Source organism: Micromonospora sp. NPDC023633 (assembly GCF_040640035.1).
Classification (GTDB): Bacteria; Actinomycetota; Actinomycetes; order Mycobacteriales; family Micromonosporaceae; genus Micromonospora.
The window spans coordinates 1-56,630 of sequence record NZ_JBFABB010000032.1 but is presented as its reverse complement, the minus strand read 5'-3'; the positions used below and the strand labels follow the sequence as shown (position 1 = coordinate 56,630).

The 56,630-nt window shown below is 73.3% G+C and carries 50 protein-coding genes and 1 pseudogene (1 of these 51 running past the window's edge); 24 read left to right on the top strand and 27 right to left on the bottom strand.

Going from position 1 to position 56,630, the window contains the following annotated elements; translation table 11 throughout:
- From AB0G13_RS13065 to AB0G13_RS13035, 7 genes are all read left to right on the top strand, one after another.
- On the top strand, window positions 1-2,095 hold part of the coding region annotated (locus tag AB0G13_RS13065; protein ID WP_357873061.1) for an amino acid adenylation domain-containing protein (this coding region is incomplete at its 5' end). The annotated region extends 4,273 nt beyond the left edge of the window; 2,095 of 6,368 annotated nt are visible.
- Window positions 2,092-6,150, top strand: a complete 4,059-nt coding sequence (locus tag AB0G13_RS13060; RefSeq protein ID WP_357873059.1) for an amino acid adenylation domain-containing protein — start codon at window positions 2,092-2,094, stop codon at window positions 6,148-6,150. The genes AB0G13_RS13065 and AB0G13_RS13060, both read left to right, overlap by 4 nt.
- Window positions 6,150-15,677, top strand: a complete 9,528-nt coding sequence (locus tag AB0G13_RS13055; RefSeq protein ID WP_357873057.1) for an amino acid adenylation domain-containing protein — start codon at window positions 6,150-6,152, stop codon at window positions 15,675-15,677. Before AB0G13_RS13060 ends, AB0G13_RS13055 begins: the two co-directional genes overlap by 1 nt.
- On the top strand, window positions 15,674-16,738 hold the full coding sequence (locus AB0G13_RS13050) for a GSCFA domain-containing protein (protein ID WP_357873054.1): 1,065 nt from the start codon (window positions 15,674-15,676) through the stop codon (window positions 16,736-16,738). The genes AB0G13_RS13055 and AB0G13_RS13050 overlap by 4 nt, the downstream gene beginning before the upstream one ends.
- 72 nt (window positions 16,739-16,810) lie before the next feature.
- Window positions 16,811-18,229, top strand: coding sequence for a transposase (locus tag AB0G13_RS13045; protein ID WP_357873052.1), 1,419 nt, complete (start codon window positions 16,811-16,813; stop codon window positions 18,227-18,229).
- Window positions 18,226-18,909 carry a hypothetical protein gene (locus tag AB0G13_RS13040; RefSeq protein WP_357873049.1) on the top strand — a complete coding sequence of 228 codons (684 nt, stop codon included), beginning with the start codon at window positions 18,226-18,228 and terminating at the stop codon, window positions 18,907-18,909. The genes AB0G13_RS13045 and AB0G13_RS13040 overlap by 4 nt, the downstream gene beginning before the upstream one ends.
- A 22-nt stretch (window positions 18,910-18,931) precedes the next feature.
- Complete coding sequence (locus tag AB0G13_RS13035; RefSeq protein WP_357873046.1) at window positions 18,932-19,807, top strand: TauD/TfdA family dioxygenase; 876 nt, start codon at window positions 18,932-18,934, stop codon at window positions 19,805-19,807.
- Window positions 19,808-19,901: 94 nt separating this feature from the next.
- Here the strand turns inward: AB0G13_RS13035 and AB0G13_RS13030 are convergent, their stop codons facing one another.
- Window positions 19,902-20,957: an NAD(P)/FAD-dependent oxidoreductase gene (locus AB0G13_RS13030; protein WP_357873044.1), complete on the bottom strand. Its 1,056-nt coding sequence runs from the start codon at window positions 20,955-20,957 to the stop codon at window positions 19,902-19,904.
- 261 nt (window positions 20,958-21,218) lie between these two features.
- Here AB0G13_RS13030 and AB0G13_RS13025 point away from each other — a divergent pair, with 261 nt between their 5' ends.
- The 6 genes from AB0G13_RS13025 to AB0G13_RS13000 are packed head-to-tail and all read left to right on the top strand — an operon-like array spanning window position 21,219 to window position 26,298.
- Window positions 21,219-21,860 carry a hypothetical protein gene (locus AB0G13_RS13025; protein ID WP_357873041.1) on the top strand — a complete coding sequence of 214 codons (642 nt, stop codon included), beginning with the start codon at window positions 21,219-21,221 and terminating at the stop codon, window positions 21,858-21,860.
- Window positions 21,857-22,867, top strand: coding sequence for a hypothetical protein (locus tag AB0G13_RS13020; RefSeq protein ID WP_357873039.1), 1,011 nt, complete (start codon window positions 21,857-21,859; stop codon window positions 22,865-22,867). Before AB0G13_RS13025 ends, AB0G13_RS13020 begins: the two co-directional genes overlap by 4 nt.
- Entirely contained in the window at window positions 22,864-23,136 is a 273-nt protein-coding gene (locus tag AB0G13_RS13015) for a phosphopantetheine-binding protein (protein WP_357873037.1), read from the top strand. Before AB0G13_RS13020 ends, AB0G13_RS13015 begins: the two co-directional genes overlap by 4 nt.
- 2 nt (window positions 23,137-23,138) lie before the next feature.
- Entirely contained in the window at window positions 23,139-23,390 is a 252-nt protein-coding gene (locus AB0G13_RS13010; protein WP_357873034.1) for an acyl carrier protein, read from the top strand.
- Window positions 23,387-24,940, top strand: coding sequence for a long-chain-fatty-acid--CoA ligase (locus AB0G13_RS13005; RefSeq protein ID WP_357873032.1), 1,554 nt, complete (start codon window positions 23,387-23,389; stop codon window positions 24,938-24,940). The genes AB0G13_RS13010 and AB0G13_RS13005 overlap by 4 nt, the downstream gene beginning before the upstream one ends.
- A gap of 59 nt (window positions 24,941-24,999) precedes the next feature.
- The gene (locus tag AB0G13_RS13000) at window positions 25,000-26,298 is read left to right on the top strand and encodes an SDR family oxidoreductase (protein ID WP_357873030.1); all 1,299 of its coding nucleotides are present in this window, start codon (window positions 25,000-25,002) and stop codon (window positions 26,296-26,298) included.
- 244 nt (window positions 26,299-26,542) lie between these two features.
- On the opposite strand, the gene AB0G13_RS12995 is transcribed toward AB0G13_RS13000, so the two are convergent.
- From AB0G13_RS12995 to AB0G13_RS12970, 6 genes are all read right to left on the bottom strand, one after another.
- A complete protein-coding gene (locus tag AB0G13_RS12995) occupies window positions 26,543-27,040 on the bottom strand; it encodes a X2-like carbohydrate binding domain-containing protein (protein ID WP_357873027.1) in 498 nt (165 codons plus the stop codon).
- A gap of 102 nt (window positions 27,041-27,142) precedes the next feature.
- Entirely contained in the window at window positions 27,143-27,649 is a 507-nt protein-coding gene (locus tag AB0G13_RS12990) for a hypothetical protein (protein ID WP_357873024.1), read from the bottom strand.
- Between the two features lie 199 nt (window positions 27,650-27,848).
- Window positions 27,849-29,243 (bottom strand): hypothetical protein, encoded by a 1,395-nt coding sequence (locus AB0G13_RS12985; protein ID WP_357873022.1) that lies wholly within the window; start codon window positions 29,241-29,243, stop codon window positions 27,849-27,851.
- A gap of 124 nt (window positions 29,244-29,367) precedes the next feature.
- The gene (locus AB0G13_RS12980) at window positions 29,368-30,786 is read right to left on the bottom strand and encodes an FAD-dependent oxidoreductase (RefSeq protein WP_357873019.1); all 1,419 of its coding nucleotides are present in this window, start codon (window positions 30,784-30,786) and stop codon (window positions 29,368-29,370) included.
- Window positions 30,787-30,860: 74 nt separating this feature from the next.
- On the bottom strand, window positions 30,861-31,358 hold the full coding sequence (locus AB0G13_RS12975) for an N-acetyltransferase family protein (protein ID WP_357873016.1): 498 nt from the start codon (window positions 31,356-31,358) through the stop codon (window positions 30,861-30,863).
- Window positions 31,358-31,684: a metalloregulator ArsR/SmtB family transcription factor gene (locus AB0G13_RS12970; protein ID WP_357873014.1), complete on the bottom strand. Its 327-nt coding sequence runs from the start codon at window positions 31,682-31,684 to the stop codon at window positions 31,358-31,360. Before AB0G13_RS12970 ends, AB0G13_RS12975 begins: the two co-directional genes overlap by 1 nt.
- Window positions 31,685-31,963: 279 nt before the next feature.
- Here AB0G13_RS12970 and AB0G13_RS12965 point away from each other — a divergent pair, with 279 nt between their 5' ends.
- The gene (locus AB0G13_RS12965; protein ID WP_357873011.1) at window positions 31,964-32,341 is read left to right on the top strand and encodes a metalloregulator ArsR/SmtB family transcription factor; all 378 of its coding nucleotides are present in this window, start codon (window positions 31,964-31,966) and stop codon (window positions 32,339-32,341) included.
- A 50-nt stretch (window positions 32,342-32,391) separates the two neighbouring features.
- On the opposite strand, the gene rpsN is transcribed toward AB0G13_RS12965, so the two are convergent.
- From rpsN to rpmB, 3 genes are read right to left on the bottom strand one after another with little or no spacing between them, the layout of a single operon-like run.
- Window positions 32,392-32,697, bottom strand: coding sequence for a 30S ribosomal protein S14 (gene rpsN / locus AB0G13_RS12960; protein WP_357873008.1), 306 nt, complete (start codon window positions 32,695-32,697; stop codon window positions 32,392-32,394).
- On the bottom strand, window positions 32,697-32,864 hold the full coding sequence (gene rpmG / locus AB0G13_RS12955) for a 50S ribosomal protein L33 (protein WP_013287204.1): 168 nt from the start codon (window positions 32,862-32,864) through the stop codon (window positions 32,697-32,699). Before rpmG ends, rpsN begins: the two co-directional genes overlap by 1 nt.
- The gene (gene rpmB / locus AB0G13_RS12950; RefSeq protein WP_357873005.1) at window positions 32,864-33,100 is read right to left on the bottom strand and encodes a 50S ribosomal protein L28; all 237 of its coding nucleotides are present in this window, start codon (window positions 33,098-33,100) and stop codon (window positions 32,864-32,866) included. The genes rpmG and rpmB overlap by 1 nt, the downstream gene beginning before the upstream one ends.
- A gap of 209 nt (window positions 33,101-33,309) precedes the next feature.
- On the opposite strand from rpmB, the gene AB0G13_RS12945 reads away from it, so the two are divergent.
- Entirely contained in the window at window positions 33,310-34,620 is a 1,311-nt protein-coding gene (locus tag AB0G13_RS12945; protein ID WP_357873002.1) for a GTP-binding protein, read from the top strand.
- Entirely contained in the window at window positions 34,617-34,880 is a 264-nt protein-coding gene (locus AB0G13_RS12940; protein ID WP_357872999.1) for a type B 50S ribosomal protein L31, read from the top strand. The genes AB0G13_RS12945 and AB0G13_RS12940 overlap by 4 nt, the downstream gene beginning before the upstream one ends.
- A 169-nt stretch (window positions 34,881-35,049) precedes the next feature.
- Here the strand turns inward: AB0G13_RS12940 and AB0G13_RS12935 are convergent, their stop codons facing one another.
- A complete protein-coding gene (locus AB0G13_RS12935; protein ID WP_357872996.1) occupies window positions 35,050-35,718 on the bottom strand; it encodes a response regulator transcription factor in 669 nt (222 codons plus the stop codon).
- Window positions 35,715-36,842, bottom strand: a complete 1,128-nt coding sequence (locus AB0G13_RS12930; RefSeq protein ID WP_357872993.1) for a histidine kinase — start codon at window positions 36,840-36,842, stop codon at window positions 35,715-35,717. The genes AB0G13_RS12935 and AB0G13_RS12930 overlap by 4 nt, the downstream gene beginning before the upstream one ends.
- Before the next feature lie 227 nt (window positions 36,843-37,069).
- On the opposite strand from AB0G13_RS12930, the gene AB0G13_RS12925 reads away from it, so the two are divergent.
- From AB0G13_RS12925 to AB0G13_RS12915, 3 genes are all read left to right on the top strand, one after another.
- Complete coding sequence (locus tag AB0G13_RS12925; RefSeq protein WP_357872990.1) at window positions 37,070-37,513, top strand: DUF6223 family protein; 444 nt, start codon at window positions 37,070-37,072, stop codon at window positions 37,511-37,513.
- Between the two features lie 85 nt (window positions 37,514-37,598).
- Window positions 37,599-38,303 (top strand): hypothetical protein, encoded by a 705-nt coding sequence (locus tag AB0G13_RS12920; RefSeq protein WP_357872987.1) that lies wholly within the window; start codon window positions 37,599-37,601, stop codon window positions 38,301-38,303.
- Window positions 38,304-38,433: 130 nt separating this feature from the next.
- Entirely contained in the window at window positions 38,434-38,628 is a 195-nt protein-coding gene (locus AB0G13_RS12915; RefSeq protein ID WP_357872984.1) for a hypothetical protein, read from the top strand.
- Window positions 38,629-38,664: 36 nt separating this feature from the next.
- On the opposite strand, the gene AB0G13_RS12910 is transcribed toward AB0G13_RS12915, so the two are convergent.
- The 3 genes from AB0G13_RS12910 to AB0G13_RS12900 form a co-directional block, all read right to left on the bottom strand.
- Window positions 38,665-39,810 (bottom strand): DUF6596 domain-containing protein, encoded by a 1,146-nt coding sequence (locus AB0G13_RS12910; RefSeq protein ID WP_357872981.1) that lies wholly within the window; start codon window positions 39,808-39,810, stop codon window positions 38,665-38,667.
- Window positions 39,811-39,814: 4 nt separating this feature from the next.
- Window positions 39,815-40,222, bottom strand: coding sequence for a YciI family protein (locus AB0G13_RS12905; RefSeq protein ID WP_357872979.1), 408 nt, complete (start codon window positions 40,220-40,222; stop codon window positions 39,815-39,817).
- 209 nt (window positions 40,223-40,431) lie between these two features.
- Window positions 40,432-40,707, bottom strand: coding sequence for a BON domain-containing protein (locus AB0G13_RS12900; protein ID WP_357872976.1), 276 nt, complete (start codon window positions 40,705-40,707; stop codon window positions 40,432-40,434).
- 533 nt (window positions 40,708-41,240) lie between these two features.
- Between AB0G13_RS12900 and AB0G13_RS12895 the strand changes: the two genes are divergently transcribed.
- A complete protein-coding gene (locus AB0G13_RS12895) occupies window positions 41,241-42,068 on the top strand; it encodes an SDR family oxidoreductase (RefSeq protein ID WP_357872973.1) in 828 nt (275 codons plus the stop codon).
- A gap of 108 nt (window positions 42,069-42,176) precedes the next feature.
- Here the strand turns inward: AB0G13_RS12895 and AB0G13_RS12890 are convergent, their stop codons facing one another.
- From AB0G13_RS12890 to AB0G13_RS12860, 7 genes are all read right to left on the bottom strand, one after another.
- Window positions 42,177-43,229, bottom strand: a complete 1,053-nt coding sequence (locus AB0G13_RS12890) for a S1 family peptidase (RefSeq protein ID WP_357872970.1) — start codon at window positions 43,227-43,229, stop codon at window positions 42,177-42,179.
- A gap of 541 nt (window positions 43,230-43,770) precedes the next feature.
- The gene (locus tag AB0G13_RS12885) at window positions 43,771-44,268 is read right to left on the bottom strand and encodes a hypothetical protein (protein WP_357872967.1); all 498 of its coding nucleotides are present in this window, start codon (window positions 44,266-44,268) and stop codon (window positions 43,771-43,773) included.
- Window positions 44,269-44,355: 87 nt separating this feature from the next.
- The gene (locus AB0G13_RS12880; RefSeq protein ID WP_357872964.1) at window positions 44,356-44,529 is read right to left on the bottom strand and encodes a hypothetical protein; all 174 of its coding nucleotides are present in this window, start codon (window positions 44,527-44,529) and stop codon (window positions 44,356-44,358) included.
- The gene (locus tag AB0G13_RS12875) at window positions 44,526-45,461 is read right to left on the bottom strand and encodes a peptidoglycan-binding protein (RefSeq protein WP_357872961.1); all 936 of its coding nucleotides are present in this window, start codon (window positions 45,459-45,461) and stop codon (window positions 44,526-44,528) included. Before AB0G13_RS12875 ends, AB0G13_RS12880 begins: the two co-directional genes overlap by 4 nt.
- Window positions 45,458-46,012, bottom strand: a complete 555-nt coding sequence (locus AB0G13_RS12870; RefSeq protein WP_357872958.1) for a hypothetical protein — start codon at window positions 46,010-46,012, stop codon at window positions 45,458-45,460. Before AB0G13_RS12870 ends, AB0G13_RS12875 begins: the two co-directional genes overlap by 4 nt.
- Window positions 46,009-46,599: a MauE/DoxX family redox-associated membrane protein gene (locus tag AB0G13_RS12865; protein WP_357872955.1), complete on the bottom strand. Its 591-nt coding sequence runs from the start codon at window positions 46,597-46,599 to the stop codon at window positions 46,009-46,011. The genes AB0G13_RS12870 and AB0G13_RS12865 overlap by 4 nt, the downstream gene beginning before the upstream one ends.
- Before the next feature lie 5 nt (window positions 46,600-46,604).
- Window positions 46,605-47,216, bottom strand: coding sequence for a hypothetical protein (locus AB0G13_RS12860; RefSeq protein WP_357872952.1), 612 nt, complete (start codon window positions 47,214-47,216; stop codon window positions 46,605-46,607).
- 470 nt (window positions 47,217-47,686) lie between these two features.
- Here AB0G13_RS12860 and AB0G13_RS12855 point away from each other — a divergent pair, with 470 nt between their 5' ends.
- Window positions 47,687-49,690 carry an endo-1,4-beta-xylanase gene (locus AB0G13_RS12855; protein WP_357872949.1) on the top strand — a complete coding sequence of 668 codons (2,004 nt, stop codon included), beginning with the start codon at window positions 47,687-47,689 and terminating at the stop codon, window positions 49,688-49,690.
- A 225-nt stretch (window positions 49,691-49,915) separates the two neighbouring features.
- Here the strand turns inward: AB0G13_RS12855 and AB0G13_RS12850 are convergent, their stop codons facing one another.
- Window positions 49,916-50,806: an SGNH/GDSL hydrolase family protein gene (locus AB0G13_RS12850; protein ID WP_357872946.1), complete on the bottom strand. Its 891-nt coding sequence runs from the start codon at window positions 50,804-50,806 to the stop codon at window positions 49,916-49,918.
- Window positions 50,807-50,840: 34 nt separating this feature from the next.
- Here AB0G13_RS12850 and AB0G13_RS12845 point away from each other — a divergent pair, with 34 nt between their 5' ends.
- A complete protein-coding gene (locus tag AB0G13_RS12845) occupies window positions 50,841-50,999 on the top strand; it encodes a hypothetical protein (protein WP_357872943.1) in 159 nt (52 codons plus the stop codon).
- A gap of 27 nt (window positions 51,000-51,026) precedes the next feature.
- Here the strand turns inward: AB0G13_RS12845 and AB0G13_RS12840 are convergent, their stop codons facing one another.
- From AB0G13_RS12840 to AB0G13_RS12830, 3 genes are all read right to left on the bottom strand, one after another.
- Complete coding sequence (locus tag AB0G13_RS12840; protein ID WP_357872940.1) at window positions 51,027-51,542, bottom strand: M23 family metallopeptidase; 516 nt, start codon at window positions 51,540-51,542, stop codon at window positions 51,027-51,029.
- A 178-nt stretch (window positions 51,543-51,720) separates the two neighbouring features.
- On the bottom strand, window positions 51,721-52,359 hold the full coding sequence (locus AB0G13_RS12835) for a hypothetical protein (RefSeq protein WP_357872937.1): 639 nt from the start codon (window positions 52,357-52,359) through the stop codon (window positions 51,721-51,723).
- A 248-nt stretch (window positions 52,360-52,607) separates the two neighbouring features.
- Window positions 52,608-52,871: a hypothetical protein gene (locus tag AB0G13_RS12830; protein ID WP_357872934.1), complete on the bottom strand. Its 264-nt coding sequence runs from the start codon at window positions 52,869-52,871 to the stop codon at window positions 52,608-52,610.
- 144 nt (window positions 52,872-53,015) lie between these two features.
- On the opposite strand from AB0G13_RS12830, the gene AB0G13_RS12825 reads away from it, so the two are divergent.
- Entirely contained in the window at window positions 53,016-54,008 is a 993-nt protein-coding gene (locus AB0G13_RS12825; protein ID WP_357872931.1) for an alpha/beta hydrolase, read from the top strand.
- A 142-nt stretch (window positions 54,009-54,150) separates the two neighbouring features.
- On the opposite strand, the pseudogene AB0G13_RS12820 reads toward AB0G13_RS12825, so the two are convergent.
- Window positions 54,151-54,303: pseudogene (locus AB0G13_RS12820) on the bottom strand (MerR family transcriptional regulator); the annotation flags it as partial.
- A gap of 497 nt (window positions 54,304-54,800) precedes the next feature.
- Between AB0G13_RS12820 and AB0G13_RS12815 the strand changes: the two are divergent.
- Window positions 54,801-55,982 (top strand): acyl-CoA dehydrogenase family protein, encoded by a 1,182-nt coding sequence (locus AB0G13_RS12815; protein ID WP_357872928.1) that lies wholly within the window; start codon window positions 54,801-54,803, stop codon window positions 55,980-55,982.
- Window positions 55,983-56,630: the final 648 nt, after the last annotated feature.

Here is a 56,630-nt window from a genome sequence, read left to right as displayed (position 1 = left end):
CGTCGCGTACGTGATCTACACGTCCGGGTCCACCGGCACGCCGAAGGGGGTGACGATCGACCATCGCGGCGCGGTGAACACGCTCCTCGACGTGACCCGGCGCTTCGGCGTCGGGCCGGCCGACCGGGTCCTGGCCGTCAGCGCGCTCAGCTTCGACCTCTCCGTCTTCGACATCTTCGGCACGCTCGCGGCCGGCGCGGCGGTCGTGACGCTCGACCCCGAGCTGGCCCGTGACCCGGCCCACTGGCGGGACGTGGCCCACACCCACCGGGTCAGCGTCTGGAACTCGGTGCCGGCCCTGGCCGGCATCCTGCTCGACCACGCCGACGCCGGCCACCCGCTGCCGGCGTCGCTGCGGCTGGCCATGCTCTCCGGGGACTGGATCCCGCTCACCCTCCCCGACCGGCTACGCAAGGCGCTGCCCGGGATCCGGGTCGAGAGCCTCGGCGGTGCCACCGAGGCGTCGATCTGGTCCATCCACCACCCGGTCGACGAGGTCGACCCGGCCTGGCGCAGCATCCCGTACGGACGGGCGCTGGCCCACCAGGGCGTCCACGTGCTGGACGACGCCCTGCGCCCCCGGCCCACCTGGGCCACCGGCGACCTCTACATCAGCGGCGCCGGGCTGGCGCAGGGCTACTGGCGCGACGAGGCGGCGACGGCGGCCAGCTTCGTCGTCCACCCGGTCACCGGCGAGCGGCTCTACCGCACCGGCGACCTGGGTCGGCTGCGGCCGGACGGGACGATCGAGTTCCTCGGCCGCGAGGACGGCCAGGTCAAGGTGCACGGCTACCGGATCGAGCTGGGCGAGATCGAGGCGGCGTTGGAGAGCCACCCGGGGGTGCGCGCCGCCGCGCTGCGGCTGCTCGGGCAGGCGCAGGGCGAGAAGCGGCTGGCCGCGTACGTGGTGCCCGACGGTCCCGCCCCCGACCCGGCCGCCCTGGTCGCGTACCTGGAGCGGCGGCTGCCGGCGTACATGGTGCCGGCGTCGTTCACCGTCCTCGACGCGATGCCGCTGTCGGCCAACGGCAAGGTCGACCGCGGCCGGCTGCCCGACCCGAAGCCGTCGGCGGAGGTCCCCGTCGAGGCGCTGGTGCTCACCGACCCGGCCGAGAAGCGGCTGGCGGAGATCGTCGCCGAGATCCTCGACCTGCCCGTCGTCGCGCCCGACGCCAACCTGCTGCTGCTCGGCGCCACCTCGATCGACATCGTCCGGATCGCGAACGCCCTCTCCGGCGCGTTGGGCTTCCGGCCCAAGCTGGCCCGGCTGATGCGCCAGCCGACCCTCGCCGACCTGCTGCGGATGTTCCGGGAACACACCGCCGAGCGGGCCGTCGTCGCGACCGCGCAGCGGGCCGCCACCGTGGTCGAGGACCCGGCCGCGCGCGCCGCGTTCACCGCGGACGGGCGGGGCCGTCGCGACTTCGCGCCCGACACCCCGGCGGTCGCGCTGGCCGCTGCGGCCGATGCGGCGTACGACCGGCGCTACACCGGCTACCGCTCGGTGCGCCGCTTCGACGCGGATCCGGTGCCGGCCGAGGCGCTCGGCCGGCTGCTGGCCACCCTCTCTCAGCGGGAGGTCGACGGCCGGGCCAAGTTCCAGTACGGCTCGGCCGGCGGCACCTACGCCGTGCAGACGTACGTCCTCGTCAAGGCGGGGCGCGTCGACGGTGTGCCGGGCGGGGCCTACTACCACGACCCGGCGGCGCACCGGCTGCTGGCGCTCGGCCGCGACCGCGAGCTGAGCCCGGACGCCTTCGACTACTTCGTCAACCGGCCGGTCTTCGAGGCCGCCGCGTTCGCGCTCTTCCTGGTGGCGAAGCGCGCGGCCATCGAGCCCCTGTACCAGGAGCAGAGCCCGACCTTCACCGCCATCGAGGCGGGCGCCATGGCCCAGCTGCTGACGATGGCCGCCCCCGAGAACGGTCTCGGCCTGTGCGGGATCGGCGCGGTGGACCCGGCGGAGCTGGCCGCCCTGTTCGACCTGGAACCCTCCCACCGGCTGGTCTACACCCTGCTCGGCGGCGGCCGTCCGGGGGCGGAGCCGCCCGAGCCCGACGCCTCGGCCACGGACACCATCACGGTGGAACTGTGAACGCCCACGAACTGCTCGACACGCTCAACCGGCACGCGGTCGGGTTGCGGGTCGACGGCGACCGGCTGCGCCTCACGGGCTCCCGGGAGGTCCTCACGCCCGACCTGCTGGCCGAGATCAAGCTGCACAAGGAAGAGCTGATCGCGATCCTGACCGGCGCCGGTCCGGACACGATCCCCCGCCGCCCGCGGCCCGACGCCCCGGTGCCGGTCGCGTTCGCCCAGCAGCAGCTCTGGTTCCTCGACCAGCTCTCCCCCGGCAACCCCTTCTACAACAACCCCGTCGCGTTCGACGTCGTGGGCGCCCTGGACGTGCCGGCGCTGGCCCGCGCCCTGACCGAGGTGGTGCGCCGGCACGAGGCGCTGCGTACCGTCTTCACGCTGGTCGACGGGGAGCCCTGCCAGGTGGTCCGGCCGGCGGGGCCGGTCGCCCTGCCGGTCACGGACCTCACCGCGCTGTCCGGCACAGAGCGGTCGCGCCGCGCCGACGAGGCCGCCGAGGCGGAGGCCCGGGCGCCGTTCGACCTGGCCACGGGTCCGCTGGTGCGCAGCGCCCTGCTCCGGCTGGCCGCCGACGAGCACCGCTGGCTGCTCACCGTGCACCACATGGTCGCCGACGGCTGGTCCGTCGGCATCCTGATCGGCGAGGTCGCCGCGCTCTACGGCGCGTACACGCGGGGCGAGGCCGCCGCGCTGGCCGAGCTGCCCGTGCAGTACCCGGACTACGCGCTGTGGCAGCGCCGGCAGCTCGGCGGCGGCGAGCTGGAGCGCCAGCTCGGCTACTGGACGCGGGCGCTGGCCGGCGCGCCCGCGCTGCTGGCCCTGCCGGCCGACCGGCCCCGGCCGGCGGTGCAGCGCTACCGGGGCGACTGCCACGGCACGACGGTGGACGCGGCGGTGCTGCGAGGGCTGCGGGAGGTCGGCCGGGCCGGCGACGCGACGCTCTTCATGACGCTCATGGCCGCCCTGTCGGTGCTGCTGTGGCGCCACAGCGGGCAGGACGACGTCTGCGTCGGCACCCCGTTCGCCAACCGCAACCACCGCGACGTGGAGGGCCTGATCGGCCACTTCGTGAACACGGTGGTGATCCGCAACCGGCTGGACCCGGAGCAGTCCTTCGCGGCGCTGCTGGCCGACGTCCGCCGGCACCTGCTCGACGCGTACGCCCACCCGGACCTGCCGTTCGAGCAGCTCGTGGACGCGCTCAAGCCGGAACGGCACACCAGCTACTCGCCGCTGTTCCAGGTCATGCTGGTGCTGCAGAACATCCCACGCGGCCGGCTCGAACTGCCCGGCCTGGCGCTGCGGCCCCTGTCGAGCAGCACCGGCGCGGCGAAGTTCGACCTGTCGGTCGAGGTGATGGAGCACGCCGACGAGCTGCACGTCGTCTTCGAGTACAACACCGACCTCTTCGACGCCGCGACGATCGCCCGGCTGGCCACGCACTTCGTCCGCCTGCTCGGTCAGGTCGCGGCCGACCCGTCGGTGCCGGTCGGGGCGCTGCGGCTGCTCGGCCCGGACGAGCGGCGCCGCCTGCTGGTCGAGTTCAACCGCACCGCGCGACCGCTCGCCGGCCCGACGGACGTGGTGGCGCGGATCGCGGCGCAGGCGCGGCGGCACCCCGACCGGCTCGCCGTGGCCGACGACGGCGAGCGCCTGGACTACGCCACGCTGGAGCGGCGGGCCAACCGCCTGGCGCACGCGCTGATCGCCCGGGGTGTACGGGCCGATCAGGTGGTCGGCCTGCACGCGCGCCGCTCGGCCGGGCTGATCGTGGCCATCCTGGGCGTCCTCAAGGCCGGGGCCGCCTACCTGCCGCTGGACCCGACCCTGCCGCCGGAGCGGCTCGCCGGCATGGTCGCCGACGCGGCGCCGGCGCTGGTGCTCGGCGACGACGACCTGGCCGCCGTGGAGGCCGAGGGGCGCCACGACGGTCCGCCGGGCATCGTCGTGCACCCGACCAACCTGGCCTACGTGATCTACACGTCGGGCTCGACCGGCCGACCCAAGGGCGTCGCGGTCGCGCACGGCGGCGTCGTGAACCTGCTCGACCACTGGGTGTCGCGGCTCGGCGCCGCGCCCGGCGAGGCGGCGGCGCTCTGGTCGAGCGTCGGCTTCGACGTCTCGGTGCAGGAGATCTTCCTGCCGCTGACCACCGGCGGGGCCCTGCACCTCGTACCCGAGGAGTTGCGCGCCGACCCGGCGGCGCTGATGGGCTGGCTGCGCGAGCACCGCGTCGTGCAGGCCTACCTGCCCCCGGCCTTCGTCCGGTGGGTCGACGAGGACCCGGCGGCCCGCCTGGCCGGGTTGGCGCTGCGCCAGCTGCTGGTCGGGGTCGAGCCGCTGCCCGAGCAGGGCCTGCACCGCATCCAGGCGGCCCTGCCCGGCCTGCGGGTCCTCAACGGGTACGGGCCGACGGAGACCACCGTCTACAGCACCGCCTACCTCGACCCGCAGCCGTCGGCCCGGCAGTGCCCGGTCGGCCGGCCGGTGGACAACACCCGCGTCTACCTGCTCGACGAGCGGCTGGAGCCGGTGCCGATCGGGGTGACCGGCGAGATCCACGTCGGTGGCGCCGGTGTCGCCCGGGGCTACCTGGGCCGGCCGGGGGCGACCGCCGAGCGGTTCGTGCCCGACCCGTTCGTGCCCGGGGAACGGATGTACCGCACCGGTGACCTGGCCCGGCTCCTGCCCGACGGGAACATCGAGTACCTCGGCCGCCGCGACGGCCAGGTCAAGATCCGGGGCTTCCGGATCGAGCTGGGCGAGATCGAGGCCGCGCTGCTGGACCGGCCGGACGTGCGCGAGGCGACGGTGCTGGTCGACTCCGACGCCGCCGGCGAGCCGAGGCTGGTCGCCGGCGTCGTCCGGGGCGGGGCGACGCCGCTGCTGGTCAGCGAGTGGCGCGAGGCGCTGTCGCGACGGCTGCCCGGCTACATGATCCCGTCGCTCTTCGTGGAGCTGCCGCGGCTGCCGCAGACCGCCAACGGCAAGCTCGACCGGGCCGAGGTGCTGCGGCTGGCCCGCGGCGCCGCGCCCTGGCAGGTCAACCTGGCCAGCCCACGCGACCAGATCGAGCTGACCCTCTACCAGATCTGGAAGCGCCTGCTGCTGCACCCGCAGATCGGCATCGGCGACCGGTTCTTCGACGTGGGCGGCACCTCGATCTCGGCGATCAAGCTGGCGCACGCCATCGGCGAGGCGTTCGGCGAGACGCTGCCGGTCCACGAGATCATGCTGCACCCGACGATCGAGGCGCTCGGCGGCCGGCTGCGGCGGGGCGCGTCGGGCCGACCGCCGAGCAACCTGATCGAGTTCCGCGCGGGCGACGGCGCCGGCCGGGTCATCTGCGTGCACCCCGCCGGCGGCACCGCGTTCTGCTACCTGTCGCTGGCCAAGGCGCTGCCGGAGTCCCTCGGCGTGTACGGGATCCAGTCGCCGGGGGTGAATCCGGGCGAGGAGTTCCTGCCCACGGTCGAGGCGATGGCCGAGGCCTACCTGGCGCAGGTCGCGCACCTGCTGGACGGGCCGGTGGTGCTCACCGGGCTCTCCTACGGCGGTCTGGTCGCGTACGAGATGGGACGCCGGCTGGCCCTCGCCGGCCATCCCGGGCTGAGCGTGGTCCTGCTGGACACCCTGGGCACCGACGACGCGGCCCACCGGGGCGCGATCGAGCCGGTGGACATGGCCGAGTTCCGCGACAAGCTCGTCAAGTTCAACGGGATGTACCCCGGCATCGACGACGAACAGATCGACCAGTACCACCGCATCTACAACCACAACCGGTCGACCATGCGCGACTACCCGACCCCCGCGTCGCCGGCCCGGCTGGTGCTGTTGCAGGCCACCGCCGGGCGGGACGAGGCCTTCCTGCGCGAGGTGCGCGCCTTCTGGCGTCGGCGCGGCGACGCCGACTTCCTGCTGGAGCGGGTGCACTGCGACCACTGGGACATCCTGGAGAGCGCGGTGGTGCTGCGGGTCGCCGCGCTGCTGCGCGGCGAGGTGGACCGGATCTCCGACGCCCGCGCGATGACGCCGGCCGTACGGGAGGCGTGATGGCGCAGGATCCCGGTCTCGCCCACGCCGTGCTCGCCCAGGCCCGTCGTACCCCCGACGCGGTCGCGGTGGCCGACGGCGACCGGCGCCTCAGCTACGCCGAACTGGACGCCGCCAGCGCCGCCGTCGCCCGGTCCCTGCGCCGGGCCGGGGCCCGCCCGGGTCAGGCGGTCGCGGTGCACCTGCCGCGCGGCTGGCAGCTGGTCAGCGTCATGCTCGGCGTCCTGCGCCTCGGCGCGACCGTGGTGCCGCTGGACCGGCAGAGTCCGCCCGAGCGCCGGGGGCACATGCTGCGCGACTCGGCCGCCGTGGCGGTGGTCCACGGCCCGGACGCGCCCGGCGACCTCCCCGACGGGGTCCGGCCGCTGCCCGTGGCGGCGTTGCTCCCCGTGGACGCCCCGCCCGGCGCGGACGGGGAGCCGGCGCCGGAGGCCGCGCCCGCGCCCGTCGCGTTCGTCTTCTACACCTCGGGCACCACGGGCCGCCCCAAGGGCGTGGAGGTACGCGACGAGGGCATCCTGCGGCTGGCTCGGCCCGGCTACGTCGCGCTGACCCCGGCGGCCCGCTACGCCAGCCTCGCCAACCCGGCGTTCGACGCGCTCAGCTTCGAGGTCTGGGTGCCGCTGCTGACCGGCGGCTGCTGCGTCGTCCTCGACGACGAGACGGTGGCGACGCCGCACCTGCTCGACGCCGCGCTGCGCCGGGAGCGGATCGACACGCTCTTCATCACGGTGGCGCTGTTCAACGCGGTGGTCGACGAGCTGCCGCACTGCTTCGCCGGGGTCGGCCAGGTGCTGGTCGGCGGCGAGCAGCTCAACGCCCGGCTGATCCGCCGCTGGTACCGCGACAACCCCGCCAGCCGCACCCGGCTGCACAACGTCTACGGGCCCACCGAGGCGACCACGTTCGCCCTGTGCCATCCGATTCCGCGCGACTTCGACGCGGAGGTGGTGCCGATCGGCCGGATGCTGCCGGGCACCGACGCGCACCTGGTCGTCGACGGCGTCCGCCTCGCCGCGCCGGGCGAGGTCGCCGAGCTGTACCTCGGCGGCGCGGCGCTGGCGGCCGGCTACCGCAACCTGCCCGAGGAGACCGCCGCCCGCTTCGTCCGGCTGCCCTGGCTCGACGGGTCCGCCGACCGCCACTACCGCACCGGCGACCTCGTGCGCGCCGACGCCGCCGGCCGGATCGAGTACGTCGGTCGGGTCGACCGGCAGGTCAAGGTCCGGGGCTTCCGGGTCGAACCCGGCGAGGTGGAGCGGCAGATCCTCGCCCACCCGGGGGTCCGGCAGGCGTACGTGTGCGCCCGGCGGGACCCGGCGCACGGGACGAACGAGCTGTTGGCGTACCTGGTGACGGCCGCCGACCTCTCCTTCGCCGAGTTCGACCGACACCTGGGCGCGACGCTGCCGCCGTACCTGCGCCCGCACCGGGTCCACCGGGTCGGGGCGCTGCCGCTGACCGCCAACGGCAAGGTGGACTCCGACGCGCTGCTGCGACGCGACGACCCGCCCTGGCGCGACGGACCCGACGACCCACACCCACGCGACCAACGCGACGACCCACACCCACGCGACCAACGCGACGGGCCCGGCGACCCGCACCGACGTGACGGTGACGCCACCGACGCGCCCGGCACGGCGTGGCAGCGGGCGGTGCTGGGGCTGGCCGGCGAGGTGCTGCGCGTGCCCGACCTGCGACCGGACGACCGGTGGATCGCCAGCGGCGGGGATTCGCTGAAGGCGCTGCGGCTGCGCTTCGAGATCCAGCGGCGCTGGGGCGCCGAGGTGCCGCAGGCGGTGGTCCTGGGCGGTGACTTCGCCGAGCTGGCCGCGGCGATCGGCACGGCCCGCACCACGACCGGTTCGCCGTACCCGGTGCCGGCGCCCCCGGCCGGCGCCCGGTCCGCGCCGGCCACCTCCGAGCAGCAGCGGCTCTGGCTGTTGCAGCAACGCTCGCCGGCGTCCACCGCCTACCACGTGGGTCTCGCCTTCGAGCTGCGCGGCCGGGTCGACGTCGGCGCGCTGCGGCAGGCGCTGCGCCGGGTGGTGGCGCGTCATCCGGCGCTGCGGACCGCCTTCCGGGCCACCCCCGAGGGGCTGCGCCAGGAGGTGGCCGGGCCCTACGACCCGTGGCGCGAGCCCACCGGGGACGACGACGGCGACGCGGCCGGGTGGCGGGAGCGCGCCCGCGCCCTCTTCGCCGTCCCCTTCGACCTCGGGCAGCCGCGCATGCTGCGGGCGTACTGGCTGGCCCGCGCCGGCGGCGGGGTGCTGCTGCTGCACCTGCACCACATCGCGGTCGACGGCTGGTCGCTCGACGTCCTGTTCCGCGCTCTGTCGGCCGGGTACGCGACGGCGCTGGACGGCGCGGCCGTCGACGAGGACGAGGACGAGCCCGTCGCGACCCCGCTGGACTACGCCCGGTGGCAGGCCGACTGGTTCGCCCACCCGGCCTACCGGGCGCAGCGCGACGCCCTGCGCCGCCACTACGCCACCGTGGACGAGACCGCCGCGCCGCTGCGGCCGATCCGGGAGCGCGGCGGCACCGGGGACCACCTGCTCCGGACCACCATCGACCCGGCGCGCCGCGGCGCCCTCGACCGGCTCGGCGCCGAGCTGGGACTGACCCGCTTCCCGCTGCTGCTGACGCTCTTCGGCTGGGCCGTGCACGGGGTGACCGGCCGCACCCATCCGCGCGTCGCCAGCCCGGTGGCGAACCGGCCGGTGCGGGACTTCGAGGCCAGCGTCGGCATGTTCGCCAACACGGTGCTGCTGCCCCTGGCGCTTGCCCCTCGCGAGGAGCTGCGCGCGCAGCTGCGGCGACAGGCCGCCGCCGTGCGTACGGTGCTCGACGCCCAGGACGTGGCCCTCGCGCACGCCGTCGCCGACCACGACTTCGGCGCCGACGCGCCGCTCTTCGACTTCCTCTTCGTGCTCGACAACACCGACTTCTCCACGCTGGCGCTGCCCGGCTGCGCGTCCCGCCCGGTCTGGCTGGCCCCGACCGAGGCCAAGTGCCCACTCACCCTCTCGGTCGTCGAGCACGAGGCCGGCCTCGACTGCCTCTGGGAGTACGCCGACGACCACTTCGACGCCGCCGACGTGGCCGCGGCGGCCGACCTGTTCCGGCGCGGTCTGGACGCGTTGACCGGGGACGGCGCCGTCACCCTGGCCGAGCTGGTGCGGCCCTACCGTGGCGGCCTGCCCGAGCCCGGCCGGGGCCCGCGTACCCCGGTGGCCTTCCCGACCGTGGCCGAGGCCTTCGCCCGGCAAGTGCGGGCGGAGCCGACCGCCACCGCGCTGGTCGCCGGTGACCGCCGCCTCAGCTACGCCGACCTCGACGCGTACGCCTCGGGGCTCGCCGCCGAGCTGGTGCGGCGCCGTCCCGCGTCGACCGGCGGCCGGCACCACGTCGCCCTCTTCTTCGCGCCGTCGGTGGAGCACGTGGTGGCGCTGCTGGCGGCGGCCCGGCTCAACCTCACCGTGGTGCCGCTCGACCGGGCCTACCCGCCGGCGCTGCTCCGCCAGGTCCTGGGCCAGGTCGATCCGCTCTGCGTGCTGCTGGCGCCCGGCGACGAGCCCGCCCTCGACGTGATCGACGACGGCGCCCACCCCCGCCACCCGGTGGTCCTGTCCCCCTCCGCCACCCCCGTCGCCGCGCCGTACGCCGGCCGCCCGCTCTACACGCTCTTCACCTCCGGCTCGACCGGCACCCCCAAGGGGGTCCAGGTCGGCGACGCCCTGCTGGTCAACCTGTTGCAGTGGCAGAGCGAGGCCGGCGGCCTGGCGGGCGGGGCGGCGACCCTGCAGTTCTCCATGCTCTCCTTCGACGTCTCCTTCCAGGAGGTCTTCGGCACGCTCTGCGGCGGCGGCACCCTGCACCTGCCCCGGCGCGGGTGGCGGCAGGACATGCCGGCGCTGCTGGAGCACCTCGACGCCGCCGGCATCGAGCGGATCTTCCTGCCGTACGTCGCCCTGCAGCTCCTGGCCGAGCACGGGGTGCGCCTCGGCCGCTATCCGTCGCGGCTGCGGGAGGTCGTCACCGCCGGCGAACAGTTGATCTGCACCGACAGCATCCGTCGCTGGTTCGCCGGGCTGCCCGGCGCGCGCCTGTTCAACCACTACGGCCCCACCGAGACCCACGTGGTCAGCAGCCTCTGCCTCGACGGTGACCCGGCCGCCTGGCCGACCCGCCCGGCCATCGGCCGACCGGTCGCCAACACGCGGCTGCGGGTGGTGGACTCCGCCGACGAGGTGGTGCCGCCGGACTGCCCCGGGCAGCTGCTGATCGGCGGGGAGCTGGTGGCGCCCTGCTACCTGGACGATCCGGCGCTCGACCGGGCCCGCTTCGTCGAGCTGCCCGGCCTCGGCTGGTTCTTCCGCAGCGGCGACCAGGCCCGCTTCGACCGGGACGGTCTGCTGCACTACCTGGGCCGCGACGACCAGCAGGTCAAGATGAGCGGACACCGGCTGGAGCTGGGTCAGGTCGAGGCGGCGCTGTTGACGCATCCGGCGGTCGTCAACGCCGTGGTGGTCCGCGACCATCCGCACCTGGTCGCCTGTCTGCAGTTCCGGGGCGCCCCACCGACCCCGGAGGAGCTGACCGGTCATCTGGCGGGGCTCCTGCCCGCGTACGTGCGGGTGGACCGGTTCCGGTGGCTGGCGGAGCTGCCGCGGACCGCCAGCGGGAAGTTGGACCGCCGCCGCGCGCTGAGCGCGCCGGGCGAGGAGCTGCGGCCGGGCGCCGCCGCGCCGGCACCGGCCATGTCGGCCCTGGAGGCGCGGCTGGCCGGGCTCTTCGCGGAGGTGGTCGGCACACCGATCGGACCCGATCACCGCTTCTTCGACCACGGCGCGGGCAGCCTCGACCTGATGCGCTTCCACCTGCGCTGCGCCGCCGAGGGGCTGCCGCTGAGCATCCCCGACCTCTTCGAGCACGTCACCATCCGCCGCCTCGCCCGGTTCCTCACCGGACAGCGCGCCGTCGCCCCCGCGCCGACGCCGAGCGACGCGACCGACGTGGCGTCACCGGTGGACGGGCCGGCCCGGCGGACGGCCGGGGTGACGGTGACGGCACCGCCCGGGGCCGAACCGGCGCGCATCGGGGCCGGGGTGGAGCCGCCACCGGCGGACGAGGCGGCCCGCCGGGCGGCCGGGGTGGCGGCGACCGGGCGGAACGAGGCCGCTCCGGGTCCGGCGGACGAGCCGGTCGCCGTGGTCGGGATGGCCGTCCGGCTGCCCGGCGCCGACGACCTGGCCGCCTTCTGGGCGATGGTGGAGGCCGGCGACCGGGGCATCGAGCACTTCGACGCCGCCGACGGCCTGGTCGGCGCCCGTAGCCAGCTGGCCGGGCTGCTCGGCTTCGACCCGGGGCACTTCGGCATCAGCCGACAGGAGGCGCGGCTGATGGATCCGCAGCAGCGGCACCTGCTGATGAGCTGCGTCCAGGCGTTGGCGCACGCCGGCATCGCCGATCCGGCCGGACAGCGGGTCGGCCTGCTCGCCAGCTGCGGCGAGAACACCTACTTCCAGACGATGCTGCGCGAGGCCGATCCGGCGCGGCTGCCGGACTCCTTCCAGTTGGCGCTGCACCACGAGAAGGACTTCCTCGCCACGAAGGTCGCCTACCACCTGCGCCTGACCGGGCCGGCCTTCACCGTGCAGGCGGCCTGCGCGAGTTCGCTGGTGGCGGTCCACGTCGCGGCCGGGCTGCTGCGTCAGGGCGACAGCGACGTGATGCTCGTCGGCGGCGTGCTGGTGGACCCGCTCCTGACCGCGGGCTACCGCTACCAGCCGCAGCACATCTTCTCCCCGGACGGGCACTGCCGGCCGTTCAGCGACGACGCCGGCGGCACCGTCGGCGCCAGCGGGGTGGGGGTGGTCGTGCTCAAGCCCCTGCGGCTGGCGCGGCGCGACGGCGACACCGTCTACGCGGTGATCACCGGATCGGCCGTCAACAACGACGGGGCGGAGAAGCTCGGCTTCGCCGCGCCGTCGGTCGCCGGCCAGCGTGAGGTGATCCGTGCCGCGCTGCGTCGCAGTGGACGGGCCGGCAGCGACCTGGGCTACGTGGAGGCGCACGGCACCGGGACGGAGCTGGGCGATCCGGTGGAGGTGGCGGCGCTGCGCCAGGCGTTCGACCTGGCCGGGTCCGGTCGCACCGCGCTGGCCTCGGTGAAGAGCCAGATCGGTCACCTCGGCGCGGCGGCGGGGGTGGTCGGCCTGGTCCGCGCCGTGCTGGCCGTGCACCACGGGCTGATTCCGCCGAACGTCGACTTCCGTCGCCTCAATCCACGGCTGGGCCCCGACCCGGCCCCGTTCTACGTCCCCACGAAGGCCGGGCCCTGGCCGCTCGACCGGCCACGCGTGGCGGCGGTCAGCAGCTTCGGTATCGGCGGCACCAACGCCCACCTGGTCTGCGAGGCGGCCGAACCGGCCGGCACCGGCTCGGCGCCGCCGCCGGGCCCCGGCGTACCGGTGCTGGTGCTCGCCAGCGGCAGCGCGGCCGGCCTGCGCGCCGACGCCGAGCGCATCGCCGACTACCTGGCGGCCCGGCCCGAGGCCTACCACCGGGTGCTGCGCCACCTGCAGGCCGGCCGGTCGCCGGGTCGCTGGCGGGCGGCGGCCGGCTGCGCCGACGTGGCCGCCGCCGTGGCCTGGCTGCGCACCGCGACCGCCGTCGAGGTCACCCCGGTCGAGGCGGCGCCCGTCGAGGTCGGCGGCCCGGCCGGTACGCCGCCGGCGGCCACGCTCGTCGCCGCCTGGCTGGCCGGACGGCCGATCCGGTGGCCGGCCGGGCCGGCGCAGCCGCCCTGGGACTTCCCCCCGCCGGCCTTCGTGCTCGTCGACCACGAGTTCGCCCGTGCAACCCCGCCGGTCGAGGCGACCTCCCCGGCCGGGTCGACACTGCCCGCCGGGACGACAGCCCCCGCCGGCTCCACGCTGCCCACCGGGGCGGCGTCCCCCGCCGGGGCCACGCTGCCCGCCGGCTCCACGCTGGCCGCCGAGGCGGCGTCGCCGGTCGGGGGCACGCCGGTCGACCAGCGGTGGCCGGCGCGGCTGCCCGAGGCCGAGTGGTTGCACCAGCCGCACTGGGTGCGCTGGCGGCACGCGGGGGCCGAGCCCGGCGCCCGCCGTCCGGGGACGCTCGTGATCATGGCCACGGAACCACCGTCGCCGGCCGCGCTGCGCGCCCTCATGGCGTCCCACGCCCGGGTGGTGGTCGTCACCGTCGCGGACGGCTTCGCCCGGCTCGGGCCGGACAGCTACCAGGTGGACCCGGCCGACCCCGACTCGCTGGGCCGGCTGCTCGCCGCGCTGACCGACGCCACCGCCGCCGGGCAGGGCTGGCTCGACTGGCTGCACGCGCTGCCGCTGGCCGTCGACGGACCGGTCGACGCCGACACGCTGGCCCACTCGTACCGGGCCTGCGTCGACACCCCGGCGGCGCTGCTGGCGGCCGTCGCCGGGCTGCCGGGCCGGCCCCGGTTGCGGGCCTGGTGGCTGTCGCACCGGGCGCAACCCGTGGACGGGGCCGTACGCCGGCCGGAGCTGGGCCTGCTCGCCGGGGTGTGCGAGGTGGCACCCCAGGAGGGCGACGTCGAGAGCCACTGGGTGGACCTGCCGGGCCCCGATCCGGTCGACTGGGCGCCGGCGCTCGCGGCGCTGCTGACGGAGGAGACACCGCCCCGGCGACTCGCGCTGCGCGAGGGCTACTGGTGGGAGCAGGCGCTGCTGCCGGTCCGGCCGCCGGCCGCGCCGACAGCACGTCCGCTACCGCCCGGACCGGCCGTGTACGTGGTGCTGGGCGGCACCGGCGGCATCGGGCGGAGCATCGCCGCCTGGCTGCTGGAGCAGGGCGACTGCCGGGTGATCCTGCTGGCGCGACGCGGGCCGCTGCCGGCCGGGCTGACGCCGTGGGCCGATCGCGTCGATGTGGTCGAGGTGGACCTGGCCGAGGCCGATCCCGACGAACTGGTGGCCCGGCTCGACGCCCGGACCGGGCGGGTCGACGGGGTGGTCCACGCCGCGGGGGTCGCGGCCGGCGGGCTGATCGGCCGACGGGACGCGGCCGCGATGCGGCGGGCCACGGCCGGCAGGACCCGCGGCGCGCTGCTCGTGGAGCGGCTGGTCGCGCGCCACCGGCCGGCGTTCGTCGTCTACTGCTCGTCGATGTCGGCGCAGCTCGGCGGAATCGGCCAGCTCGACTACGCCGCCACCAACGGGCTGCTCGACGGCTTCGCCCGGCACCGGGCGGACGGGACCGACGCCACGCTGCGGATCTGCGTCGACTGGGACGTCTGGAACGAGGTGGGCCTGGCCCGGGACGCCCTGCCCACCGACGCCCGGCACCGGGCGCACCTGGCGGTCGGCCTCTCCGTGGACGAGGGGCGCCGGCTCTTCGCGCAGGCCCTGCGGCTGCGGCTGCCGCACCTGCTCGTCTGCACCACCGCGCTGGACCGGGCACGGGAGTTCTACGCGCCACCGGCCGGCCCGCAGGTCGCACCGCCCGCCGTGCTGCCCCGGCCGGCCGCCGAGCAGGTCGGCGAGTGGCTCTGCGACTGGCTGGGCACCGACCGGCTCGACCCGGCCGCGTCCCTCTACGACCTGGGCGCCGACTCGCTGCTGCTGCTGGACCTGATCGACCGGGCCAAGGAGCACTTCGGGGTCAGCCTCAGCCTGTCCCAGCTGAGCCACCGGGTGAGCCTGACCGAGGTGCTGCGGCTCCTCGGCGAGCCGGGCCGCGCCGCCGAGCCCGCCGGGTCCCCCGTCGCGGTGGAGGTCTGGCAGGCCGGACGGGGGCGTTCGGTGCTCTGCCTGGTCCATCCGGTCGGCGGCGACGTGCAGGCGTACCGGCCACTGGTGTCGGCGCTCGGCCCGGAGCTCACGGTCTGCGTCATCGCCGATCCCGCGCTGGCCCGCCCCGAGCAGCCGGCCTGGTCGCTCGCGGAGCGGGCCGCGCGCTACCACGCCGCGCTGCGGGACCGCTTTCCGCCCGACAAGTGGCGCTGGCGGCTCGCCGGGTGGTCGTTCGGCGCCTGGGTGGCGGTCGGGATGGCGGCGGAGGCCGAGGCGGCCGGCCAGCCGGCGGACGAGCTCCACCTGCTCGACCCGCCACCGCCGGACGCCGCGCCGGCCTTCGAGGAGTACGACGAGGAACGGCTCGCCGCGCTCTTCGCCCACGAGCTGGGGGCGGCGACCGGCGCGGACACCGCGGCGACGGCGTACGCGGACGCGCTGGCGCGCCGCTGCCGGGCGAACCTGGCGAGCATGGCGCGGCACACCCTGCCCCGGCTGGCCGGGACACCCGGCCGGCTCTGGCTCGCGGGCCGGCCAACGGCCGGGCTGCCGGCACACGCCGCGCCGCCGGAGCAGGCCCGGCAGTGGCGGACGCACCTGGCCGGGCTCGCCTGGCACCTCGTCGACACCACCCACTACGGCATCGTCGGGGCGCCGCACGTCCGGGCGGTGGCCGAGGCCATCGACGAGGCGGAGCCGGCCACCGGCCCGGAGGCGGCACGATGAACCCGTACCAGTCGCTGCCGTCGCGGTCGTTCTGGCGCACCGCGGTCGCCGAGCCGGAGATGCTGGACATCGGTGAGGTGTGGACGCCGAAGTTCGCCCTCGCCCCGGACGATCCGGTCCTCACCGCCGGCTCCTGCTTCGCCCGCCACCTCGGTCCCGCCCTGCTCGACGAGGGGATGAACTGGCGGGAGGCCGAGTTGCCCCCGCCGGGGCTGACCGAGGCCGAGCGCCGGGCCCGCCACTACGGCGCGTTCTCCTTCCGCACCGGCACCATCTACACGGCCGCCACCCTGCGACAGTGGCTGACCTGGGCGCTGGCGGGCGACACCGGGCCCGACGAGGTCTGGCGCGACGGCGACCGGTTCTTCGACCCGTACCGCCCGTCTGTCGAACCCGACGGGTACGCCTCGGCCGAGGCGACCCTGGCCGCCCGCCGGTCCACCCTGGCAGCGATCCGGGGGGCGGTCGCCGAGGCGGGTTGCCTCATCTTCACCCTCGGTCTGACCGAGGCCTGGCGGGACGTGGTCACCGGCACCGTCCACCCGGTCTGCCCGGGCACCGTCCGGGGCACCTTCGACGCCGGGCGGCACGCCTTCCACAACTTCACCGTGGCCGAGGTGCACCGGGACCTCTCCGCCGCCGTCGCGCTGCTGCGCGCCGCCAACCCCCGGCTGACCGTCCTGCTGACCGTGTCGCCGGTGCCGCTCACCGCGACGGCGACCGGGGCGCACGCGCTGACCGCCACCACGTACTCGAAGTCGGTGCTGCGGGCCGCGGCGGGCCAGCTGGCCCAGGAGCACGACCACGTCGACTACTTCCCCTCGTACGAGCTGATCACCGGTTTCCCGTTCCGGGGGGTCTTCTTCGCGCCGAACCTGCGCGCCGTGACACCGGCGGGGGTCGCCTTCGTCATGCGCCACTTCTTCGACGCCCTCGAACGCGACCGGAACGGGACCCGGCCGAGGGATCGGACCGCGACGGCGTCGGACCGCCGCGCCGACGCCGACGGAAGTGACCTCTACTGTGACGACGCCGTCCTCGACCACTACCGTGCCGGCTAGTGCTGTGCCCACCAACGTTTGCCGGGTCCTCGGAGGTGAAGATTGTCGTACCGGTCGTGTTGGCTTCGGTTTGTGCCTCGTCGTCGAGATCCGAGAGCGCCAGCGGTGGTGCACCGCACCACTCGTGTCGCTTTGCGGGTGACCCCGGGCCAGCGGCGGCGGTGTTTCGGTCTGCTGCGCTCAGCCGGCGATGTGTGGGCGTGCGTACTAGAGGTCAACGCGTGGCGACGTCGCCGCCGACACCCGCCGCTGGCGGGCTATCAGAAGTTGTGTCGCGAGTTGTCGGCCTCCGGCCCGGGCACGTTCGCCGAACTGGACTCGACCGGGGCGCGGTCGGTGCTACGCCGGTTCTCGGATGCGTGGTTCGCGGCGGCGAAACGCCGCAAGGCCGGCGACCTGTCGGCAAGGTTTCCCAGGCGGCGGCGGGGGTTAGTGCCGGTGCGCTGGTACCACGGCACGTTCACCCGCGACGGCCACCGCGTGCGCATCCCCACCGCGAAGGGCACGGCGCCAGTGTGGGTGCGCTTGGCGCGGGAGATCCCGTATCCGGCCAAGCAGGTCCGCTCGGTCACCCTACTGTGCGAGGGCGGCCGGTTGTTCCTCGACGTCACCGCCGAGATCCCGATCACCGTGTACCCGGCGGGTGAGGGTCCGGACCCGGCCAGGGTGGCGGGCGTGGACCTGGGCATCATCCACCCGTACGCAGTCGCCGGCCCTGGCGGGGAGGCGTTGTTGGTGTCGGGGCGGGCGATCCGTGCCGAGCATCGCATGCACCTGGTCGACACCAAAGCCCGCCAACGCGCCGTCGCCCGACGGGCACCGAAACCCGGCCAGCGGGGATCACGACGGTGGCGCCAGTACCGAATTCGGGCCCGCCGGGTAGAGGCCCGTCATCGACGTCGGGTGCGCCAAGCCCAACACGAAGCCGCCGGCACGGTGGTGTCGTGGGCGGTCGGTCAGCGGATCGGGGTGCTGCACGTCGGCGACCCCCGCGGCGTCCTTCAGATACCGGCGGGGCGGCGGCACAACCTGCGGCTACGACAGTGGCAGATCGGCCGACTCCTGCAGATCCTGACCGACAAGGCCACCCTCGCCGGCATCACCCTCCGACTCGTCAACGAACGCGGCACATCCTCCACCTGCCCCACCTGCCGACAGCGTGTGCCGAAGCCGCGAGGGCGGACCCTGACCTGCCCACACTGCCAGTTCTCAGGCCACCGCGACCTCGTCGCGGCGGCCAGCATCGCCGCCCGCACCCCGGGCGGCGGACCCACCATCCCCACAGCTCTGCCTGTGCTGCCTGGGATGGTCACGCACCGTCGAGCCGGCCGGCACCTCCCCGGTGCTGGCCGATCCCGACGTGACCCCCGCCGCCCACTTGGGCAGCGCGAGGGTCAGTTTGGCCCGCTGTGGCCCGCCCCACCAATCAGTGGTGGGGAGTCGCTCGCCCACACGGCGAGGATCCACAACAACCCACCGGACACCCGGTGAACGTTAGTGGACACAGCACTAGGTTCCTGCTGCTGGGCGACTCGCACGCCGGGCCGATCGCCCGCGCGGCGGCCGCCGCCGGGTTGCCCTTCGTCGGTGGCCCGATCGGCTCGGGGCGCGACTTCAACGTCGGCTTCTTCGACGTACGCGACGACGGCCTGGTGTTCCGGGACGCCGCCGTGCAGGAACGCCACCGCGGCTTCCTGGCCGAGCTGGGCGTGGCCGACATCGGGCAGCTCGCCGTCCCGCTGGTCTCGACGTTCGGCCTGAGCGCCCACTTCTTCGCCACCACCGAGAACTGGCGGATCTACCGGGCGGGCGACGGCGCCTTCCCGGCGGGCTTCCTCTCCGGCGGGCTCTTCGACGACATCGTGCGCGCCATGGCCCGCGACGCGCTGGCCTTCTACCGCCACGCCCTCGACCTGGGGCTGCGCGTCCTCGCGGTGCTGCCGCCGCAGCGGGTGCCGGGGATGTCCGACCCGCTGGTCTTCATGGCGGCCCAGGAGACGATCCGCCGCGCGCTCGGCGCGCTCGGCGTGGAGATCGTGGATCTGCGGGCCCGGGTCACCGACGGCGCGGGCCGGCAGCGGGCCGCGTTCTGCGAGCCGGACGACCCGATCCACGGCAACCTCGCCTTCGGCCGGCTGATCGTGGCCGACCTGCTGGCCCGGGGACTGTGACACCGAATCCAGGAGGGAACGAATGGAAGAGCACGTCCTTGCCGCCGTCGAGCGGGCGACGACCCGCCCGCCGGAGCGCTACGAGACCATCACCGTCCGACCGATCTCTCCGGTCATCGGCGCGGAGGTCTCCGGCATCGACCTCGCCACCGAGCTGTCGGACGAGCAGCTGGCCGAGGTCAGGCGCGCCTTCCTCGCCCACCACGTGCTGGTCTTCCGCGACCAGGTGCTCTCCGCCGAGGACCACAAGCGCTTCGCCGGCCACTTCGGCGAGCTGCGCCGGCAGCCCCTCGCCGACCTCGACGGTGGCGACCCCGCCATCCTCGAGATCAGCGCCGGGCGGGACTCGCGGTTCGTGGCCGGCGAGGACTGGCACACCGACGGCACCGCCGAGGCCGAGCCGTCGCTGGGCTCGATGCTCTACGTCACCAGGACGCCGGAGATCGGCGTCGGTGGCGACACGCTCTGGGCGAACATGCACCTGGCGTACGAGATGCTCTCCCCGCCGATGCGCGCCTTCCTCGACGGCCTGACCGCGGTCCACGACGGCCTGATCCCGTGGCAGGGCCACACCCCGCCGCCGGAGTACGTAGTGCCGAAGAGCGAACACCCGGTCGTCGTACGCCACCCGGAGACCGGTCGCAAGCTGCTCTTCGTCAACGCCGGCTTCACCTCGCACATCGTGCAGCTCTCCCGGCAGGAGAGCCGGGCGCTGCTGGACATGCTCTTCGGCTGGGTCGCCCAGCAGCCGATCCTGAGCTGCCGGGTCCGTTGGACGCCGAACACGCTGGTGTTCTGGGACAACCGCTGCACCCAGCACCACGCCGTGTGGGACTACTACCCGCACTCCCGCTACGGCCAGCGGGTGACCATCAACGGCAGCCGGCCGGCGGGGTAGCGGGCCACGTCGGGTCGCCGGCCGGGCTCGGGTGGCCGGTGGCGAGCGCCGGGCGACGGTCAGCGGTCAGCGGTCAGCGGTCAGCGGTCAGCGGTCAGCCGCGCACGATCTGCTCGGTGTAGGCCCAGTCCGCGTCGAGGGCGGCGTCGCGTTCGTCGGTCAGGCCGGTCAGGTCCGCGCCCGCGACGCCTCCGGCGCCCGCGATCCGGTCCCGGAGGATCCGGGCCGTGACCACGGCGGCCCGGGTGCCCTGGGCGGTGACCGGGTCCAGGTGGTAACCGGCGTCGCCGACCAGGCACCAGCCCGGCCCGCTCATCGGCCGGCGCAGCATGCGCATCCGGCCGGCGCCGCCGATCGAGGTGCTCCGGCGTCCCACGGCGACGGCCGGGCCGAGGTGCGGATCGTCGCGCACCATCCGCTCAAACGAGCGCGCCGGATGCCGGCCGGTCTCGTCAATCAGGCTCTGGTGCAGGTCCAGCGCCACGCACCACTGCTTGTCGCCGCAGGGCGTCGAGATGAGGACGCTGCGGTCCTGCAACGAGAAGTACGAGCGGTCGGTGGGCAGCGGGAGGTTCTCGTAGTACGCCAGCAGCGCGAACCACGGTGACTCGACGACCCGGTAGGCGCCCGCCCCCACGCGTTCGGCGTTGCGCGACAGCCGGCCGTCGGCCAGCACCAGCAGGTCACAGCTGACCTCGCTGTCGACGCCACCGTGCCGCACGGTCGCCCCGCGCACCCGGCCCGCGTCGATCGTGAGGTCCCGCACCCGGGCCGGGCGCAGCACGGTGACGTTGCCCCGGCTGCGCGCCGCCGCCAGCAGCGCCGGGTCCAGCACCTCCCGGGGCACGCTCATCCGGTACGAGTACGCGTCCTCGCGCGGGTAGACCCGCTCCACCACGTCCTCGCCGATGCGCTGGGTGTCGCCGTAGGTGCGCGGGGCGCCGCAGGCCAGGACCGTCTCCAGCAGGCCGATGTCGGCCCAGGCGAGGTTGCCGGACCGGTCCCAGGTGGACTGCTGCGGCCAGAACGCGGTGGGCCGGGAGGCGTCCAGGACGAGGATCCGCTCCGCGTACGGCGCGAGGGCCCAGGCGGTGGACGCCCCGGCGATCCGGCCGCCGACCACGACGACCTCCCAGTGGCCGCCGATCACGCCGGCACCGACTCGGCACGGTGGTGCTCCGACAGGCTCTCGACGTCGTCACGCGACACGGCTCAGTCTCCCATCCGGACCGGACCCGGGGAAGGGAGCGGCCTGGGCGGGGGGACCGGTCGCGGTGGCGGTGCCGTCGGGCCCGCCGGAAACCACCGCGCGCGCGGAAACCGTCGGAGGGGCCTCGTTGTTACTGGCGGATTACCCAAGACCATTAAATTCACCAGGTCAGCGGGCTGCCGTCCGGACGTGGGGTGCAATGTGAACAGTCAGACGATCGCGCGACCGGAGCCCAGACTCGAGGTTCGGGACCTCCGGTGGCGGCAGCTGTGGGCGGGCGCCCGGCTGCTTGCCCAGGCGTACGAGAACGGCGCCATCTGGGCCGCCGCCGGCTCGCTCCCCCGGTGGCAGCGGAAGTCGGCGCTGACCGCCCTCTACCTGGCGGAGCTGGTGATCGCCCAGCTGATGAGCTCGGGCATCACCCTCGCCGCGTACCGTGCCGACCGGCTCGACGGGATCCTCGTCCTCTACGGCGACGAGCGCACCACGCCGTGGTGGGGCTGGGCGTTGCGCTCGGTGGCGTGCCTGCTCGCGGGGCCGCGGGCCGTGGTGCACGCCGTCCGGATCTCCAACGCGCTGGACCGGATGCGCCCCAGCCGCCCGCACGTGTGGTTCGCGGTGCTCGGCCGGCGGGTCGACTCGGTCGGCGTCGGCTACGTCCTCATGCGCGCCGGCCAGGCACGGGCCGAGGCCCTCGGCCTGCCGGGCTACCTGGAGACCTCGGCCGGCCCGGAGCAGGTGCAGATCAACGAGATGCTCGGCTGGACCTCGGTGGACGAGTACGTGCTGAGCACCGGAAGCGTCATCAAGACGATGTGGCGCGACAACCCGGCGCGGTCATGACGGCGGCCGCACTGTGCCGCGGGCTGGACACGCTCTTCGCGGTCCCGCCGGAGCACCGGCTCGACGACGTCGACCGCGCCTCGGCGAGGCAGGTCCTCGGCTGCGACGACCACACGCTGTCCACGCTGCTCGACCGCGGGCTGCGGGCCAGCGGCGACCCGGGCCAGGAGCGGTTCGACTCGCGCGACCTGTTCAACCTGGCGCTGTACTCCGGCACCGGCACGACGGTGCCGGAGCAGGCGTTCGCCTACTCGCTGCGGTGGATGCGCTCGTCGACCGAGGAGCTGCTCGCGCCCCGCGCCTCCCGGTTCGCGACGCGGATCGCCTGCGCCGCCGAGGCGTGCGGCCCGGAGCCGACCAGCACGCTGGCCCTGCCGCGCCCCGAACGCCTCGGCGGTGCGGTGCACGACCTGACGGTCGACCCCGCCGGGGACGCCGACTGGCCGAGCGGCGACACCGTCACCCGTACGGCGTCGCAGCTCGCCGTCACCGCCACCGTCCACACCCGCGGCGAGCGGGCCGAGCTGCGCTCCCCGGAGCTGCGCGCGATCGCCGCCGAGTTCGCCGCCATGGAGCTGCGCTGGGTCAAGCTGCCCGAGGCCCTGCAGAACGACGTCGACCTGGTGACCACGCACGGCGTCGCGAGCTGCGACTCGGCGAGCCGGTACCTGGCGCAGCTCTGCGTCCGGGCCGGCATCCCGGCGGTCACCCGGATCGGCTGGGTGGTCGGCATGCTCGACCTGGTCCACGCCTGGGTTGAGGTCGAGGACGCCGACGGGGCGACCAAGGTCATCGACCCGGTCTTCGCGCTGTTCTCCGCCACCGTGCCTGGCACCAACCCACTGCTGCGGGATCCGGCCGTCGCGCTGCGCACCAACCGGCTCATCCCGACCGGCCTGTCCACCGGCCGGGCCGTGGCCGAGCACCGGTGCGCCGGCGAACCGGCGGCGGCCCGGGTCACCACGAAGATCCTCCCCGCACCGACGCGCCCCCAGGAGGGGTCATGAGTACGACCGAGACGGTTCCCGAGTTCCTCACCGCGTTCCTGCGCGCCAGGTGTCCGGACATCGACTCCGTCGGTGTCGACGACGACCTCGTCGACACCGGCGTCCTGAACTCGATGCACTTCGTCGAGCTGCTCTACCTGATCGAGGCGGAGCTGGGCACGGAGATCTCCCTCGACGAGGTGAGCACGGACGACTTCCGCACGATCTCCCGGATCACGCGACGTTTCTTCACCCCGGGGCAGGGCCTCGGCGCGACACCCAAGGAGTAGCAATGTTGGAGACCCGCGTCCGCGAGGTGGTCGCCTCGGTGTTCGGTGTCGCACCGGACGAGCTGCCCGAGCAGCTCGATCCGGACACCGTGCCGGGCTGGACCTCGCTGCGCCAGATCCAGCTCATGATGGCGCTCGAGAACGCGTTCGGCATCGAGATCGACCCGAACCTGCTGCCGGCCCTCGCGTCCGGCCCGGCGATCGTGCGGTTCCTCGAGGAGACGCTGGCGGTCCCGGAGGGAACGGGCCGATGACGGCGTACCACCCGCAGCTGCGCACGGTGCACGACGTCATCGCCTTCCACGCCGGGCAGCGGCCCGACCATCCGGCGGTGCACTGCGAGGACCGTTCCGTCAGCTACGCGCAGCTGCACCGGTCGAGCAACCGGACGGCGCACGCCCTGCGGCGCGCCGGGGTCACGGCGGGGCACCGCGTCGCCTACCTGGGCAAGGAGTCCGAGCACTACTACGACATCCTGTTCGCCTGCGCCAAGACCGGCACCGTGCTGGTCCCCATCAACTGGCGGCTGCGCGCCGGCGAGATCCGTCACATCATGCGCGACTCCGGCAGCACGGTCCTCTTCTGCGACGAGGACCTCCTGGACACCGTCGACACGCTGCGACCGGACCTGCCCGAGCTGCGCGAGGTCGTGTCGCTGGCCGGCTTCACCGGCTGGCAGGCCGACGAGGACGGCGACCTCGACCCGTCCTGGAGCGAGGAGCAGCCCCTGGCGCAGGTCTACACCAGCGGCACGACGGGCAACCCCAAGGGTGTCGTGCTGGCGCACCGCAGCTTCTTCGCGGTGCGGGACGCGCTCGCCTCCGAGGGCCTGGACTGGATCGACTGGCGGCCGGACGACGTGAGCCTGATCGGCATCCCCGGGTTCCACATCGGTGGGCTCTGGTGGTCGATCCAGGGGTTCAGCGCCGGCGTCACCAACGTCTCGGTCCGGGTGTTCGCCGGGCACGAGGCGGTCCGCCTCATCCGGCGGCACGGCGTCACCACGGCGTGCGTCGTGCCGGCCCAGCTGCAGATGATGCTCGCCCCGCCCCGACCGAAGCGGGAGGACTTCGTCTCGCTGCGCAAGATCGTCTACGGCGGGTCGCCGATCTCCGAGGCGCTGCTGGGCCGCAGCATCGAGATGTTCGGCTGCGAGTTCGCGCAGATCTACGGCCTGTCCGAGAGCGGCAACACCGCGGTCTGCCTGCCGCCGTCGGAGCACGTCGTCGGGGGGCCGCGCATGCAGGCGGCCGGCCGGCCGTACCCGGGCTTCGGCGTGAAGATCATCGACGGTACGGGCCGCGTCCTGCCACCGTTCGAGGTCGGCGAGATCTGCCTGCGGACCCCCGCTCGGATGATCGAGTACCGGGGCCTGCCCGACGCCACCGCCGCGACCCTGGTCGACGGCTGGCTGCACACCGGCGACGCCGGCTACCTGGACGACGAGGGCTTCCTGTTCGTACGCGACCGGATCAAGGACACGATCATCGTGGCCGGCGAGAACGTCTATCCGGCGGAGATCGAGAACGCGGTGTGCGCGTACCCGGGCGTGGTCGAGGCCGCCGCCGTCGCCGTGCCGCACGAGCACTGGGGCGAGGTCGTGCACTGCTTCGTGGTGACCCACCCCGACCAGCCGACGACCGCCCGCGAACTCACCCCGTTCCTGCGGGGACGGATCGCCGACTTCAAGATCCCGGCGAGCTTCGAGTTCGTCGACCAGCTGCCCCGCAACCCCAGCGGAAAGCTTCTCCGCCGGGAGCTGCGTGAACGGTTCTGGCAGCACCTGGACCGGCGCGTGGCCTAGCCGCCCGCCCGGTGCCGTTCTGGCTCCACGACCCTCACTCACCATGCAAAGGCGGACCCATGCACATTTTCCTGCGCCACCACAGTGACCGCGTCGCGCTCTCGATGGGCAACCCCAACCGGATCTCGCTCGGCTACTCGGAGGATCCGCGAGCGGTCGCGAAGAGACTGCCGCGACGCGGCGACGACGAGCCGAGGAACGTGCTCCTGCTGGGCGCGAACGGCTACGTCGGCATGCACATGCTGCGTGAGCTCCTCGGCGACGCCCGGGTCGCGACGGTCTACGCCCTGGTGCGCCGCAAGGGCGACAAGTCCGGGGAGGACCGCATCGCCCGGCAGCTGCGCAAGTACAAGATGGAGCTGCCCGACACCGGGAAGCTGTCGGTCCTGGAGGGCAGCTACCTGGAGCCGGCGATGGGGCTCTCCCCCGCCGCCTACGACCAGCTGCTCACCGAGGTCGACGTGGTCATCGACGCCGCGGGGGCGACGACCCACGACTACCCCTACGCCCGGTACCGCCAGGAGAAGGTGCTGCCGACGCTCCGGCTCGCCGAGTTCTGCCTGCAGAAGCGGTTCAAGACGCTGCACGTCATCGGCTCGGTCGGCAGCGAGGTCTACCAGCAGTGGCGCGACTTCTACCGCAACAGCTTCTTCTACACCGGCTACAGCCGGATGAAGTGGGTCGTCAAGCACATCAGCCTGCGGGCGAACCGCGACGGCGTGCCGATCCACATCTACCAGGCGCCGTTCGCGCTGGGCGGGCCGAGCACCGGGTTCAAGGACCCCGGGATGGAGTACTCGTTCTGGAACATGATCTCGCACGTCCTCCAGCTCGGCATGGTCTGGGACTCGGAGGTCACCAGTCCGGTCGTGGCGGGTGACGTGCTGGCCCGGTCCGTGGTGGCCAACGCGCTGTCGGACGCGCCTCGGGTGATCAGCTACCCGGTGACTCCCGTGACCACCGAGGAGATCGCCGAGCGGTTCAAGCTGAAGCTGGTGCCGTGGAAGACGTTCCGCCGTGAGCTCATCCGCCAGCACCGGTTCCGGCCCGGCCAGATCGACTGGTCGAAGCCGGTGGCCAGCATCCGGCGCGGCCGGCAGCAGTCGAAGTTCGTGAGTTCGCTGTTCCCGCGGTCGTTCCACACGCTGTTGAACAACATCCACACCGCCGCCGCGAACCCGACGGTCGTGCGGGTCGACGCCGACCTGCCGTCGATCGACGTCATGGAGAACAACGCCAGGCGGATCCGCAAGCTCGGCAGGTACCTGCCCGAGGCCGCGCCGGCTCCCGTCGCCGTCCCGGCGTCCGTTCCCGCCCCGGCCCCCGCTCCCGAGCCGGTGGCCGTCGGGGCCGTCTGACCTGCCCCGCCTCGCGCCGCAGCGGCCGGCTGACCCGGCGTCCGACCAGGTCAGCCGGCGGCGGGCGGGTGGGCGCTGTCACTGCGGTGGCCGGTGTGCGCGTCGCGGTCGGCGGCGTACTGCTCCTGGCCACAGGCTCGACAGCTGCGCGCGCTGATCGCAGCGCGGCGGATCGGCTACGCCGAACGGGCCGTGACCGGCTGACGGCCACGACCCGTCCCGGCCGCAGGACACCGGTACGGGGTCAGCCCATCCGGGTGGCGCTGGCGGTGACGCCGGTGACGCTGCCGCCCGACCTGGTGATGTGGTAGGTGACGGTCGTACCGCTCCAGAAGTGGAAGGTGAGGGTCACCCGGGTGCCGTCGTCGACCGCCCCGAAGAAGGTGTCGGTCAACGTGATGCGGTTGCCCGTGTAGTCGGGGGCGAAGGCCACGTCGAACTCCTTGAACGACGTCCAGTCGTGCGGGCCGGCGTTGCTGCCGTCGGCGTACCTCGCCTCCATCGTGGCGAGCTGATCACCACGGAACTGGGTCGGAACGGCGAACGAGGTAGTGTTCCCGGTCGCGTTCGACAGCACCGGCGGGTCGTACGTGACCACGTCGATCCGCCACGGCACCCCGGCCGAGAAGCGGGCGTGCAGGGTGGCGTTCACGCCGTACGCCCGGTTGCCGACCAGCCGGGTCAGGGCACTCGCGGTGAGCGTGAGCTGGTCGCCCGACACGGTGTAGTCGGCGCCCCGCACGAGGGCGGCGCCGCCCTGGTACAGCCCCTGGAAGGCGGTGCCGTTGAGGTTCAGGGGTCAGCGACCTGGCGGCGATCGGGCCGGTACGCCCCGCGGTCCGCGTCACGCGTTGCGGCGGTACACCTCGATGTACGCGGCGGCCCGGTACTGCTGCTTCACGTCCTCAGCCAGCACACCGATCCACAGCGGGCCGGTGCCGGTCTTCGAGCTGACCGTCGTGCGGGCTTGGTCCAGGGCGCCGGTGGGCAGGAACGCCGGCTTCTCCACCACCGCGGAGTGGTACGCGTCCGTGCCCCCCAGCCACCAGACCAGCACGTCCTTGGCCGCGACGTTCCGCGCGTTGTCGATCCGCCCGAGCGTCTGGTACTCGTCGGCCAGCACCTGCGGCAGGAAGCCGCCCCACACCGTGTACGTGTGCCTGCCGAAGGTGCCCAGCGAGTAGCCGTGGCAGAAGAACCTCTGGTCACCGGTAACGGTGGGCCCCGCCCGCCACGCCTCCACGCGGGTGCCGAGATCGGTCCGTACGGAGAGGTTCATCCCGCTGACGTTGTTCGCCAGCGCGGGCTGGTGGAGGATCTGGTCGCCACTGGTCAGGTCGAACGGCTGCATGGGACTCCTCGGGCGCACGTGCGGCGGATGTGGGTACGGCTCGACCCTCGGCCATCCGGTCACGCACGGCAAGCAGACGGTCACCAACCTGACCGGGGCCGCCTGCCGCTGCCGAGCGGCGCACCGCCGCCCGGAGAGGCCGTCGCGGGACCTCCGGGGCGGACGCGCGGGCGACGGGAACGGCGCGACGGGCGACGGCCTACGGGAAGCCCCGCTGCGCGTGCCGGTCGTGGTCCGCGCGGACCACCTCCATGACCTGTGCCGCCACGGCGGAGGGTCGGCGGTCGCGCAGGTCCAGGACGGTGCCGGGGACGCTCACCCGGTTCGCCACGAGCAGCCGCATGATGGCCAGTAGGGCGTCGAACCGGCCGGTCAGGTCGAACCGCCGGCCGTCGGGTCCGATCACGAGGGCCGGGCTCACCCCGGTAGCGAGGGCGGTGCGCTCCCAGTCGATCTCGTACGACCGACCGTCGGGACCGACCCGCACGACGAGTTGCCTCGTGCGGTGCAGCAGCGCGAGGTAGGTCAGCGGCACGGTCAGTTTCCTGCCCAGGTCGATCGGGCGGGCGCCGTCGGCGGGGAAGACGCGCAGGACGGTCTCCAGCACCGGGCCGACGTACTGGAACGTCGTCGTGCCCCGCAACTCCAGGAACCGGCCGCGGACGAGGTGCCCGCCGTGGCGGGCCCACCGGCGGTCCACGCCGCCGAACGCGCCCTTCTCGGCAGGCAGCCGGTCGACCACCCACCTGGCCCGCCCGTCCGGCACCGGCTCGGGCGTCGGCCACCCGCCGGCGGCCCGTTCGACGAGGCCCTGGAGCCGCGTCGCGACGGCAGGGTCGGCGCGTCGCAGGTCGATCGTGTCGCCGTCCATGGCGATCCGGCCCGCAGCCCCCGTCCCCGTGATCCGCCACAGCTCCAGCAGGAGATCCGGGCGCCCGGTCAGCACGACGTGCCGGCCGTCGAGACCGCGCAGCCTGCACGTCCTGACGCCCGACAGCAGGGCGCTGCGCGGCCAGTCGATGCCGAACTCCTCGGCAACGTCGGGATGGACGACGGCGACGAGTCGCCCCGCGGTGACGGCCGCCAGGCAGAGGGACGGCACGCGCCACGTGTGCGTCGACTCGAACGGCTCGCCGCCGTCGGGGTGGACCCGCAGCCTGAGCCGGATGCGCGGCTTCGGCTCGTCGGGGTCGAGGTCACTCCCGTAGTCCTGGTAGGTCGCCTCCCAGTCCTCGCCGTACGACACGAACGTCGCCTCGCGCACCTCGGCCACGGCCAACCGGCCGGCCTGGATCGGAATACGGGCGTGGGGGGTCCACATGGCGAGGGTGTCGTCGTCCCAGTGGGCCGCCGTGGACACCCGGTCGCGCTCGGTGATGACCCGGAAGTGCTTCCGGGTGAAGAGGAAGGCCGCGACGGAGGTCGCGAGGGTGGACCCCAGCCCGGCGAGCAGGAAGGCCAGCGGGACTCCCCGGTCGGCGCCGCTCGCATCGGCGACGCCCAGGGCCCCGAAGACCAGCAGGATCGGCCCCGCCACCCCGAACAGGGTGAAGAGCGCGAGGTTGCCGACGAACGTACGGGCGAAGCTCTGCACTGCACCTCCTCGGCAGACGTCGGTCCTTGATACCACCGCGCGAGGTCTTCGAGGGGGCGGCGCGCTCCGCCGAGGTCAGGCGGTGCCCGCGACCGTGGCGTCGGCGGGCACCGTCCTGGCGGCATCAGCTGGCGCAGCAGCCGCCGGCCGGACCGCTGGTGGGGGCGGCATCGAGGGTCACCAGGCGCAGCGGGGTGGAGAGCAGGCCCCCGGAGATGCCGGTGGCGAGACCGCGACCGGCCGGCTCGGCGGCGGGAGCGGGACCGCAGCAGCCGTCGCCGTCGACGGACTCGGCGGGGTTGCTGTTGCACACCCCGGTCTCGGGCAGGTCCAGCTGGACGTCGCGGGCGGCAGCCCAGTCCCCGGCGAGGGCGGCGACGACGGAGCGGACCTGCTCGTAACCGGTGGCCATGAGGAACGTCGGCGCCCGGCCGTAGCTCTTCATGCCGACCGCGTAGTAGCCGGCCTCCGGGTGGGACAGCTCGTCGACCCCGTGCGGGGGCACGGTGCCGCAGGAGTGCTCGTTCGGGTCGATCAGCGGGGCCAGGGCCCGGGTGGCGCCCATCACCGGGTCCAGGTCCAGTCGCAGCTCGGCGGCGATCGAGTGGTCGGGCCGGAAGCCGGTCGCGGCGACGATCCGGTCGACGGTGATCGGCTCCTCGCCGCCGTCGGCGTGCCGGACGACGACCGCGACGCGGCCGTCGGTCGGGGTGAGCGCGTGCACGGAGAAGCCGGTGAGCAGCCGGATCCGGCCCGCGTCGACGTGCTCGCGCAGCCGGGAGCCGAGGGCACCGCGCGCCGGGAGGGCATCGGCGTCCCCGCCGCCGTAGGTGCGGACGGGGCTGGCCGAGCGGATCGCCCAGGTGACCGTGGTGCCGGGTTCGGCGGCGGCCAGCTCCGCCAGCGACAGCAGCGTGTTCGCGGCGGAGTGCCCCGCGCCCACGACGAGGGTGTGCCGGCCGGCGAACCGCGCCCGGTCCGCGCCGAGGACGTCCGGCAGCGCGTGCTCCAGGAACGCGGCGGCGTCGGCCTCGCCACGGGCGGGCAGGCCGGAGGCGCCGAGGACGTTCGGGGTGGACCAGGTGCCGGAGGCGTCGATGACCGCGCGGGCGAGGAGTTCGGCGCCGTCGGCGAGGCGGATCAGGAATGGCGTGTGCTCGCGGCCGGCGGTGCGCAGCCGGTCCAGGCCGAGGCGGCTGATCGCCTCGACCCGGGCGCCGTAGCGCAGGTGCGGCTTGAGGGCCGGCAGCTCCGCGAGGGGCTGAAGGTAGTCGCTGACCAGCTCCGCGCCGGTGGGCAGGGCCTCCGGGTCGGGGGCGACCCAGCCGGCGTCGTCCAGGAGCCGGCGGGCGGCGGGGTCGATGTCGTAGCGCCACGGGGAGAACACCCGCACGTGTCCCCACTGCCGCACCGCCGCGCCCGGGGTGTCGCCGGCCTCCAGGACGGTGCAGGCGATGCCACGCTCGTGCAGGTGGGCGGCGGCGGCCAGGCCCACCGGTCCGGCGCCGATCACCACGACGGGCAGGTCGTTCAGGGTACTCATCAGACAACTCCACTTGGATAGGAAACTGTCGAATCAAAGGGCCGGACGGGGCCGGCTTCCGGGGGCGGGAGAAGTCAGGCGACGACCGGACTGCGCCGCTCGAGGAGGACGACGTCGCGCCACCGGCCGTGGTGGCGGCCCACCCGTTCGCGAACGCCGATGACGCGGAAGCCGGCCCGACGGTGCAGGCTGAGGCTGGCGGTGTTCTCCGGAAAGACACCGGACTGGATGGTCCAGATGCCAGCCGCCTCGGTCGAGGCGACAAGCGCGTCCAGCAGGAGCCGGGCCACGCCACGACCCCGCGCGCCGGGGTCGACGTAGACGGAGTGCTCCACCACTCCGGCGTAGACGGCGCGGGCCGAGGTCGGCGAGACGGCGACCCAGCCGACCACCCTGTCGCCGCCGTCGACGGCCACGAAGCGGTGGTCGGGCAGCCTGGCCGCGTCGAAGGCGGCCCAGGTGGGCGCGCTCGTCTCGAAGCTGGCCTCGCCGCCGTCGAGACCGGCCTGGTAGATCGCCAGCACCCGCTCGGCGTCGCGCGGGCGCATCGGGCGGACGGTGGCGGCGGCCATCAGCAGGCCCCGTTCGGACAGGGGGCGGGGCGGCCCATGACGACGTCGGCGGCGGAGGGGAAGCAACCGACGCAGGCGTCGTTGATGCGGTAGTGGCGGGCGGTACCGACCGGCTCCACGAGCACGAACCGCACCTCGGTCAGGATCTTCAGGTGCTGGGAGACGGTGGACTGCGCCAGGCCGATCGCGGCGACGATCTCCCCCACACTCATCGGCCGGGCGCGCCGGGCGAGGTATTCGACGATCTGCACCCGGGTCGGGTCGGCCAGGGCACGGAACCAGGACGCATAGGTCTGCGCCGTCGTCCGGTCGAGCACCTCGTCCACCGCCACTCCTTCTATCGCTTATCGCCGATTGACGATCGAACGCTACCAGGCGAGGACGCGACGGGTGTACGCGCCGACGAGGGCGTGGTCGTAGCGACGCCGCGCGCGCTGGGCGACGGCGGACACCTCGGCACAGGAGGCACAGAACGCACTCCCGCCCGGCCTGCCACCGACCGTCGAGCTCTGCGGAACATGACGATCCCCTTCCCACGGAACCTGTCTTGACGTTCGTCTAAGCAGACGGTTGCACGTTGATTAGAAGGATGTCAACCTAGAGGCATGTCGAAGCAAGCGGCTCCGCTCCCCCGCCTGGACCTGACCGCCGACGCGCCCTGCTGCCCTCCCCTGGCGCAGCGCCGCGTGCCGGCCGGGACGGCCGCGGCGCTCGCCCCCGCGTTCAAGGCGCTCGGGGATCCGGTGCGGTTGCAGCTGATGTCGATGATCGCCTCGGCGGACGGCGGCGAGGCGTGCGTCTGCGACCTCACCCCCGCCTTCGACCTCACGGGGCCGACGATCTCGCACCACCTGAAGACGCTGCGCGAGGCGGGACTGGTGGACGCCGAGCGGCGTGGGACCTGGGTCTACTACCGGGCCCGCCCGGCCCTCCTGCGCCAGCTCGCCGCGCTGCTCACCGTCGAGCCCACCGCCGCGTCGTAGGTTCCCGCCGGAGACTCAGCGCCCAGCTCAGCTCAGTTCGGGCGGCCTCGTCACCAGGACGCCTTGCGGATGCCCGGCAGCTCCCCGCGCAGCGCCAGCTCGCGGAACCGCACCCGGGACAGGCCGAACCGGGAGAGCACGCCCCGGGGCCGGCCGTCGACGACGTCGCGGCTGCGCAGTCGTACGGGGCTGGAGTCCCGGGGCATCCGGGCCAGCCGACGCACCGCCTCCTCCCGCACGGCCGGCTCGGTGTCCGGATGGGCGATGGTCCGCTTCAGCTCGGCGCGGCGCTCGGCGCGCCGGGCGACGAGGTCCTCCCGGCGGGCCTGCCGGCCGCCCAGGCTCCTGCGGGCCATCAGCGCGCCTCACGGAACTCGACGTGCCGGCGCACGACCGGGTCGTACTTGCGCAGGACCAGGCGGTCCGGGTCGTTGCGGCGGTTCTTGCGGGTCACGTACGTGTAGCCGGTGCCGGCGGTGCTGCGCAGCCGGACGATCGGCCGCACGTCGGTCTGGCGGGCCATCAGAGCGTCACCCCCCGGGCGCGCAGCTCGGCCACGACCCTCTCGATGCCCTTGCGGTCCACGGTCTTCAGCGCCCTGGCCGTCAGGGTGAGGCTCACCCACCGCCGCTGCGACGGCAACCAGTAGCGGTGGTTCTGCAGGTTGGGATTCCACCGGCGACGGGTGCGTCGGTGGGAGTGGGACACGGCGTTGCCGAAGCCCGGCTTCGCCCCGGTGATGTCACAGCGTCGCGACACGGTTGCTCCTTCATGTTGCGGCTCACCATAATGAAACTCGTTTTCATTTTTACATCGGCCGTTCGGGCGGCAGCCACGCGGGGGTGCCGGCGGCCCACACCGGCACCGACGAGCCGGAGCGACACCCGCCGACCCCGCGGGGCGCCGATCACCGACGGGTCGACCGCGTGTCTATAATGACAATCATTTTCATTTGAGTCGAGAGGACCGTGATGTCGACGTCTCCACTGGCACCGGCCGACGCCCTCGCCCGGACGGCGGACGCCCGCCCCTCGCTGACCGTGCTCAGTGGCTTCTGGCCGTCCGCCACGTACGCCGTCGCCCGTGCCCTGCTCGCCGCGGACCCGGCGCTGCTGCTGGTCCGGCACGATCTCGCCGGCCTCGGCGCCGGCAGCGTGCACCGCATGGTGCGCGACGGTTCGGGGGTGCTCGAGGACGAGCGGATCACGCTCGCGCACGGCTGCGTCTCCTGCACACTGCGGGAGGACGTCCTGCCCACCCTCGCCCGGCTGGCCCGCGCGCATCCGCGCCGTGACCTGGTGCTGATGCTGCCCGAGGTGGTCGAGCCGGAGGCGGTGGCCGCCGTCTGCGCGCACTGTCTCGTCGACGGCGTGCCGCTGACCGACCTGGTCCGGGTCGACTCCTACGTGACCGTGGTCGACGCCGAGCACCTGCTCGACGGCCTGGTCAGCACCGACGACCTCAAGGCCCTCGGAATCCAGGCCGCCGACAACGACCACCGGGCGCTCGCCGACGTCATCGTCCGGCACATCGAGTTCGCCGACACTCTCGTCCTGTGGGGACAGTCCCGCGAAGGGACGTACGACACCAGCCGGCTGTCGGTGTTGCTGGAGCGGATGGCGCCGTGGGCGGCACAGGTCCGCGTCGACGGCGACCTCGTCGACGCCGGCGCGCTGACCCGCCAGTTGCGCGGCACCCACCGGCACCGCCCCGAGACCCCGGGTGTCCTGGCCCGGGGCCTGGAGGGCCGCGTCCTCGGCGTGCACGAGCCGCACCCCGACTGCGGGGTGGTCTCGGTGGTCTTCCGCGCCCGCCGGCCGTTCCACCCCCGGCGGCTGCACGACGCTCTCGAGGAGGTCAACGCGGAGGTCGTCCGCTCCCGGGGGCACCTGTGGCTGGCCAGCCAGCCCGAGACGGTCGTCGCCTGGGACTTCGCCGGCGGCGGCCTCGGGCTCGGCTCGCTCGGCCGGTGGCTGGCCGCCCTTCCCGACCCGCACTGGGACGAGGCCTCCGACGACCGCCGGCTCGCCGCCGCGCTGGACTGGGACCCCTACTACGGCGACCGGCATCAGCACCTGGTCTTCGTCGGCCTCGACCTCGACCCGTCGGCGCTGCACCGCACCCTCGCCGGCTGCCTGCTCACCGACGCCGAGCTCGCCGACGGTGAGGACGCCTGGCGCCGCCTCGACGACCCGTTCGCCGGCTGCTTCCCGCTCGCCGACCTCGGCCCGACCGACACCGACACCGACCTGACCGGCATCGAAGGAGAGTCCGCATGAAGCCCGGCATCCACCCCACCTACCGTCCTGTCGTCTACCGCGACCGCGCCGCCGACTTCGCCTTCCTCACCCGCTCCACCGCCACCAGCGAGCAGACGGTCGAGTGGACCGACGGCAACACGTACCCCGTCATCGACGTGCAGGTCTCCGCCGCCAGCCACCCCTTCTGGACCGGCAGGCAGCGCCTGCTCGACACCGCGGGACGGGTGGAGAAGTTCCGCGCCAGGTACGCCCGCCGCGGACCGCAGCGGCCACGCTGACCGGGGCGCGCATCCACCGGGTGGCGGGTGGCCGGGCTGGACGGCGACCTTGGCGCGCGGGCGCTCCGCCTCGTCGCCGCCGCCCACCGCGCCCAGGCCTTCCCTCGCGAGCCGGTCGCCGCGGCGACCGGCTCGCGGGCGACGCCGGCGTGACCCTCGCCCCGGCCCGTCACCTGTCCCGCGCCCGGGGAGCGACCAGGCCGGACTCGTAGGCGAGGACCACGAGTTGGGCGCGGTCCCGGGCGTGGAGCTTGACCATGGCCCGGTTGACGTGGGTCTTCGCGGTCATTGGGCTGATCACCATGCGGTCGGCGATCTCGTCGTTGGACAGGCCCCGCGCGACCAGCGCGACGGCCTCGCGTTCGCGGTTGGTCAGCCCCGGCAGGCCCGCCTCGGCATCCAGGTGCTGCGGCTCGGTGACGTACCGGTCGATCAGCCTGCGGGTGATCGACGGCGCGAGCAGCGCGTCGCCGCGAGCGGCGACGCGTACGGCGTGGAGGAAGTCCTCCGGCTCGATGTCCTTGACGAGGAAACCGGCCGCGCCGGCGCGCAGCGCGTGGAAGACGTGTTCGTCGAGGCCGTAGTTGGTCAGGATGACGACGTGCACCCGGGCCAGGGCCGGGTCCGCGGCGATGCGACGGGTCGTCTCGATGCCGTCCATGACCGGCATCTGGATGTCGACGAGCGCGATGTCGGGCAGGTGCTCCCTGGCGAGCGCCAGACCCTCCTTCCCGTCGGCGGCCTCGGCCACCACCTCGATGTCGTCCTCGACCTCTAGTAGCGCGCGGAATCCGCTGCGGAGCAGCGGCTGGTCGTCGACCAGCAGGACGCGGATCACGATCGGCCCACGGGGAGTTCGGCGTGGACGGTGAAGCCGCCCTCGTCGCGTGGTTCCGCGCGCAGGCGACCGCCGAGGGCGGTGACGCGTTCACGCATCCCGAGCAGCCCGACGCCGGGCACGGGGGCGGTGCCCGGCGTGGCCCTGCCGTCGTCGTCGACCCGGATCGCGAGGGCGTCCGGCCGGTAGTCGATCCGGACCGACGCCGTGGCGGCGGCGGCGTGCCGGGTGATGTTGGTGAGCGACTCCTGAACGATCCGGTAGGCGGTCCGGTCCACCGCGGCCGGCACCTCGTGGCGTCGTCCCTCGATCGTCAACGTCGCGTCCAGGCCGGTCCTACGGGCCCGTTCCAGCAGTGCCGGCAGGTGGGCGAGCCCATGCGGCGGGGTCCTGCCGTCGTCGCGCAGCGCCTCCAGGGTCGCGCGCAGTTCCCGGGTCGCCTCACGACCCGCCTCCTGGATCACCAGCAGGGCCTCCGGCACCTGTTCACCCCGCTTGCGGGCCAGGTGCACGGCCACTTCGGCCTGCACCTTGATGACCGAGATCTGGTGGGTGAGCGTGTCGTGCAGCTCCCGCGCGATGTGCAGCCGCTCCTCGTCGGCGCGGCGCAACGCGGTCTCCTCCCGGGTGCGTTCGGCTTCGTCGGCGCGCCGCTCGGCCTGCCGCAGCGCCTCTCCCGCCGCACCGGCGGCGACCAGCCAGGCCAGCTCGAGGGCGCCCCGGGCCCGTGCGAGCGCCTCGCCCACGGACATCTCCGGTGGCAGGGCGAGGGCCGCGAGCGGGAGAGCGGCCAGCATCAGCACCGCCACCACGACCGTGACGACGCGGTGGCCGGCCCGCACGGCGGCGTACACCGCGAACAGGAACGCGACGGCGGGCACGTCGACGCCGACCGCCTGGTGGCCCACCGCGCACAACCCGGTGACGGCCAGGACGGGAACCGGAGCCCGCCGAGCGGCGGCCAACGCCAGGCCACCGGCCACCAACAGCGCGTAGCCGAGCAGGTCGACGCCCGCGGCGGAGCCGTCGCCGGACAGCCCGGCGACCAGCAGGGTCGCCGCCACGCCGACGGCGATCGCCCAATCTCTGACACCGGCCGGAACGCCGGACCGTCCTGGGTACATGGGCGCACCCTAGCCAGATCCGGCCGCGGACGACTCCCCCTCGCAGACGAGCGGCCGCCTACCGCACGCGCAGTACCGTCCCGTCGCCTGCGGCGTCCGCAGCAGCCGGCCGCGCCACCGGCGGCAGCGCGGATTGCCTGCGTCAGCGGGACGACCGGCGGTGCGCCCGGCGACATGATCGGGCGACAGCCACGCCTCGGAAACGAGACGTACGAGAGGAGACGGACATGAGCTCGTCAGGAACCCTGAAGTCGGTCCGACTGGTGCTTGCCGCCACCGCAGCCGCCCTGCTCGGGGGGTTCGGGCTCGCCGCACCGGCGGCCGCGCACGTCACGGGCCAGCCGGCCGCCGCCGGTGTCCTCACCATGAGCGCCGGGCGGCTCGGGGCGACCGTGGCCGTCGTGCTGGGGCTGGCCGGCGTGGTCGTCGGCGGGCTGGCCCTGGCCCGCCCCACCAGTCGCCTCGGCACCGGCAACGGGCGGCTGGGCGCCACCGTGGCCCTGGCGGCGGCGCTGGTCGGCACGGCCCTCGGCGGGGTGGTGGTGGCCACCGCCGACAGCGGCATCGGCACCGGCAACGGGCGAGGCGGGGCCTACCTGGCCCTGGTGCTGGGGCTGACCGCCCTGCTCCTCGGTGGACTGGCCCTGGCCCGCTCCCGCCGTACCGGCTGACCGGCTGGACGACGCGGGCCTCGCCGGCTCGCACCAGGTCGCGCCTGATGTTGACGACTGCCGGTCCCTGACCGATCGTGACGGGATGACGAAGCGTGTGTGGCTGAACAGGGACGAGGACTTCCGTCCGGGCGCGGAACTCTTCCGGAACGAGCGGCACTTCGTCCTGTGGTCGTATTCGGCGACGCACGGCCAGCTGCTTCTGCGGGCGGACCACCTGCCCGGAAAGCACGACCGCCTTCCCACGACCGTCGAGGTGCTGTTCAAGCCGATCGAGGCGGTGCGGATGCAGGGCGCCTACCGGGGCCTGACGATCCGGTGCGCGACGGCGGACGAGGCCACGCGTATCGAGCGGGACGTCGCAGGCCGTCTCTCGCCCGAGGCACGCGTGCTCATCCTGGAGAGTGAGGGCGTGACCGGTCATGTCGTCACCCTCGCCGTCGGGTGGAGCGAGGGTGTGCTGTCGTACCTGCAGCCGTCGTTGTTCAACACCTTCAGCCCGTACAACCCGGTCTGGCCGACGAAGCCTCTCGCCGGGGTCGGCGGCGAACTCGACGTCGCCTCGCCCCAGGCCGTCGCCGAGGCGTTCCGCACCGGCATGCCGGAGGGCGTACGCCGCGAGCGGCACCGTCACGTGCACCTGCTCACGGCGGTGACCGAGCAGGACGGCCGCCGGACGCGACACAACCTGGGCGTCTTCCTCACCGAGGCGGACGCCGAAGAGGCACGCCGGCTGATCGAGTCGGACGTGGCGAGTTGCTGGATCGAGCCCCTCCCGATGGTGCTCTAGTCGGAGGCCGGGCGACGGTCGGCACGGGGTTGGCCCCGGACGCGACGCGGGGCGGTCGTTTCCTGTTCGACGTGATGGAAGCGACCGCCCCGTGCCGGATCACAACGCGGTGGGAATCACGTGATCGGGTATGTCCAGCCAGAACGACGCCCTGAACCTGATGACCCAGGCCGCCGACGAGGGCATCGCCACCGCCGGCACCGAGACCCTCGCCGGGCGCCGCCTCGCTGATATGCGCGACTTCTACAGCTACATGCTCGGCGAGATGCCCGCGCTGATCGAACGCTGGCACGCCACGCAGCGCCCGCGCGCTGGCCGTTCCTGAAGCACCGCCGCTGCCGGCACCACCTTGCCCGCCCCCTCAGGGCCGCCGGCGGGCGTTGAGCCGGGCGGCCTGGCGCGTCAGGTGGTCGCGTTCGGCGAGGTTGGGTGCCTTCTGGGCCGCCTCGGCGTACAACCGTGCCGCCGTCGCCAGGTCACCGTCGCGCTCGTGGAGGTAGGCCGCCACCGCCGCGTGACGGGGCAGTGAGTCGTCCAGCGCCACGAGCGCAGCCAGGCCGGCACGCGGTCCGTCGGCCTCGCCGACCGCCACCGCGCGGTTGAGCCGGACGACCGGGCTGTCGGTCAGGCGCGCGAGCTCGTCGTACCATTCGACGATCTGCACCCAGTCGGTCTCCTCGGCGGTGGGCGCGTCGGCGTGCAGTGCCGCGATGGCGGCCTGGGCCTGGAACTCGCCGAGCCGGTCGCGGGCGAGGGCCGCCTGCAGGATCTCGACGCCCTCGGCGATCGACGTGGTGTCCCACCGGCCGCGGTCCTGCTCGGCGAGCGGCACCAGGCTGCCGTCGGGCGCGGTCCGGGCGGCACGCCGGGCGTGGTGGAGCAGCATGAGGGCGAGCAGCCCCGCCACCTCGGGGTGGTCGATCGCGGCCGCGAGCTGCCGGGTGAGCCGGATGGCCTCGGCGGCGAGGTCGACGTCGCCGGAGTAGCCCTCGTTGAAGACCAGGTACAGGACGCGCAGCACGGTCGCGACGTCGCCGGGCTGGTTGAACCGCACTCCGGAGACGGTGCGCTTGGCCCGGCTGATGCGTTGCGCCATGGTCGCCTCGGGCACCAGGTACGCCTGGGCGATCTGGCGGGTGGTCAGCCCGCCGACGGCGCGCAGCGTGAGCGCGACCGCGGACGACGGCGTCAGCGACGGGTGGGCGCACAGGAAGTAGAGCTGGAGCGTGTCGTCCACCTCGGGCGCGGGCCCGGGCGCCGGCTCCTCGTCGACGAGGTCCTCCCGCCGGCGGCGGGCGGCGTCCGCCCGCGTCGCGTCGAGGAACCGCCGCCAGGCCACGGTGACCAGCCAGCCCTTCGCATCCCGGGGCGGCTCGGCCGGCCAGGCGCGGACCGCCTCGACCAGCGCGTCCTGTACGGCGTCCTCGGCCGCCGCGAAGTCGGCTCCGCGGCGGACGAGGATCCCGAGCACGACCGGCGTGAGGCTCCGGAGCAGCGCCTCGTCCATCAGGTCACTCCGTGATGGTGGGCGGCGCGGTCAGGAACGGGCGCACCTCGAGCCACTCGTGGATCGGCTTCCCGCCCGCCCCAGGGGCCGCCGACAGCTCCCCGGCCAGCTCGACGGCGCGCTCGTAGCTGTCGACGTCGATCACCATCCAGCCGGCGATCAGGTCCTTGGTCTCGGCGAACGGGCCGTCGGTGACCGGCGGGCGACCCTCGCCGTCGTACCGGACGAACGTCCCCTCGGGGGCGAGCGCCTGGCCGTCGACGAACTCGCCAGTGCCCTCGAGCCGGGTCGCGAAGTCGCTCATGTACTGCATGTGCGCCGAGATCTCCTCCGGCGTCCACTGGTCCATCGGCACGTCGTTGACGGCAGCCGGGGCGCCGCGGTAGTGCTTGAGTAGCAGGTACTTGGCCATGGTGTCTCTCCTCGGTGCTGGCGCCGACCATTCTGGTCGCGTTCACAGCGGGGACGGAGCCGGTCCCGAGTTCTCGACATCGCCGCCGGTCTTCGGTGGAGGAATTTTCTTCGACGCGTGTGCGACCGCCGGGAACCGGTCGGCCGGACCTCTGGAGACGCGCCCGACGGCTCCCGGCCAGGACCAGTCGGCCGGTGCCCTGGCGGCGATCACGCGTCGGGTGGGCACAGCCGGTTGTTGACGTCGTGCACGTCAGGGATGGCCCAGGCGAGGGTGTGGGCACGAACCTTCAGGTCGGGCTCGCTGACCGTCCCCTCCAGGATCACGACGCGGTTCTGCACCTCGATGCAGATGCGCTCACGGCGCAGCAGCGGATCCCGCTGCATCCGGTCGAGCAGCCGGCAGGCCAACCGGACGTCCGCCGAGGTGGGCTCGGCGTGGAACAGCGACGGCCGGCCGTCAGGGAACAACCAGGGGTGCGTCACGACTCGCTCCTCACGTCTTGGCGTCTCCCGGAGAGCCCTACCCCGCAGGCTTCGCCGCAATACGACAACCTCGTGACGATTCGCGCCCGGGGGGCGGTGACGAGCCATGGCGGCGGGAAGAGGACGTGTGCGCGTGCCGCCGTACGGGTAGGTGCCCCGCCGGGGAGCCGGCGGCGCGCCGCGACGATGGTGTCCCGTCTCACCGCGGTCACTCCGCCATCCTGCGCGAGGAACCCCGCCGGCAGGAGGCCATGGCCACCCATGACGCCGCCGGTGATCCGCAGGCGGTCCCGGCGTAGCCAGGAAGGCCCGTGTGCGGCGGGGCTGCCGACCGAACGGCCCTGTCCCCCATCCGGCGGCGACGGGGGGTCGGAGATCTGGCCGGCCAGCCGTCGCCCCTCAGTCAGCAGCCGGCGGTGCGCCGGGTGCCCGACGAATCCGGTTGGCGACAGCCGATGTCCCTTTACTCGCGTCGACGGATCCTACAGTCTGCATTCGACAGGTAACCCACCGGATCGGGTAGGTCGAGGGCGATGGCGAAGCGTTGGTTGATCACGGGGTGTTCGAGCGGACTCGGTCAGGCCCTCGCGGCCCGGCTCGCCGCCGAGGGGGAACAGGTGGTGGCGACGGCCCGACGGCCGGAGACCCTCGGCGCGCTGGTGGCCCGGCATCCGGGCAACGTGGTGGCCGCCGCGCTGGACGTACGGGATCCGGCGCAGTGCGTGGCGGCGGTCGAGCGGGCGGTGGACGCCTTCGGCGGTGTCGACGTCCTGGTCAACAACGCCGCCTACGGCCAGTTCGGCACCTTCGAGGAGGTCACCGACGCGGAACTCGCCGCGCAGTTCGACACCAACGTCTTCGGGCCGTGGCGGCTCACCCGGGCCGTGCTGCCGGTGTGGCGGGCGCAGCGCTGCGGGCACGCGGTCTTCGTCAGCTCGGTCGCCGGTGTGGTCCCGATCCCCGGGCTGGCCGCGTACACGGCGAGCAAGTTCGCGATGGAGGGAGCGGCCGAGTCGCTGGCCGCCGAGGCCGGGCACCTCGGGGTGAAGGTCACCATCCTGCAGCCGGGCGGCTTCGCCACCGGTTACAGCGCCAACCTGGTCATGCCGGAACACCGGATCGCGGACTACACGCCGGTCAGCGACGGCCAGCTCGGCGCGCTGCGCAGCATGAACACCTGGATCGAGGTGAACTCCCCCGAACTCTTCGCGGACGTGGTCTGGCGGCTCGGCCAGATGGAGTCGCCGCCGCTACGGCTGCCGGTGGGACCGGACTCGGAGAAGTTCCTGGAGGCCGCCTACGACGCCCGGCGCAATGAGTACGACCAGGTCGTCAAGGCGGGTCATCACACCCTCGCGTGAGCCGCGCCCGGGCCCGGTGCGACGGTGCGGGCGGCCGGATCGGCGGCTCGGGCGCAGGCACAGGGGCGGGGCCGCCGGTGTCCGGCGGCCCCGCTGGTGTGACGTCTCTCAGACGATCTCCACTCCGTAGACGTTCAGCGCCTCGGTCACCGGCTGGAAGTAGGTGGTCCCGCCGGAGGAACAGTTGCCGCTGCCACCGGAGGTCAGGCCCAGGGCGGTACTTCCGCTGAAGAGCGCGCCACCGCTGTCGCCCGGCTCGGCGCAGACCGTGGTGCGGATCAATCCGCTGACGCTGCCCTCGGCGTAGTTCACCGTGGCGTCGACCGCCTCGACCGCGCCGCCGTGCAGACCAGTGGTGCTGCCGGAGCGCTGCACCGACTGTCCGACGTAAGCGTCGGCCGCACCGGTGATGTCCCGGGTGGTGCCGTCGTACAGGTAGACGCTGCCGTCGACGGAGGTCGGGTTGGTGTGCCGCACGATGCCGTAGTCGTCGCCGGGGAAGCTGCCGGTACCGCCGGTGCCGAGCAGGCTGCCCTGCCCGGAGTCGGCGTACCAGTTGGCGGTGATGTCGGTGCAGTGCCCGGCGGTGAGGAAGTAGTGGGTGTCGCCGCTGCGGACGTTGAAGCCCAGCGAGCAGCGGCCACCACCCTCGGCGTAGATGGCCTCACCGCCGGCGGCCCGGGTGCTGAGCGTGCCGGACTCCCGCTGGATGCGGACGGTGCCGCCGAGCCGCTGCGCGACGGCCTCGACGCGTGCCAGCTTCGCGCCGGTCACCGTGCTGTCGACGGAGACCACGACCTGGTTGGTCGCCGGATCGGTCCACCACGCGGTGCCTGGCACCCGGGCGGCGCTGTCCAGGGTGGTGGTGGCCCGGGCGAGGTCGTCCGCACCGCGGGCGACGAGCTTCGGAGTCGCGCCGGCCGCGCGGACCTTGCGGGCAGCGGCGTCGTCGGTCACGGTGACGACCATGGCGCCGTCGGCCCCGGCGTACGCCCCACCGGAGCGGTCGCCGAGTGCGGCGGCGAGCGCGGCGGCTTGACCGGGGGAAGCGGGCGTAGCGGGTGCTGCCTGAGCGGGACCGCTGGTCAGCATGCCGACGACCAGCGCGCCGGCCACCGACAGTGCGGTGGCGTGGCGCAGCGGGGACCCGGAGTGTCGCATGTGGTACCTCCATGGAGCTGAGCACGGGCTGCCTTTCAGGTAGCCCCGGGCACCCGATCGGTTGGTTGGGGCCACCCGACCGGAGGCGTCGATCTATTCATAGGTCTCGTATTGATTGCAAGAGTGACGGTTGGTCTGACTCGGCCGCTTCTCATACCTTGGGCCCGGACAGCCCGACGAGTGGCGCCTGCGGCGATTAGTGGCTATTCGCCGAGACGTGGCAGGTCAGCAGGCCCGGCCTGCGACCTGCCGGGCGGCCCCGGTCATCCGCCACGACCGGATGGCGGGACAAGGCCGCAGATCGAAAAAACCGCTGCCGCCGACGCCCGCAGGGGTGGAGTGCCCAGCGGCGCGGCGGGGCTCCCACGCTGTGGCGGGCGACCAGGCTCGGAGCGACCGTCTGCCATAGCGGGCCGACGGCACCGGACTCGATCTGGGCGAGCAGCATGTCCAGGCTCGCCCGGGCGACCGCGGCGAAGTCGGGCCGGCCGGGGTCGTCAGGCGGTGGCCAACTTTCTGACCACAAAGCGTCGCGCCGTGTTCAGAACTGCCGCACGGCCAGCAGGCCGAGGGCGACCACGAGCACGACGCCCGCCGTGACGGTGATCGTCCGGATCCGTACCCGGAGGTCGGCGTCCCACCTGTCGCCGGTGCCGGCGGCGCGGCGGGCCAGCGGGGTCAACGCGCGACCGACACCGAATCCGATCCCGGCGAGCATCGCGACGTGCAGGCGCTGACCGCCGAGGAGCAGGGCGACCGCCAGCACGTACGGGGCGCTCGCCGAGACGTAGGTGCGGACTCCGGTGCCCATCTCGAAGCCGAACTGCAGCGCCCCACGCCGCAGGCTGCGCTGAAGCACGTCCTGCGGCACCTGCCGGGCGTTCTGCGGCAGCCGGATGGACACCAGGCCCACCTCGCGGAGCAGCCCCAGCACCGCCACCGCCACGATGCCCGCGTACCGCCACGGGACGGGCAGCGGAGCGGACAGGCCGGAGAGCAACCCCAGCACCAGTCCGCTGAGCAGGCCGCCGGCGACCAACCCCGTGACGAACAGGGTCAGGACGACACCCTGCCGATCTCGATCCCGCCACCCGGGCGAGGCCAGCGCGTGCGCGCTGTTGTGCGTTCAAACGGAGCCGGAGAGCGTGTAACCCGCGAGCCCCCCGATCATCGCCCAGGTGAGTACGTGTCCGTACCCGGCGGCGGCGAGCGCACCGACGGCGAGCAGCAGGAGGGGCACGAGGGGATCGCCGCCCCGGCGCAGTGCCGCCCGGGCACGTCCTGGCAGCGTTCGGGTCATACGGCGGCGCCGGTCAGCGTCCGCCAGGAGTTGACCCCGATCACGCCGTCGACCGTCAGCCCGTTCTGCCGCTGGAAGTCGCGCGCCGCGCTGTCCGTCGCCGGGCCGAAGGCCCCGTCGACCACCAGCGCGTAGCCGCGCCTGTTCAGCTGGCGCTGCGCGGCCCTGACCGGGTCGCCGTTGGCCCCGGAGCGAACCGTGATCACGAGCACCGGCCAGGTCGTCGCGTTGACGACACCGGTGGCCCCGAGGCCCGCCGCCGCCTGGAAGCTCTTCACCTTCGCCTCGGTGTCGCTGCCGAAGATCCCGTCGATCTCGGTCGCGTGCCCGCGGGCGGTCAGCAGGTGCTGCACGGTGTAGACGTTCACCCCGGTGTTGCTCCGCTGGGTGGTGGGCCAGTTGGCCGTGCCCAGGCAGCCGCACTTGGTGTTCCAGCGGCAGATCGACTTCACCCAGCCCGCGCTGGTCTTCTTGTACCCGTCGTGGCACCGGCGTTCGACCGAGCAGGTGCAGGCGCCGCACGCCCCGTTGTAGGCCCACAGCCAGCCGTCGTAGGTGCCGCCGTAGCACTGGTTCGGCCGCAGGATCCAGGTGACGCCGTCGTTCTTGTGGAATCCGGTGTACGTCCCGCTGGTGTTGCAGGAATCGGCGAAGATCGTGCTCGGGCCACACCCCGGTGAGCAGTTGTGATCGCTGGCGTACGTCGGGCACCCGGCATAGATCGTGTAACCGTCGGCGTACGCGCGGCGGGCCGCCGGAAACACGCTGAGCGCGGCCATTCCCACCGCGGTGCCCGCCCGGAGCAGGGTGCGTCGCGACAGCTCCCACCCCGCGCGCCTCCGGCCGCCCGGCTGCGCCGGCACCCGCCGGACGGCGGGCCCGGTCCCCGGGTCGTCTCCGCGCAACCAGGGCACGGCGTCGATACCGGTCATGCCCGGCCTCCCTGATTCGTGGCGACCGTCGGTGCGGAGCCGCCGGGTGGGCTGTCGACTTCGTCGAGCAGGCGGTGCAGTGCCGCGCGGGAGCCGAGCGGCTCGGCGCGGAGCACCCGCCCGGCCTGGTCGACAACGGTGGCGAACGGGGTGGCGAGGGCGTCGTACCGCTCGAACAGATCCGCCTGCCCGCCGAGCACGGTGATCGGCAGCTCCGCCGCCCGCGCCGGAGGATCCTCCCGGTAGAGGACCCGGAACTCCAGGCCGGGGCGGACGTGGTCGCTCGCCTCGGCCAGCACCTCGGTGCACGTCCCGCAGTCGGGCTCCAGGAAGAGCAGCACCAGCGGAACCGCCGGGGTCGCCGGGGTCGCCGGGGCCAACCGGGCGAATCCGGGGGCCGGCGCGCCCGGCCGCAGACCGACCGACTCGGGACGACGCTGCACCGCCCCGCTCGACAACGCGTGCACCTGGCGTACCAGGCCCGAGACCGTGAAGGCCAGCAGAAGTATCGCGATCCAGCTCAGGATCAGTGCGCTGGTCTGGAAGCTCATCCGGGCAGGCCTCCCTCTGTCGTGCCAATGGACCGGCCGGTGGTGGGCCGCCGGGCTGTCGCCGTCGCCGGCTCGTACATCGCGGCGGGCAGGTGCCACAGCAGCGCGGTGAACGTGGCGGAGGCCAGCAGCACGACGGCGAGTGAGGCGTCGGCCCGATTCGCCGGAATGATCGAGTCGGACAGGAACAGCGCTACCAGGGCCAGCCCGGCGAGGATCGACGCTCGCGCCACCACCCAGCCCGTCATCGGCAGTTCCACCCGGGAGCATCCGCACGACCCGGCGCGCCCGGTCGACCTCACGTGCAGGCCGTAGCCGGCGTACAGGGCGAGTAGCGCGACGCTGCCGACGAGGACGGCGACGAGCGGGCCCTCGCCGCCGGGGTGGAACAGCGCCACGATCCCGGCGCCAGCGAGCAGTCCTTCGCCGGCGATGGCGACGGCGGCGACCATGACCGGAGCCGGAAGCACCCGGTGCGCGGCCATGGCCTCGGCGAGCGCCGCCGGCCGTGACAGATGCTCGGCGGTGCTGACGAGCAGGGTGAACAGGACGGTGTACGTGGCCACGCTGGCCAGCAGTCCGGACATCCGACCTACCGGGCCCTCTGGACGCGGAGCCGGTCGACCAGAGTGGGCACCTGCTCCATGTCCGTGTCGGCGAAGGGCACCAGGCTGAGCCAGGCGTCCGCCGCGGCCAGTACGAAGTAGGGCTGCCCGTCGGGCAGGACGTCCCGGAAGAGCTCGCCCGCCTGCGTCCGCAGGCCGCGCCAGGAGGGCAGTTGCCCGACACGCTGCTTGGTGAGCGGTGCGATCTCCAGCAGGCCGAGCCCGGGAACCTCCTTGAGCACGGTGGCGGGTTCGGCGAACTCGGCCCCGGTCTTCGAGGTCGGGCGCAGGGCCAGCCCGTCGTCGTGCTCCTCGACGCGCAGTGTCCGCAACGCGCCGAGCAGGTCGGTGGTCGCCGCGCCGTACATCTCGGTGAAGAAGCAGTGTCGGCGCCCCCGCCAGACCGCCACGAGCCGCTCCTCGGCCAACTGGATCTGCGGGTCGTAGGATCGGATGCGCGCGGTCAGCAGCGTCCCGCCCTGGTAGGTGAGTTCCTCGTCGAACGTCTCGACGCCGAGCGTCCGGGCCACGTCGTCCGCGAGCCCGATCGAGCCGGCCGTGAACTCGTGCAGTCGGCCGCCGATCGTGACGTCGGCCACGGATGTGAACGGTGCGCTGAGGTCGAGTGAACCATCGAGCAGGAATCGCCCTTGGTCGATCGCCCGATGCGTCACCGGCGCCCCTTTGGCTGCCATGCGACCGCCCTTCGTCCGGGTCCGGAACTTGGCACCGGCACGATATACGGATACGTAAATATCTGACAAGGTCGATGCTGTGACCGGACGGTGACAGCATCGGCCCGCCGACGCCGCGGGCACGCGGACAACTGCTCCTTCAAGGCCATGGCGGGCGTCGCAGGGCTCGCCGCCCACCACGAGCGCTGGAGCGCCGCGCCCGTGATCCGTACCATCAGTCCTCGACAGCGGCGCCCGTCCGGGCGCCGCGAGCGGAGCGGGACCACCCACCACCTGCATGCGGGCTCATGCCGGTCGACCGGCGTGCGACCGTGCCCGCGAGAACCTCGCCCAGCGGTCCGCGCGCATCCACCCGTACCCGAAAGGACACCCCCATGCGCGCTGCCTGGACGCGCCGTCACCGCCTTCTGCCGGGGCTCTTGGCCCTGGCCTGCCTCGCCACCGTCGCCGTGGCCGCCGCCGTTCCGCTGACCACCCCGCCCGCCCGCGCCGCCGATCCCGTCCTGGTGCTCGACGCCACCTTCGAGGACGGCACCACCCAGGGCTTCCGGGCCCGGGCCGGTGAGACCGTCGCGGTCAGCACCGCCGTCGCCCACGGCGGCACCCGCAGCCTGCTCGCCTCCGGCCGCACCGCGAGTTGGCAGGGCCCCGCCCTCGCCCTGATCGACGGGATGGTCGAGGGAACCCGCTACACGCTGACGGTGTGGGTCCGGCTCGCCGCCGGCCAGTCGCCCGGCCAGGTCCGGCTCAGCGTGCAACGCGACTCCGGTGGCACCTCCGCCTACGACCAGGTGGTGGGTGACACCGCGGTCAGCGCCGACGCCTGGGTCCGGCTCAGTGGCACGTACGTGCTCGCGCACGACGTGGACGGGCTGTCGGCGTACGTGGAGACCGCCAGCGGCACCGCCGACCTGCACATCGACGACTTCACCATGGCGTACCAGCCGACCAGACCCGTGCAGACCGACATCCCGGCCCTGCGTGAGGTGCTGGCTGCCGACTTCCCGATCGGGGCGGCGATCGGCAACCGGCAGATCATCGGCGACCAGGCGGTCCTGCTGCGCCGGCACTTCGACACGGTGACGCCCGGCAACGCGCTCAAGTGGGATGCGACCCAGCCGACCGAGGGCGCCTTCCGGTGGGCCGACGCCGACACGCAGGTCGGTTTCGCCACCGACAACGGCCTGGCGGTACGCGGACACACCCTCGTCTGGCACCAGCAGACCCCGGCCTGGGTCTTCACCGACACCGACGGCACCCCGCTGACCTCGGACCCGGCCGACAAGGCCCTGCTGCTGTCCCGGCTGGAGGCGCACATCCGCGCGGTCGTCGGCCGGTACGGCGACGCCATCGGGGTGTGGGACGTCGCCAACGAGGTGATCGACGAGAACCAGTCCGACGGGCTGCGGCGCAGCCGCTGGTACGAGATCAGCGGACTGGACTACCTGCGGACCGCGTTCCGGGTGGCCCGGGAGGTCGCGCCGACGGCCAGGCTCTACATCAACGACTACAACACCAACGTGCCGGCCAAGCGCGACAAGCTGCGCGACCTGGTGACCCGGCTGCGGGCGGAAGGGGTGCCGGTCGACGGCGTCGGGCACCAGATGCACGTCAACGTCCAGTGGCCCTCGCTCGCCGAGACCGAGGCGATGCTCCAGGCGTTCATCCCGCTCGGCGTGGAGCAGCAGGTCACCGAGATGGACGTCAGCATCTACGTGAACAACGACGAGTCCTTCCCCACCCCGCCGGCCGACCGGCTGCTGACCCAGGCGTACCGGTACCGGGACCTCTTCGCCCTCTACCGCCGCTACGCCGACGAACTGACCTCGGTGACCCTGTGGGGGCTGGCGGACGACGACACCTGGCTGGACACCTTCCCGGTGGCCCGCAAGGACGCGCCGCTGCTGTTCGACACGGAGCTCCAGGCCAAGTCGGCGTACTGGGGGATCGTCGACCCGACCCGGATCGACCCGACTCCGACGCCGACCGTCTCCCCCACGGTCAGCCCGACGGCCTCCCCCACGGTTTCCCCGACGCCCACGCCGACCACGGGGCCGGACACCTGCCGGGCGGCGTACACCGTCACCAACCAGTGGCCGGGCGGCTTCCAGGCGAGCCTCAGGATCACCAACACCGGGGTACGGGCGCACCACGGCTGGACCGTGCGCTGGCGGTTCCCGGACGGGCAGCTGATCAGCCAGCTCTGGAACGGCACCGTTCGGCAGGACGGCCCGGGCGTGACGGTCACCCCCACGTCCTGGAACTCCGCCCTGCCCGCCGGCGGGACGGTCGAGTTCGGCTTCCTCGCCAGTTGGCACACGAGCAACGACCGCCCGGTCGGCCTCACCCTCGACGGGCTGGCCTGTACGACCGGCTGACCCACTGGCCGCCGTACCGCCGAGGCGACCTGCCCGCCACTGGTCGGTGACCAGGTGCCGCACCAGCGCGACGTCCTGGTCGAGGCCTTGGCAGGCCCTCGCGGTCCTGGAGGCGTCGGCTGGGTGTGGTGGGCGGTGGCCGGGCCGGGCAGGCCCGGCCACCGCCGGCATGGTGGTCCGTGCCGGCGGTGGATGAGCCTGTTTCCCGCTGGCGAAGGCGGTCAGTCAGCTGTTCAGGTTGGCCAGCAGCGCGTTGGCCATGCCCTGCTCGCCCCTGGCGTTGGGGTGGAACGGGGCGGCGGCGTTCTGCGGGACCAGCCCTTCGACCCACCGGGTGCTGCTGCTCCTGCACGTGTCGTGGCCGACCGACGGGGCGTAGACGTCGGCGTAGCTGGCGTTGTTCGCGGCCGCGGTGTTGGCGAGCATCGTGTTCAGCGACTTCTGGACGCCACGCAGGTACGGCACGTCCTGGTAGGCGATCGGGACCACCGGCCAGCAGCCGTAGCCGCTGTCCGGCAGGATCGCCGGATAGCCGAGCACCACGACCCGCGCGCCCGGGGCGGCCCGGCGGACCGCCTGTAGCACGGCGGTCACCTTCGGCGCGGTGGCGGCGATCCTGGCCTGCAACTGGTCGACACCTCCGGCGGTGTACCGGTTCTTGCACGGGGAGCCGAGGGGGCTACTCAGGCTCGCCTCCGCGCAGTCGCTGATGATGCCGGAGAAGCCGATGTCGTTGCCGCCGATCTGCACGGTGACCAGGCTCGTGTCCGGCGTGATCGCGTTGAGCTGCGGCGGCAACGAGATGCCCAGTGCGCCGCTGCCGCCGACGAGGATGTCCTCGGTGGTGGCTCCGGAGCAGCTCACGTCCGCGAACGCCGACGAGCCGGCGGCGGCGACCAGCGACGGGTAGTTGCGGTTGGAGCGCAGGCAGTTCAGGTCGACCTGGGTGGGCACCAGCGGGGCGGAGGTGTACGAGTCACCGAGCGCGACGTAGCGCCCGGTAGGTGCGGCGGCGTTGGCCGGGGCGGCGAAGGCGAGCAGCACACCGGCGGTGGCCGCCGCGAACGCGGCCAGCCGGCTGGCCGCCCGCAGGAGTGACAGGCGGGGACGGGTCACGGCATCTCCCAGAGAGAGGATCGTGGTGGGTGCCGTGATTCTGTCCACCCCATCGTCGAACGTCAATATCGACGGTCGTTGTCGACGCGGGCCGCCCGATTGCAACGCGGTGCCGGTGATCGACGCGCCGGTGATCCCGGCGGCCCGCCCGAAGTGGATCTCAAGGCTCACCCGGGAGGGCCGCCGCTCCTGACCGGAACCGACGCAGTCGATCGGTGGATCAGCAACCGGCGGTACGCGTGTAGTTCTGCGTCCCGAAGTAGAGAGCCAGGTTGCCGCTGAAGCGCACCATGATGTCACTGCCGTTCAGGCGCTGCTCGTAGTGCAGGTGCGATCCGGAGGAGCCGCCACTGTTGCCCACGTACCCGATGGTGGTGCTGTATCCGACGGACTGGCCGACCGAGACGTTGAAGCCGCTGAGGTGCGCGTAGTAGGTGGTGTACCCGTTGCCGTGGTTGATCCGCACGTACCGGCCGTAGCTGGTGTCACCGAGGTTGGCCACCACGTCCACCGTGCCCGGCGCGCTGGCCTTCACCGGATCGCCGTGGTCGTCGGTGCGGTTGAAGTCGATCGCGTACTGCGGGCTGTGCGTGGTGCGGGTCTCACCGGACCACGTCTGGTGGCACGGGAACGGCGTGCGGAACGACGGCGCGGCGGCGGCGGGTGACGCCGGCACCAGGAACGCGGCGGTCGCCAGCACAGCGACGCTGAGGGAACTCGTCAGACGTGAACGCATCCGAACCTCCACGGTCATAACCTTCGATCTATGTGCCGGATGATGTCAGAAACTTCCATCGACCGGAAGACCGCCGCCGGCTGACGGTGGCTGGCGCCGACAGCGCTGGAGCGCACGACGGGTGAGGACCGGCCGAAGGAGAAGTGCGTACCCGGATAGAGCTTGAGCTGCCCGCTGCCTAGTACTTCATCACGCAATAGACCACGGTGGGATTCGTGAATCGGTACCAGCGGTTCCATCTCTGGTCCCGCGTACAACTGTTTCCGTTGGTGGCGCCGGGCACGATGTCGATGATGTGGACGGTTCCCTTCGCCTTGCATTTCGGCGCCCCGACGATCCAGCCGTTGCCCGTCGGGAACCTGTAGCAGCGCAGACGCACCAGGTGGCGCTCCAGGCAGAGCCGATAGCCGCGTTCGGTGAGGTACGCCGAACCGGGGTCGGCGCACTGCCCCTGGGAGTAGTCCACCGAGACGACCCGGTAGGTGCCGCTGCTGCCGTTGCAGTTGCCGATGCCCTGGAAGCTGCCCGCCACGCTGACGACGATGCATTGCCCGATCCTCGCTGGCGGCGGGGGCGGAGCCGCCTCCGTCGGAGGGAGGATCGGCGGCGGCGAGTACGTCGGCTCGCGCGGAAGCTCCCTCGTCGTCCCGATCGGCTCGGGCAGGGGTCTCGCCGCGGGCTGGCCCTGCTGGCCGTTACTGGCCTTGATCAGGGCCACCCCGCCCAGTGCGGCCCCGCAGACGCCGATCAGGCAGAGCGCCAGCACCGCGGCGACGACACCGATGATCAGGGGCGTGTTGCGCTTCGGCGGCGACATCGGTGGCGGGGGCGGTGGCGGCGACATCGGTGGTGGGGCCCCGGGTGCTGGTGGCGTGGAGGCCGGCTGGCCGGGCTCGCTCGGCGGCGGAGGCGACGTCACCCGCAGAGTGTCACACAGCCTCGCCGGGGAGCCCGCCCCTCCGTCCTGTGTGGTGCGTCGCCAGCCGCACTCTCCGCCCCCGGCGACCGCGTACCCCGTGTCCGGACAGCCCGTCGCCCGGACGCTGCACGAACGGCTCCGAAACCTCAGCTTCCCATCGAGGAAGCCCGCATCGCAGTGAGGCCACCGTGCTGGGCCAGCCAGTCGAACAGATCCGAGCCGATACGACAACGGCGCATCTTCTCCGGGCGAGCGTCCAGGTAGTCGCCCCCGATGCGCCGGTCCCCCGTGAGCGACGCGCGGACGGCGAGGTCCGTCGCGGCATCGTCCCAGGCGGCGAGCCCGACGTGAAAGACGGTCGCCCTCCGCGACAGGCTGTCGGTTATCCCGTTGACGGACGTCCCGGCCATCGGACGCAAGCGCAGGAAATTACATCCCATCGGTCATTCCCGATAAACCATCGGACATCCGTGCCCTTGGCGCAACCCTGCGTTCCCCGAAAATCGGTAAGGATCCATGTCATCGTCTAGAGAACTGGAGCATGCGTGTCTTCGATGAACAGAAGGAAGCTGATCGCGCTCGGCGCTGGCGCGGTCGCCGCCGCGGCGACCGGCGCGGCGACCGGCGCGACGGCACAGGCCGCACCGTCCACCGACGCCGCGCTGACCACCGCCCCGTCCGCCGCCGAGCTCGCAGCCACCCTTCCGGGGGGTTTCACGAGCAGGTACGCGACGGTCAACGGAATCCGGCTGCACTACGTCGCCGGTGGGCGCGGGGAGCCGCTGATCCTGCTGCACGGCTGGCCGCAGACCTGGTGGGAGTACCACAAGGTGATGCCCGCGCTGGCCACCCGGTACCGCGTGATCGCCGTGGACCTGCGCGGTGCCGGCGGCTCCAGCAAGCCGGCGTCCGGGTACGACAAGAAGACCATGGCGGCGGACATCGCGGCGCTGGCCGGGGCGCTGGGCTACACCAAGGTGAACGTCGTGGGTCACGACATGGGGGCGATGGTCGCCTACAGCATGGCGGCGAACCACCCCGCAGTCGTCAACAAGATCGCCATGCTGGACGTGGAACACCCGAACAGCAGCTACTACGAGTTCCGGATGCTGCCGGCGCCGGGTGCCCCGTTCCACCCCTGGTGGTTCGCCTTCAACCAGGTGTCACAGCTGCCGGAGCAGCTCATCACGGGCCGGTCCCGCTTCCTCGTCGACTGGATGTTCGACAACCTCCTGGTCAACAAGGAAGCCATCAACGACTTCGACCGGGCCGTCTACGCTTATGCCTACTCGACTCCGGACGCCATCCGGGGCGGCAACGGCTGGTACCAGGCGCTGGGCCAGGACATCGTCGACAACGAGACATACACGCCGGTGACCACCCCGGTCCTGGGCATTGCCCACGACATCTTCTACCCGAGCTTCGCTGCGACGCTCACCCAGCAGGCCACCAACGTGCAGCTGGTACAGATCGCCAACACCGGGCACTACTTCGTTGACGAGCAGCCTCAGGTCCTCATCCAGCACCTGAATGCGTTCTTCGGCTGAGATCGTTCTTCGGCTGAGGCCTGACCGAGCTGAGGCTCCGGACGGGCCGGTGGGCGACGGCCGATCGAGCCGTCGCCCACCCTGCCGCACTCCACCGACGCCGGCCTAGAGACCGTCCGGCCTGGCCGTGATCACCCATGGCGTCACGGTCGACGGGCTCGTAGGAGCCGGTGCTGGCCCCGACGTTCACCACCGTCCGCGCGTCGCCGAGGGCGACCCAGATCCTCGCGGCGATCCGTGGCTCGGTGCGCCGCGTCGCGGTGTAGGCGGCTCCGATGGTGTCGTACAGCTGCGCGCTGGACATGTCGCTGCCTCCCTGGCCGCCAGCTTCCGCGTGCCGCGCGCGTGGGACGGTCTCGCTGTCCTAGGTATCCGATGAACGACAGCCGATATACCGGTCTGATACGTCGCGAACAAACGTTCCGAGATGCCCTGACGCAAGGCGCCCCGTCCGTCGCGCGGGCCGGTCCATGCAGCGTGACGGTCCAGCATGGGCGGTCGCGCGACGGACGGCGCCGGCATCGGCGGCGGCACGACTGGCGCCGACCTGACCGCGAGTACGCCGACAAGCTGCCGGGACCTCGGAGCACGCGACCGCGGATGAAGTACTGGCACTTCGCCCCGGGCCGCAATCGCGGAGGTGCGACAGAACTCTCCGGCTTGAAATCATCTCGGTGCGTGACCACATCGCGTCGAGATCTGCTCGAACCACCCATCAAGCGTGATGCAACCCGATCGCCGTGACCATGTGCCGCAGCACGTGGCGACGGACGCCCGCGAAGGAGAATGACGATGGAGATCACCCAAGCGCCGCCCCGAGCGGAACTCGTCCGCCGCGCCTCCGAGCTCGTCCCGCTGCTGCGGGAAAAGGCGGTCTGGATGGACGAGAACCGGCAGCTCCACGCCGACGTCATCGAGGCCATCACCGATGCCGGGCTGCTGAAGATGCGAGTTCCGGTCCGCTACGGCGGCTACGAGTCCGACATGGGCACGGTCGTGGACGTGCTGGCCGAGCTCGGGCGGGGTGACGGTTCGACCGCGTGGACCGTCGCGGTCTGGTCGATCAGCACGTGGTTGACCGGGCTGTTCCCCGACGAGGTGCAGGACGAGGTGTTCTCGACGCCGGACGTGCGCGTCTGCGGGATCCTCAGTCCCGGCGCGATGGCCGTGCCGACCGACGGCGGTTACATCGTCAACGGCAAATGGTCGTTCAACACCGGAGCGCAGCAGAGCACGTGGAACACGACGGCAGCGGTCACGCCGGTCGAGGGCGGCGGTTTCGCGCCGGTCATGCTCGCCATTCCGGTCGCGGACCTGGAGATCGTCGACGACTGGCACACGTCGGGCCTGCGCGGTTCCGGCAGCATCACCACGATCGCCAAGGACGTCTTCGTCCCGGCGGAGCGTGCGCTCCCGATGGGGCCGGTGCTGCAGGGTCAGCACAGGTCCAAGCTGAACGCCAACGCACCGATCTTCAACGCGCCGTTCATGGCCACCGCCTGCTCGATCGTCAGCGCGCCGGCTCTCGGCCTGGCCCTGGCGGCGAAGGACGCCTTCCTCGAGCGGCTGCCCGGCCGCAAGATCACCTACACCAGCTACGAGAACCAGAGCGAGGCCCCGATCACCCACATCGAGGTGGCCGGCGCGCTCGTCAGGATCGACGAGGTCGAGTTCCACGCACACCGCGCGGCGGACCTGCTCGACACCAAGAGCCGGGCGGGCGAGCCCTGGACGCTCGAGGAGCGGGCGCGCATCCGACTCAACCTGGGTGCCGCCTGCCAGCGGGCCGAAGAGGCGATCGGCATCCTGGCCAATGCCAGCGGCGGCTCGTCCGTCTACCGGGACGTCGCGATCCAACGCATCCGGCGGGACGTGCAGGTGCTCAACCTGCACGCCATCCTGCACCCCAACACCAACCTCGAGCTGTACGGCCGGATCGTCTGCGGCCTGGACGCCAACACGCTCTACGTCTAGGACGGCTGTCGAGGTTCCCGGTCGAGCCGGGCGGAGCCCAGGCGACGTCCGGCAGGGCGGAGGTCGGTCCGGACACCGGTGTCGCATCCGGACCGACCTTCCACGCCGCCGGCGGCGATCCCGACCCCACCGCATCGCCGCCCGCGCCTGACCGTCGCCGGGGCCCGCCGCGGGCCGGCCGGTGGACCTCGACACGCCCTGGCAGACAGCGCAGCGTGGCCAGCCGGCCGCACCGGCGTCGCCGCGTGACCACGCCCGGCAGATCCGTCTGCCGGGCACGGTCACGGCCAGCCGGCGATCACCGCGGTCGCCCTCCGCTGGGCCCCGCGACCAGGAAATCCGGGAGTGGCAACCGGACGGGGTACGCCGAGATCGCCCCATGCGTGACCGACACAGAAATCCGGAAGCGCAGCCGTGCCGCGATTGAACCCTGCGGAACTGGGCGGGCTGCAGCCCGGCAAACGGAAAGATCCACTCCTGGCGGGCCGCCGAGATCACCTGCACACCGACATGATCCACCATGGACCACCCACCGAGTTACGAGACGTCCCTTACGACCTCGTGCACGGTTGGGTGAGACATCGCCTGCGGCGAAGAACTGCTTTCACCGGGTGTGGGGTCTGGCTGGTAGGGCCTTGAGTGGCCGGG

Excerpts from the sequence above, each read along its gene's own strand:
- AB0G13_RS13055 (WP_357873057.1), top strand. The coding sequence starts at position 6,150 with ATGGCGCAGGATCCCGGTCTCGCCCACGCCGTGCTCGCCCAGGCCCGT.
- AB0G13_RS13050 (WP_357873054.1), top strand. The coding sequence starts at position 15,674 with ATGAACCCGTACCAGTCGCTGCCGTCGCGGTCGTTCTGGCGCACCGCG.
- AB0G13_RS13035 (WP_357873046.1), top strand. The coding sequence starts at position 18,932 with ATGGAAGAGCACGTCCTTGCCGCCGTCGAGCGGGCGACGACCCGCCCG.
- AB0G13_RS13020 (WP_357873039.1), top strand. The coding sequence starts at position 21,857 with ATGACGGCGGCCGCACTGTGCCGCGGGCTGGACACGCTCTTCGCGGTC.
- AB0G13_RS13015 (WP_357873037.1), top strand. The coding sequence starts at position 22,864 with ATGAGTACGACCGAGACGGTTCCCGAGTTCCTCACCGCGTTCCTGCGC.
- AB0G13_RS13010 (WP_357873034.1), top strand. The coding sequence starts at position 23,139 with ATGTTGGAGACCCGCGTCCGCGAGGTGGTCGCCTCGGTGTTCGGTGTC.
- AB0G13_RS13005 (WP_357873032.1), top strand. The coding sequence starts at position 23,387 with ATGACGGCGTACCACCCGCAGCTGCGCACGGTGCACGACGTCATCGCC.
- AB0G13_RS13000 (WP_357873030.1), top strand. The coding sequence starts at position 25,000 with ATGCACATTTTCCTGCGCCACCACAGTGACCGCGTCGCGCTCTCGATG.
- AB0G13_RS12990 (WP_357873024.1), bottom strand. The coding sequence starts at position 27,649 with ATGCAGCCGTTCGACCTGACCAGTGGCGACCAGATCCTCCACCAGCCC.
- AB0G13_RS12980 (WP_357873019.1), bottom strand. The coding sequence starts at position 30,786 with ATGAGTACCCTGAACGACCTGCCCGTCGTGGTGATCGGCGCCGGACCG.
- AB0G13_RS12975 (WP_357873016.1), bottom strand. The coding sequence starts at position 31,358 with ATGGCCGCCGCCACCGTCCGCCCGATGCGCCCGCGCGACGCCGAGCGG.
- AB0G13_RS12965 (WP_357873011.1), top strand. The coding sequence starts at position 31,964 with ATGTCGAAGCAAGCGGCTCCGCTCCCCCGCCTGGACCTGACCGCCGAC.
- rpsN (WP_357873008.1), bottom strand. The coding sequence starts at position 32,697 with ATGGCCCGCAGGAGCCTGGGCGGCCGGCAGGCCCGCCGGGAGGACCTC.
- rpmG (WP_013287204.1), bottom strand. The coding sequence starts at position 32,864 with ATGGCCCGCCAGACCGACGTGCGGCCGATCGTCCGGCTGCGCAGCACC.
- AB0G13_RS12940 (WP_357872999.1), top strand. The coding sequence starts at position 34,617 with ATGAAGCCCGGCATCCACCCCACCTACCGTCCTGTCGTCTACCGCGAC.
- AB0G13_RS12930 (WP_357872993.1), bottom strand. The coding sequence starts at position 36,842 with ATGTACCCAGGACGGTCCGGCGTTCCGGCCGGTGTCAGAGATTGGGCG.
- AB0G13_RS12925 (WP_357872990.1), top strand. The coding sequence starts at position 37,070 with ATGAGCTCGTCAGGAACCCTGAAGTCGGTCCGACTGGTGCTTGCCGCC.
- AB0G13_RS12920 (WP_357872987.1), top strand. The coding sequence starts at position 37,599 with ATGACGAAGCGTGTGTGGCTGAACAGGGACGAGGACTTCCGTCCGGGC.
- AB0G13_RS12915 (WP_357872984.1), top strand. The coding sequence starts at position 38,434 with ATGTCCAGCCAGAACGACGCCCTGAACCTGATGACCCAGGCCGCCGAC.
- AB0G13_RS12910 (WP_357872981.1), bottom strand. The coding sequence starts at position 39,810 with ATGGACGAGGCGCTGCTCCGGAGCCTCACGCCGGTCGTGCTCGGGATC.
- AB0G13_RS12905 (WP_357872979.1), bottom strand. The coding sequence starts at position 40,222 with ATGGCCAAGTACCTGCTACTCAAGCACTACCGCGGCGCCCCGGCTGCC.
- AB0G13_RS12895 (WP_357872973.1), top strand. The coding sequence starts at position 41,241 with ATGGCGAAGCGTTGGTTGATCACGGGGTGTTCGAGCGGACTCGGTCAG.
- AB0G13_RS12890 (WP_357872970.1), bottom strand. The coding sequence starts at position 43,229 with ATGCGACACTCCGGGTCCCCGCTGCGCCACGCCACCGCACTGTCGGTG.
- AB0G13_RS12880 (WP_357872964.1), bottom strand. The coding sequence starts at position 44,529 with ATGACCCGAACGCTGCCAGGACGTGCCCGGGCGGCACTGCGCCGGGGC.
- AB0G13_RS12875 (WP_357872961.1), bottom strand. The coding sequence starts at position 45,461 with ATGACCGGTATCGACGCCGTGCCCTGGTTGCGCGGAGACGACCCGGGG.
- AB0G13_RS12870 (WP_357872958.1), bottom strand. The coding sequence starts at position 46,012 with ATGAGCTTCCAGACCAGCGCACTGATCCTGAGCTGGATCGCGATACTT.
- AB0G13_RS12865 (WP_357872955.1), bottom strand. The coding sequence starts at position 46,599 with ATGTCCGGACTGCTGGCCAGCGTGGCCACGTACACCGTCCTGTTCACC.
- AB0G13_RS12855 (WP_357872949.1), top strand. The coding sequence starts at position 47,687 with ATGCGCGCTGCCTGGACGCGCCGTCACCGCCTTCTGCCGGGGCTCTTG.
- AB0G13_RS12840 (WP_357872940.1), bottom strand. The coding sequence starts at position 51,542 with ATGCGTTCACGTCTGACGAGTTCCCTCAGCGTCGCTGTGCTGGCGACC.
- AB0G13_RS12835 (WP_357872937.1), bottom strand. The coding sequence starts at position 52,359 with ATGTCGCCGCCGAAGCGCAACACGCCCCTGATCATCGGTGTCGTCGCC.
- AB0G13_RS12830 (WP_357872934.1), bottom strand. The coding sequence starts at position 52,871 with ATGGCCGGGACGTCCGTCAACGGGATAACCGACAGCCTGTCGCGGAGG.
- AB0G13_RS12825 (WP_357872931.1), top strand. The coding sequence starts at position 53,016 with ATGAACAGAAGGAAGCTGATCGCGCTCGGCGCTGGCGCGGTCGCCGCC.
- AB0G13_RS12815 (WP_357872928.1), top strand. The coding sequence starts at position 54,801 with ATGGAGATCACCCAAGCGCCGCCCCGAGCGGAACTCGTCCGCCGCGCC.